Source organism: Gilliamella sp. B3367 (assembly GCF_026536825.1).
Taxonomy (GTDB): Bacteria; Pseudomonadota; Gammaproteobacteria; order Enterobacterales; family Orbaceae; genus Gilliamella; species Gilliamella apicola_E.
In genome coordinates this window covers 57,672-102,264 of sequence record NZ_JAFNNJ010000008.1, presented here as the reverse complement: position 1 = coordinate 102,264, position 44,593 = coordinate 57,672, and the positions used below count along the sequence as shown (strand labels likewise).

General features: G+C 34.0%; 48 protein-coding genes (1 of these 48 running past the window's edge). 25 read left to right on the top strand and 23 right to left on the bottom strand.

Going from position 1 to position 44,593, the window contains the following annotated elements; all coding sequences use genetic code 11:
- Positions 1–195: 195 nt before the first annotated feature.
- The 11 genes from J3U23_RS10830 to gltP all read left to right on the top strand — a co-directional run bounded on the left by J3U23_RS10830 (position 196) and on the right by gltP (position 12,389).
- On the top strand, positions 196–756 hold the full coding sequence (locus J3U23_RS10830) for a YgjV family protein (protein WP_267339232.1): 561 nt from the start codon (positions 196–198) through the stop codon (positions 754–756).
- Between the two features lie 98 nt (positions 757–854).
- A complete protein-coding gene (gene rppH, locus J3U23_RS10825; protein WP_065735008.1) occupies positions 855–1,427 on the top strand; it encodes an RNA pyrophosphohydrolase in 573 nt (190 codons plus the stop codon).
- Entirely contained in the window at positions 1,424–2,293 is an 870-nt protein-coding gene (gene lgt / locus J3U23_RS10820) for a prolipoprotein diacylglyceryl transferase (protein ID WP_065735009.1), read from the top strand. The genes rppH and lgt overlap by 4 nt, the downstream gene beginning before the upstream one ends.
- On the top strand, positions 2,290–3,084 hold the full coding sequence (gene thyA / locus J3U23_RS10815) for a thymidylate synthase (RefSeq protein WP_065735010.1): 795 nt from the start codon (positions 2,290–2,292) through the stop codon (positions 3,082–3,084). The genes lgt and thyA overlap by 4 nt, the downstream gene beginning before the upstream one ends.
- 240 nt (positions 3,085–3,324) lie before the next feature.
- Positions 3,325–4,269: an LpxL/LpxP family Kdo(2)-lipid IV(A) lauroyl/palmitoleoyl acyltransferase gene (lpxL, locus tag J3U23_RS10810; protein ID WP_267339231.1), complete on the top strand. Its 945-nt coding sequence runs from the start codon at positions 3,325–3,327 to the stop codon at positions 4,267–4,269.
- 38 nt (positions 4,270–4,307) lie between these two features.
- A complete protein-coding gene (gene rlmM / locus J3U23_RS10805; protein WP_065735012.1) occupies positions 4,308–5,390 on the top strand; it encodes a 23S rRNA (cytidine(2498)-2'-O)-methyltransferase RlmM in 1,083 nt (360 codons plus the stop codon).
- Between the two features lie 20 nt (positions 5,391–5,410).
- Entirely contained in the window at positions 5,411–7,264 is a 1,854-nt protein-coding gene (locus J3U23_RS10800) for a penicillin-binding protein activator (RefSeq protein ID WP_267339230.1), read from the top strand.
- Positions 7,227–7,601 carry a YraN family protein gene (locus tag J3U23_RS10795; RefSeq protein ID WP_065735146.1) on the top strand — a complete coding sequence of 125 codons (375 nt, stop codon included), beginning with the start codon at positions 7,227–7,229 and terminating at the stop codon, positions 7,599–7,601. The genes J3U23_RS10800 and J3U23_RS10795 overlap by 38 nt, the downstream gene beginning before the upstream one ends.
- A gap of 16 nt (positions 7,602–7,617) precedes the next feature.
- Entirely contained in the window at positions 7,618–8,196 is a 579-nt protein-coding gene (locus J3U23_RS10790) for an SIS domain-containing protein (protein ID WP_065561979.1), read from the top strand.
- A gap of 97 nt (positions 8,197–8,293) precedes the next feature.
- Positions 8,294–10,987 carry a DNA topoisomerase (ATP-hydrolyzing) subunit A gene (gene gyrA / locus J3U23_RS10785; RefSeq protein ID WP_267339229.1) on the top strand — a complete coding sequence of 898 codons (2,694 nt, stop codon included), beginning with the start codon at positions 8,294–8,296 and terminating at the stop codon, positions 10,985–10,987.
- A gap of 91 nt (positions 10,988–11,078) precedes the next feature.
- The gene (gltP, locus tag J3U23_RS10780) at positions 11,079–12,389 is read left to right on the top strand and encodes a glutamate/aspartate:proton symporter GltP (RefSeq protein WP_176713972.1); all 1,311 of its coding nucleotides are present in this window, start codon (positions 11,079–11,081) and stop codon (positions 12,387–12,389) included.
- Positions 12,390–12,476: 87 nt separating this feature from the next.
- On the opposite strand, the gene J3U23_RS10775 is transcribed toward gltP, so the two are convergent.
- The 7 genes from J3U23_RS10775 to rpmB all read right to left on the bottom strand — a co-directional run bounded on the left by J3U23_RS10775 (position 12,477) and on the right by rpmB (position 17,522).
- Complete coding sequence (locus tag J3U23_RS10775) at positions 12,477–12,890, bottom strand: VOC family protein (protein ID WP_267339228.1); 414 nt, start codon at positions 12,888–12,890, stop codon at positions 12,477–12,479.
- A gap of 1 nt (position 12,891) precedes the next feature.
- Positions 12,892–14,193, bottom strand: a complete 1,302-nt coding sequence (fucP, locus tag J3U23_RS10770; protein ID WP_267339227.1) for an L-fucose:H+ symporter permease — start codon at positions 14,191–14,193, stop codon at positions 12,892–12,894.
- A gap of 39 nt (positions 14,194–14,232) precedes the next feature.
- The gene (locus tag J3U23_RS10765) at positions 14,233–15,156 is read right to left on the bottom strand and encodes a ribokinase (RefSeq protein ID WP_065735017.1); all 924 of its coding nucleotides are present in this window, start codon (positions 15,154–15,156) and stop codon (positions 14,233–14,235) included.
- A gap of 15 nt (positions 15,157–15,171) precedes the next feature.
- On the bottom strand, positions 15,172–15,855 hold the full coding sequence (alsE, locus tag J3U23_RS10760; RefSeq protein WP_065735018.1) for a D-allulose 6-phosphate 3-epimerase: 684 nt from the start codon (positions 15,853–15,855) through the stop codon (positions 15,172–15,174).
- A gap of 57 nt (positions 15,856–15,912) precedes the next feature.
- A complete protein-coding gene (locus J3U23_RS10755) occupies positions 15,913–16,701 on the bottom strand; it encodes a DeoR/GlpR family DNA-binding transcription regulator (protein WP_065735019.1) in 789 nt (262 codons plus the stop codon).
- A gap of 401 nt (positions 16,702–17,102) precedes the next feature.
- Positions 17,103–17,270: a 50S ribosomal protein L33 gene (gene rpmG, locus J3U23_RS10750; RefSeq protein ID WP_034884348.1), complete on the bottom strand. Its 168-nt coding sequence runs from the start codon at positions 17,268–17,270 to the stop codon at positions 17,103–17,105.
- A 15-nt stretch (positions 17,271–17,285) separates the two neighbouring features.
- Complete coding sequence (gene rpmB, locus J3U23_RS10745) at positions 17,286–17,522, bottom strand: 50S ribosomal protein L28 (RefSeq protein ID WP_025314527.1); 237 nt, start codon at positions 17,520–17,522, stop codon at positions 17,286–17,288.
- A 382-nt stretch (positions 17,523–17,904) separates the two neighbouring features.
- Between rpmB and aroE the strand changes: the two genes are divergently transcribed.
- From aroE to argA, 4 genes are all read left to right on the top strand, one after another.
- The gene (gene aroE / locus J3U23_RS10740; protein ID WP_065735020.1) at positions 17,905–18,735 is read left to right on the top strand and encodes a shikimate dehydrogenase; all 831 of its coding nucleotides are present in this window, start codon (positions 17,905–17,907) and stop codon (positions 18,733–18,735) included.
- Between the two features lie 133 nt (positions 18,736–18,868).
- Positions 18,869–19,222 carry a DUF1870 family protein gene (locus tag J3U23_RS10735; RefSeq protein ID WP_065561983.1) on the top strand — a complete coding sequence of 118 codons (354 nt, stop codon included), beginning with the start codon at positions 18,869–18,871 and terminating at the stop codon, positions 19,220–19,222.
- A 201-nt stretch (positions 19,223–19,423) separates the two neighbouring features.
- Positions 19,424–19,939 carry a shikimate kinase AroL gene (gene aroL, locus J3U23_RS10730; protein WP_065561984.1) on the top strand — a complete coding sequence of 172 codons (516 nt, stop codon included), beginning with the start codon at positions 19,424–19,426 and terminating at the stop codon, positions 19,937–19,939.
- Positions 19,940–20,105: 166 nt separating this feature from the next.
- Positions 20,106–21,434, top strand: coding sequence for an amino-acid N-acetyltransferase (gene argA / locus J3U23_RS10725; RefSeq protein WP_065735021.1), 1,329 nt, complete (start codon positions 20,106–20,108; stop codon positions 21,432–21,434).
- 41 nt (positions 21,435–21,475) lie between these two features.
- Here argA and J3U23_RS10720 read toward each other — a convergent pair whose 3' ends face one another.
- The 11 genes from J3U23_RS10720 to J3U23_RS10670 all read right to left on the bottom strand — a co-directional run bounded on the left by J3U23_RS10720 (position 21,476) and on the right by J3U23_RS10670 (position 32,178).
- A complete protein-coding gene (locus J3U23_RS10720; RefSeq protein WP_267332357.1) occupies positions 21,476–22,729 on the bottom strand; it encodes a PTS ascorbate transporter subunit IIC in 1,254 nt (417 codons plus the stop codon).
- A 618-nt stretch (positions 22,730–23,347) separates the two neighbouring features.
- Complete coding sequence (locus tag J3U23_RS10715) at positions 23,348–24,760, bottom strand: glycoside hydrolase family 28 protein (protein WP_267339226.1); 1,413 nt, start codon at positions 24,758–24,760, stop codon at positions 23,348–23,350.
- 157 nt (positions 24,761–24,917) lie between these two features.
- The gene (locus J3U23_RS10710; protein WP_267339225.1) at positions 24,918–25,889 is read right to left on the bottom strand and encodes a sugar-binding transcriptional regulator; all 972 of its coding nucleotides are present in this window, start codon (positions 25,887–25,889) and stop codon (positions 24,918–24,920) included.
- A gap of 102 nt (positions 25,890–25,991) precedes the next feature.
- Positions 25,992–27,236 (bottom strand): zinc-binding dehydrogenase, encoded by a 1,245-nt coding sequence (locus J3U23_RS10705; RefSeq protein WP_220225567.1) that lies wholly within the window; start codon positions 27,234–27,236, stop codon positions 25,992–25,994.
- A 157-nt stretch (positions 27,237–27,393) separates the two neighbouring features.
- Positions 27,394–28,230, bottom strand: coding sequence for a mannose/fructose/sorbose PTS transporter subunit IID (locus J3U23_RS10700; protein ID WP_267330940.1), 837 nt, complete (start codon positions 28,228–28,230; stop codon positions 27,394–27,396).
- A 17-nt stretch (positions 28,231–28,247) separates the two neighbouring features.
- The gene (locus J3U23_RS10695) at positions 28,248–29,054 is read right to left on the bottom strand and encodes a PTS mannose/fructose/sorbose transporter subunit IIC (protein ID WP_065561990.1); all 807 of its coding nucleotides are present in this window, start codon (positions 29,052–29,054) and stop codon (positions 28,248–28,250) included.
- 23 nt (positions 29,055–29,077) lie between these two features.
- The gene (locus J3U23_RS10690; protein ID WP_065561991.1) at positions 29,078–29,572 is read right to left on the bottom strand and encodes a PTS system mannose/fructose/N-acetylgalactosamine-transporter subunit IIB; all 495 of its coding nucleotides are present in this window, start codon (positions 29,570–29,572) and stop codon (positions 29,078–29,080) included.
- Complete coding sequence (locus J3U23_RS10685; protein WP_065561992.1) at positions 29,573–29,992, bottom strand: PTS sugar transporter subunit IIA; 420 nt, start codon at positions 29,990–29,992, stop codon at positions 29,573–29,575.
- A 214-nt stretch (positions 29,993–30,206) separates the two neighbouring features.
- On the bottom strand, positions 30,207–30,884 hold the full coding sequence (gene mutH / locus J3U23_RS10680) for a DNA mismatch repair endonuclease MutH (RefSeq protein WP_176701504.1): 678 nt from the start codon (positions 30,882–30,884) through the stop codon (positions 30,207–30,209).
- A 69-nt stretch (positions 30,885–30,953) separates the two neighbouring features.
- Positions 30,954–31,502, bottom strand: coding sequence for an NADPH-dependent FMN reductase (locus tag J3U23_RS10675; RefSeq protein WP_065735025.1), 549 nt, complete (start codon positions 31,500–31,502; stop codon positions 30,954–30,956).
- A gap of 79 nt (positions 31,503–31,581) precedes the next feature.
- Complete coding sequence (locus tag J3U23_RS10670) at positions 31,582–32,178, bottom strand: Dps family protein (RefSeq protein WP_081299444.1); 597 nt, start codon at positions 32,176–32,178, stop codon at positions 31,582–31,584.
- A 268-nt stretch (positions 32,179–32,446) separates the two neighbouring features.
- Between J3U23_RS10670 and srlA the strand changes: the two genes are divergently transcribed.
- The 6 genes from srlA to srlR all read left to right on the top strand — a co-directional run bounded on the left by srlA (position 32,447) and on the right by srlR (position 36,593).
- Positions 32,447–32,995, top strand: a complete 549-nt coding sequence (srlA, locus tag J3U23_RS10665; RefSeq protein ID WP_065561995.1) for a glucitol/sorbitol-specific PTS transporter subunit IIC — start codon at positions 32,447–32,449, stop codon at positions 32,993–32,995.
- 31 nt (positions 32,996–33,026) lie between these two features.
- Complete coding sequence (locus tag J3U23_RS10660; protein ID WP_065561996.1) at positions 33,027–34,016, top strand: PTS glucitol/sorbitol transporter subunit IIB; 990 nt, start codon at positions 33,027–33,029, stop codon at positions 34,014–34,016.
- A gap of 95 nt (positions 34,017–34,111) precedes the next feature.
- Positions 34,112–34,480, top strand: a complete 369-nt coding sequence (srlB, locus tag J3U23_RS10655; RefSeq protein ID WP_065561997.1) for a PTS glucitol/sorbitol transporter subunit IIA — start codon at positions 34,112–34,114, stop codon at positions 34,478–34,480.
- Between the two features lie 10 nt (positions 34,481–34,490).
- A complete protein-coding gene (gene srlD / locus J3U23_RS10650; protein ID WP_065561998.1) occupies positions 34,491–35,270 on the top strand; it encodes a sorbitol-6-phosphate dehydrogenase in 780 nt (259 codons plus the stop codon).
- Between the two features lie 74 nt (positions 35,271–35,344).
- The gene (locus J3U23_RS10645; protein ID WP_065561999.1) at positions 35,345–35,713 is read left to right on the top strand and encodes a transcriptional regulator GutM; all 369 of its coding nucleotides are present in this window, start codon (positions 35,345–35,347) and stop codon (positions 35,711–35,713) included.
- Positions 35,714–35,813: 100 nt separating this feature from the next.
- Positions 35,814–36,593, top strand: a complete 780-nt coding sequence (gene srlR, locus J3U23_RS10640) for a glucitol operon DNA-binding transcriptional repressor SrlR (RefSeq protein WP_065562000.1) — start codon at positions 35,814–35,816, stop codon at positions 36,591–36,593.
- A 178-nt stretch (positions 36,594–36,771) separates the two neighbouring features.
- Here the strand turns inward: srlR and serA are convergent, their stop codons facing one another.
- On the bottom strand, positions 36,772–38,013 hold the full coding sequence (gene serA, locus J3U23_RS10635; protein ID WP_267339224.1) for a phosphoglycerate dehydrogenase: 1,242 nt from the start codon (positions 38,011–38,013) through the stop codon (positions 36,772–36,774).
- Positions 38,014–38,083: 70 nt separating this feature from the next.
- A complete protein-coding gene (gene rpiA, locus J3U23_RS10630; RefSeq protein WP_065562002.1) occupies positions 38,084–38,743 on the bottom strand; it encodes a ribose-5-phosphate isomerase RpiA in 660 nt (219 codons plus the stop codon).
- Between the two features lie 208 nt (positions 38,744–38,951).
- On the opposite strand from rpiA, the gene J3U23_RS10625 reads away from it, so the two are divergent.
- The 4 genes from J3U23_RS10625 (at position 38,952) to J3U23_RS10610 (ending at position 42,042) form a co-directional block, all read left to right on the top strand.
- Positions 38,952–39,857: a LysR family transcriptional regulator ArgP gene (locus J3U23_RS10625; protein WP_267339223.1), complete on the top strand. Its 906-nt coding sequence runs from the start codon at positions 38,952–38,954 to the stop codon at positions 39,855–39,857.
- A gap of 76 nt (positions 39,858–39,933) precedes the next feature.
- Complete coding sequence (hemE, locus tag J3U23_RS10620) at positions 39,934–41,004, top strand: uroporphyrinogen decarboxylase (RefSeq protein WP_267339222.1); 1,071 nt, start codon at positions 39,934–39,936, stop codon at positions 41,002–41,004.
- Positions 41,001–41,594, top strand: a complete 594-nt coding sequence (locus J3U23_RS10615; RefSeq protein ID WP_267339221.1) for a YjaG family protein — start codon at positions 41,001–41,003, stop codon at positions 41,592–41,594. Before hemE ends, J3U23_RS10615 begins: the two co-directional genes overlap by 4 nt.
- 175 nt (positions 41,595–41,769) lie before the next feature.
- On the top strand, positions 41,770–42,042 hold the full coding sequence (locus J3U23_RS10610; RefSeq protein WP_065562006.1) for an HU family DNA-binding protein: 273 nt from the start codon (positions 41,770–41,772) through the stop codon (positions 42,040–42,042).
- Between the two features lie 120 nt (positions 42,043–42,162).
- Here the strand turns inward: J3U23_RS10610 and ybaK are convergent, their stop codons facing one another.
- From ybaK to glyS, 3 genes are all read right to left on the bottom strand, one after another.
- Positions 42,163–42,648 carry a Cys-tRNA(Pro) deacylase gene (ybaK, locus tag J3U23_RS10605; RefSeq protein ID WP_267339220.1) on the bottom strand — a complete coding sequence of 162 codons (486 nt, stop codon included), beginning with the start codon at positions 42,646–42,648 and terminating at the stop codon, positions 42,163–42,165.
- Between the two features lie 97 nt (positions 42,649–42,745).
- Positions 42,746–43,570, bottom strand: a complete 825-nt coding sequence (locus J3U23_RS10600) for a hypothetical protein (RefSeq protein WP_267330944.1) — start codon at positions 43,568–43,570, stop codon at positions 42,746–42,748.
- 60 nt (positions 43,571–43,630) lie between these two features.
- A protein-coding gene (gene glyS, locus J3U23_RS10595) for a glycine--tRNA ligase subunit beta (protein WP_416380078.1) crosses the window boundary here: on the bottom strand, positions 43,631–44,593 show its 3' end. 1,110 nt of this gene lie beyond the right edge of the window; the window shows 963 of its 2,073 coding nt (coding positions 1,111–2,073); its start codon lies beyond the right edge, outside the window; the stop codon is at positions 43,631–43,633.

The window sequence follows — 44,593 nt, the reverse complement described above, 5'->3', positions numbered from 1 at the left end:
TGCCGAACTCAGAAGTGAAACGCCGTAGTGCCGATGGTAGTGTGGGTATTACCCATGTGAGAGTAGGGTGCCGCCAGACTTTTAAATTAGAGCGAAAGCCCAGCAGCAATGCTGGGCTTTTTTGCATTCTAAAATTAGTAAAAGTATATTCATGAATCATTTATTATTCAGATCCATTTGTCTAAGGAGTAAACAGTGGATAATTTAAACTTTTTATATCAATTTTTTGGTTCAGATTTTATTGAAAAATATACAACAGTTCCTCAACTAATTGGTATATTAGGTTATCTTGTCGGTGTTAGTGCCTTTTTGCAACGTAATGATAATGCATTCCGATGGCAATTAACGATTGTTAACGTCATTATGACGCTGCATTTTTATTTATTAGGTCCTGAATCCTATCCTGCTGCTATACTCAATATTGTAAATATTTTTAGGAATGTGACTTCTACTTATACTAAGAATTTTTTAGCAATGTTTTTCTTTATTGCATTGATGTGGATATTTTATTTTTTTACAACGCCGGATTGGAAGCAATTGATTAATTATTTCTCGGTTATTGGAACGACATTAGTAACCATTGCGCTATTTCGATTTGAACAACAAAAGATGCGATTACTTATATTATTGAGTAGTGCTTTATGGATCATTTATAGTTTATGGATAGGCTCTTTAGGAAGTCTAGCGATAGAGATTACATTTGCGCTAATTAATATTATTACTATTATTAAATTATCCCAAAAATCTCGCATATAATATTAGATTTAGACGATTAATATCATTTTCCTATTTATTTATTAGTGTATGTATGAAACAATTCAGCTATATAAAAAAATAAATTTTTGAGGTAGTCAGTGATCGATAATGATGGCTACCGTCCAAATGTAGGAATCGTTATTTGTAACAGGTATGGTCAAGTACTTTGGGCTCGACGTTATGGGCAAAACTCTTGGCAATTTCCTCAGGGCGGAATAAAACTAAACGAAACACCTGAACAAGCAATGTTTCGTGAACTTAATGAAGAAGTAGGATTACAACCCAAAGATGTAAGAATTTTGTCGGTTACCAATGGCTGGCTAAGGTATAAACTACCTAAACGAATGATTCGTTGGGATAATCAGCCTGTATGCATCGGCCAAAAGCAGAAGTGGTTTTTATTAGAATTAATTTCTGATACATCGGTAATAAACTTAAATATTTCACCAACGCCAGAATTTGATGATTGGAAGTGGGTAAGTTATTGGTATCCTATAAGGCAGGTTATTGCTTTTAAGCGTGATGTATATCGTAAGGCGATGAAAGAGTTTTCTTTGCCTGTTTTTACTATACAATCTGACATAGAAGATCCTATAACAAATCTTTCTAAGAAAAAACGATTTAACTTCTTTACTCATAAACGAAAAAATAAACAGCGTGTTAAAAAATGAATCAATTTTTACAATTCCCCAATTTTGATCCAATTGCTTTTTCAATCGGACCTATTTCCTTACATTGGTACGGTGCAATGTATTTATTTGGCATACTTGGCGCCTTATATTTAGCTAAGCGACGAGCTAACAAACCAAATAGTAATTGGACATCGCAACAAGTTGAAAATTTACTCTTCTGGGGATTTTTAGGTCTCTTCATTGGTGGACGATTAGGCTATATATTATTTTATAACTTTGATGCTTTTATTGATGAGCCTGCAATCTTATTTCGAGTTTGGGAAGGCGGCATGTCTTTCCATGGTGGATTGATTGGTGCAATTTGCGTTATTGCTATATTTGCTAAAAAGAACCAAAAAACATTTATGCAAGTAGCCGATTTTGTTGCACCGTTAGTTCCGATCGGTTTGATGTTTGGCCGTTTTGGTAATTTTATCAACGGTGAACTTTGGGGACGTGTAACTAACTCATCAATTGGTATGTTATTTCCGACTTCGACTCATGCCGATTTTATGTTTGTACAATCACATCCCGAATGGTTTTCTTTATATAGCCAATTAAATGGTGTTTTACCAAGACACCCATCACAACTTTATGAAATGGTATTTGAAGGCATAGTCTTATTTATTATTTTGAACCTTTTTATCCGTAAACCACGTCCAACAGGTGCTGTGTCAGGGCTATTTTTGGTTTGCTATGGAATATTCAGATTCATCATAGAGTTCTTCAGACAACCAGATGAACAGTTAGGATTATTTTTGAATTTTATTAGTATGGGGCAAATTCTCTGTCTACCAATGATTATCGGTGGAATTTTGATCCTTTTATATGCATATAGATTTAACAATAAGGTTATCTCAAAATGAAACAATATTTAGCATTAATGCAAAAAATTTTAGATGAGGGAACACCTAAATCAGATCGAACAGGGACAGGTACATTATCGATCTTTGGTCATCAAATGCGATTTAATTTGCAAGATGGCTTTCCGTTGGTAACAACAAAAAAATGTCATTTACGTTCAATTATCTATGAATTGCTTTGGTTTCTTAAAGGTGATACCAATATTAATTATTTAAAAGATAATAAAGTAACGATATGGGATGAATGGGCGGATGAAAATGGTGATCTTGGCCCAGTTTATGGTAAACAATGGCGTGCTTGGGGAGCCGCTGATGGTCGTCAGATAGATCAAATCTCTCAAGTAATTGAACAAATTAAACATGATCCTGATTCAAGACGAATGATCGTTTCTGCATGGAATGTTGGCGAACTTGATCAGATGGCATTAGCGCCATGTCATGCTTTTTTTCAGTTTTATGTTGCTCAAGGTAAACTTTCGTGTCAACTTTATCAGCGTTCATGTGATGTATTTTTAGGATTACCATTTAACATTGCCAGTTATTCGTTAATCGTTCATATGATAGCTCAACAGTGTGATTTAGAAGTCGGTGATTTTGTTTGGACTGGTGGAGACACACATCTTTATTCTAATCATATGGAACAGACCCATTTACAATTAAGTCGTGAGCCGAAACCATTGCCTAAACTGGTTATTAAACGTAAGCCACCTACAATTTTTGATTATGAGTTTGAAGATTTCGAAATTGTTGGCTATGACCCTTATCCTGCAATTAAAGCGCCAGTAGCTATTTAAAATTAAAAAAAAGTTGAGGAGCGGCCTTTTTGAGCATATTTCAATTTAATAATTACTAAAAATTATAGAATAGGGATTAATCAATTTAATCCCTAACATCTTTTTTAAAACATTATCTTTACAAAAAAATCTATTAATAAAATGATGTTCCATCATGCTTAATTATTTTATTTTTCTGCCGCTTAATTCAAGATTGGTATATAATAATTCACTTTGTTTAAATTGTTATTTAATCTTAATATGAGTCAAGAAATTCATCCTACTTTTACAAAACGGTTATTACATCCTCGTTACTGGTTAACGTGGTTTGGTATTAGTGTTTTATATCTAATCGTATTGTTGCCATATCCAATAATTTATCAAATAGGAAAAGGCTTAGGATTGCTTTCAATGAAGTTAATCGGTAAGCGTAAAGAAACCGCAAAACAGAACTTGAAACTATGTTTTCCTGAAAAAACCGATCAAGAACGCTATAACATATTAAGAGATAATTTTATTTCAACTGGACTTGCTATATTTGAAACGGGTATGGCTTGGTTTTGGTCAGATAAAAGACTTGCTAAACACTCTTCAATTGTAGGTGATTCGCATATCACTCGCATACAACAATCTGGACAAGGTGTTCTATTAATAGGGATTCATTTTTTAACGTTAGAGCTAGGTGCACGTATTTTAGGAATGAGTCATCCTGGTGTTGGTGTCTATCGACCAAACGATAATCCGGTTATGGATTATATTCAATTAAAAGGTCGTTTAAAATCAAACAAATATATGTTGGATCGCTATAATACTAAAGGCATGATTAGAGCACTAAAAAATGGTGAATTGTTATGGTATGCACCTGATCATGATTATGGACCTAAAAATAGTGTATTTGCTCCACTTTTTGCTGTCGAAAAAGCCGCAACCACAATAGGGACTCGAATTTTAGTTAAATTAGGCCAACCAGCAATTATACCTTTCACTCCTAAACGTGAAACAAAAGGTCATTATACCGTTTATGTGACTCCTGAACTTAAGGGATATCCTATCGATGATGATGTTCAAGCAGCCACGTTTATGAATAAAGCAATTGAACAGGAAATTCTTAAAGCACCAGAACAATATATGTGGTTGCATCGACGATTTAAAACTCGTCCCAAAGGGGATGCTCCTTTATATACTGATAAAGTTCAATCAGATTAATTTAACAAATTCGATTGTGAAAAACGATAAGATACGATATGCAAAAACTAAATAAAATAATTTTGTATTGCCGGCCTGGATTCGAAAAAGAATGTGCGGCAGAAATAACTGATAGGGCCGCACAAAAAGAGATATTTGGATTTGCGAAAGTTAAAGAAAATAGTGGTTATATAATATTTGAATGTTACCAAGATGGTGATGCTCAATTATTGATTAAAGAAATTTCATTTCGAACACTGATTTTTGCCAGACAAATGTTTGTTGCAGGTGATTTATTAGATAATTTACCAACAGAAGATCGTATCACTCCAATAATCGAGGCATTATCTGGTATTGTTGATAAAGCAGGTGATTTGCGTGTCGAAGTTGCTGATACGAATGAAGGTAAACAATTAGCAGGATTTTGTCGGAAATTTACAGTTCCTCTTCGACAAGCTTTACGAAATAAGCGCATCCTTTTAAAAGTTCAAAATCCATCACGGCCAGTAATTCATCTATTATTCATTAACAATAATAGTTGTTATGTAGGATATTCCTTAAGTCAAAATAATTCGCCTTTTTATATGGGAATACCAAGATTAAAATTTCCTGCTGATGCACCAAGCCGTTCCACGTTAAAACTAGAAGAAGCTTTTCATATTTTTATTCCTTATGAAGAGTGGGATGAACGACTAAAAGGTGGTTTAAATGCAGTTGATTTAGGTGCGTGTCCTGGAGGATGGACTTATCAATTAGTCAAAAGAAGCATGATGGTATATGCTATAGATAATGGTCCGATGAATGAAAAACTTATGGAGTCAGGGCAAGTTAAACATTATCGTGAAGATGGCTTCAAATTTATACCTAAAAAGCATAATATTTATTGGCTAGTGTGTGATATGGTTGAAAAACCAGCCAAAGTAACAGAATTAATTGCCAAGTGGCTTATTAATGGTTGGTGCCGAGAGACAATTTTTAATCTCAAGTTGCCAATGAAAAAACGTTATGAAGAAGTAAAACAAAATTTACAATTACTAATAAAAGAACTAAATAATAATCAAATCAATGTACAAATTCAGGCTAAGCAGCTTTATCACGATCGTGAGGAAGTTACTGTTCATGTGCAACGAATTTGGGGATGAAAATTTATAAGAGAATGGGTATGAAATTAAAACAATCCTTTTATGCTATTGTTATGTTAGCATTATTTTCGCTTTTAATTGGCTGTAATCTCAGCTTATCGAAAAGTGGTAAATATGATGAGACTAAAGATTCCAATTATTATTTGTCGCAAGCTGAATCAAGTTCAGGAAATGCCAAAATCGATTGGCAATTGTTAGCTGTGCGGGCTTTAATAAATGAGAATAAATTGTCTCAAGCAAACAAATTATTATCTGAGCTTCCTGCGAATCTTAATGCTGAACAACAAAAAGACCAATTGTTATCTCAAGGCGAAATAGCGGTCAGAAAAGGACAGCCATTTAATCTTAATCAACTATCTGCTGATAAATTAAATGATTCACAATCATATCGTTATTATTCAATAAAATTAGCTTTAGATCGCAAAGCTAGAAATATAAATGAACAAGCTCATGATTATTTATCTTTACAAAAATTTGCCCCTGAGAAACATCAAAAGCAGATATTAAATAATACTTGGAAATTCTTTAGCAAATTATCTGCAAGTCAAATAAGCCAAATTTCTGCCCTTGAAAATGAAGTAATATTAAAAGGTTGGATTGATTTAAGTTATACATATAAAAGTAATAATAAAAAAGCATTAGCTCAGTCTGGTGATAGTACTGATGTTGTTGATGCAACAAATAGTAGTCAAAGTGCACAATTAAAACAAGCTATTGAAGATTGGTCATCAAGATATCCAAATCATCCAGCCCAAGAGATTGTTTCGGCGCTAGTAGGTGGCCAAAAGCTTTCAGTTGATAATGTAAATACGAAAACAGTTGCTTTATTATTACCTTTAAATGGTTCTTCTCGTATATTTGGTAATACAATTCGTCAAGGTTATGTTGATGCTGTTAAATTTTATCCACAAGAACCGCAACAAAATGTTGTTGTTTTAGATACCACATCATTACCAATGGAAAGCTTAATTGAACAAGCTCAAGCACAAAATGTTGAATTAATTGTTGGGCCATTGTTGAAAGAAGAAGTTATTAAAATAAAACAGTTAGCACCTTCTATTCCTGTTTTAGCATTAAATAAAGTGGATGACGGTACTGTTTCCTCTAATAAGATGTGTTTCTTCGCATTATCTCCTGAAGATGAAGCAAAAGATGCGGCTGACCATATTTTTGCTCAAAATAAGCAAAAACCACTATTAATTGTTCCACAAACTGATTTAGGTAGACGAGTTGCTAAAAGTTTTGCTAAACAATGGTCACAAATTGCTAATGGTTCTCAAGCTTATGTCCAATATGTCGGTAGTATCGGTACTTTGAGAGGCAATATGAATCATAATAGTGGAATAAGTTTAACTGGCCGTCCAGTCTCTTTTGATGATGGTAGTGCTACAACATCATCAAGTTCCGCTGGTTTTGATGCGATTTATGTTTATGCATCATATGACGAATTAACGTTAATAAAACCAATGCTTGATTTGGGAGCGGGCAAAACTATTGGTAATGGGTCATCATCAGTTACGCTTTATTCTAGTTCTAAAAGCCATGTAGCAAGCGCTTCAAATGATTTTAACTATGATATGAATAAAACTGAGTATGCTGATATTCCATTGATTATCAATTCATCTGATAGAACGTCTTCCCTTATCCCTGGCAATATTCAAAAAGATTATTCTTTAACTCGATTATACGCTATGGGTATTGATGCATGGAGACTCGCTAATCGTTTCAATCAATTGGATTCTTATCAACCTAATTTTTTAGATGGTATGACCGGTAAATTGTCAACAAGTAATCAATGCGAAGTAACGCGATCACTTTCTTGGCAAGAATATGTTTATGAAGCATCTGATCAGTCCTCACAGCAAAGCGAATAGTAAAAAAATTGGTAAGTATTATGAACAATTAGCTTGCCAATTTTTAACCAAGCAAGGACTTGTATTATTGGAACAAAATAGCCTATACCAAATTGGTGAAATTGATTTAATTATGCGAGACAAAACCTGCTTGGTCTTTATTGAAGTTAGATATCGAAAAAATGCCCATTTTGGTGAAGCTGAAATGACAATATCGTTTAATAAACAATCTAAAATTAAACAAGCTGCACAACTTTGGATGTTAGAGAATAACTTTAATATTGAAGAAACAGAGTTTAGATTTGATGTTTTTGCCATAACGGGCAAAGATCAAAAATGGATAGTTAATGCGTTTTAATGGTTAGGTGAAAAACGTGCAAGATTTAATAAAAAATTATTTTACTGAAAGTATTCAAACTCAAATAGTGATGGCGGAATCACTAGGCTCTTCAATTGAAAAAGCAGCTAATATTATTGTTGGTGGATTACTTAATGGTAATAAAATTATGGGATGTGGTAATGGGGCTGCGGCAGCGAATGTACAAAGCTTTACTTCACGCTTAATTACAAGTCTTGACATTGAAAGGCCAAGTATTCCTGCTATTGCTTTAGTTTCGGATAATGTTTTGTTAAGTGCAATATCAAATCATGAAGAGATATATGCGCGACAAATTCAAGCTTTAGGGCAACAAGGTGATATTTTGATTATATCCACTTGTGAAGGTAATAGTCGCTCAATTATTCGTGCCGTCCAAGAAGCTGTGATAAAAGATATGAAAATTGTTGCATTAACCGCATTTGATGGTGGTGAAGTTATCGGGCTGCTTGGTCAGAATGATATTGAAATTAGAATTCCATCTTACAAAAAGGTGATGGCTTACGAAATGCACACAATGATTTTGAACTGTTTATGCCAATTAATTGAAAATACTTTGTTTATTCATACAGAATAAGTTGAAATAAAAACAGTTTAGTTCTGCATTAATAGCGTTTTTTGTGCTATAATTATAAGCTATTTTAAGATTTAAATTAATAAGAGAACATGGTGTTATGACCGAACTAGCCAAAGAAATAACTCCCGTCAATATTGAAGACGAATTAAAATCCTCTTATCTTGATTATGCAATGTCTGTTATCGTCGGGCGTGCTTTGCCTGATGTACGTGACGGACTAAAACCCGTCCATAGACGAGTTTTATTTGCTATGCATGAAGCTGGATACGACTGGAATAAACCTTACCGAAAATCTGCTCGTGTTGTCGGGGATGTAATCGGTAAATATCATCCACATGGTGATTCTGCTGTTTATGACACTATCGTTCGTATGGCACAACCATTCTCATTACGTTATATGCTTGTTGATGGTCAAGGTAACTTTGGTTCTGTTGACGGCGACTCTGCTGCTGCAATGCGTTATACCGAAATTCGTATGCAAAAATTTGCCGGTGCATTGTTGACAGATCTTGACAAAGAAACCGTAGACTTCTCGCCAAACTATGATGGATCAGAAATGATCCCTGATGTCCTTCCAACTCGAATTCCTAATCTACTCATTAATGGTTCATCGGGTATTGCAGTTGGTATGGCAACTAACATTCCTCCTCATAATTTAGCTGAAGTGATTAATGGCTGCTTGGCATTTATTGAGGATGAAAATATCTCTGTCGATGGTTTAATGGAGTATATTAAAGGTCCAGATTTTCCTACCGCAGCATTAATTAATGGACGTAAAGGTATTGAAAATGCCTATCGAACTGGTCGTGGTATCATTTATATTCGTTCTAAAGCAACGGTTGAAGTTGATGATCACACTGGTCGTGAAACGATTATTGTTAATGAAATTCCTTATCAAGTTAATAAGAAAAAATTAATCGAAAAGATTGCAGAGTTAGTCAAAGATAAAAAAATTGAAGGCATTTCAGCACTGCGCGATGAGTCAGATAAAGATGGTATGCGTATCGTTATTGAAATTAAACGCGATGCCGTTGGTGAAGTTGTTCTAAATAATCTTTTTTCATTAACTCAATTACAAGTTTCTTTTGGTATTAATATGGTGGCTTTACATAAAGGCCAACCAAAACTATTAAATTTAAGAGAAATGATCGAAGCGTTTGTGCTTCACCGCCGTGAAGTGGTAACGCGTCGAACTATTTATGAACTTCGTAAAGCTCGTGAACGTGCGCATGTATTGGAAGGTTTAGCTATTGCATTAGCTAATATTGACCCAGTGATTGAATTAATCCGTGCTGCAGCTACACCTTCTGAAGCTAAAGCTAAATTATTATCACAAGCTTGGCAACTTGGTAATGTGGCTGCAATGCTTGAAAAAGCTGGTAATGATGCAGCTCGCCCAGAAGATTTAGCGCCAGAGTTTGGTATTCGAGATGGCCATTATTATCTTTCAGAAGCTCAAGCTCAAGCTATCTTAGATCTTCGTTTACATCGCTTAACCGGACTTGAACACGAAAAAATTCTTGATGAATATAAGGAGTTACTAATTCAAATTAGTGGTTTACTCCATATTCTTGCAAGCCCAGAAAGATTAATGGAAGTTATTCGTGAAGAGCTTGAAGCGGTTCGCGATCAATTCCAAGATGCAAGAAGAACAGAGATTACTGCAAGCAGCGCAGATATCAATATTGAAGACTTAATTGCTCAGGAAGATGTCGTCGTTACACTTTCTCACCAAGGTTATGTGAAATATCAACCGCTATCTGATTATGAAGCGCAACGTCGAGGTGGTAAAGGCAAATCAGCAACAAAAATTAAAGAAGAAGATTTTGTTGAGAAGTTATTAGTTGCTAATACTCACGATACTATACTTTGTTTCTCTAGCCGTGGCCGTTTATATTGGATGAAAGTGTATCAATTACCAGAAGCCAGCCGAGGTTCTCGAGGTCGTCCAATTATTAATTTATTACCGCTAGAAGCTGATGAACGCATTACAGCAATTCTACCTGTTCGTGAATTTGATGATGAACATTGTGTATTTATGGCAACAGCACAAGGTACGGTTAAGAAAACCTCTCTAATTGAATTTAGTCGTCCTCGAAGCGGTGGCATAATTGCTATTAACTTACGTGATGATGATGAACTTATTGGCGTTGATTTAACAAGTAATGAAACATCTGATATCGTTGATGATGAAGAACTAAACGATGATGTGGTTGTTGAAGAGACAGATAGTGATGATGAAGTCTCTGAAATCTCTAACACCGAAGACATTATGTTATTCTCTGCTAATGGTAAAGTGGTTCGATTCCCAGCGAATAAAGTTCGTTGCATGGGACGAACAGCGACAGGTGTTCGAGGTATTAAATTAGAAGGTGATGATAAAGTTGTATCACTAATTGTTCCTCGAGGAAATGGTGCAATCTTAACTGCAACTCAAAATGGTTATGGAAAACGTACTGAACAAGAATTATATCCAACTAAATCACGCGCTACAAAAGGGGTTATCTCTATTAAAGTGAGTGAACGAAACGGTGCAGTAGTTGGTGCAGTACAAGTTGAAGAAACTGACCAAATCATGCTTATTACTGATGCTGGTACCTTAGTACGTACTCGTGTATCTGAAGTAAGCATAGTGGGTCGAAACACTCAAGGGGTAACCTTAATTCGAACAGCCGAAAACGAAAAAGTGGTCGGATTACAACGAATTGCTGAAACGGAAGATGATGATGAATCGGAATTGTCCCAAGAGGCTTATGATAGTGATGATTCCGCTCAAGAATCCGAAGAATAATTTTTAATTATAAAAAAGGATTAGCCACACAGACTAATCCTTTTTTGTTTTCGAAAACCACGACAAGGAATAGAATTACATGTCTTTCTCTATAAAAAAAGTTGTAACTAATCTTGCTTGGCAAATTTTAATTGCCTTGGTCTTAGGTGTAGTGGCAGGTGCTTTTCTATATGAATTAGCTGATCCTAATCATGAATTACATTCATATTATCAATTTGCAATTGTTAATATTTTCCAACCAGCAGGTGATATCTTTATCCGCTTAATTAAGATGATTGTATTACCAATTATTCTTAGTACGTTAACGTTAGGTATAGCAGGCATTGGTGGTTCAAAACGTTTAGGAATGCTTGGTTTTAAAACTATTCTTTATTTTGAAATTATTACTACTATTGCTATTTTGTTAGGTCTTTTTTGGGGAAATTTCTTTGCACCTGGCGCGGGAATTGATTCTTCAACGTTAGCCTCAGCAGATATTAGTAAATATACTAAAGCAGCTGAAGAACTTAGCGGTAAACCTCACGGTTTAATTGTTATGATTTTAGACATGATTCCAGCTAATATCTTTAAAGCAATGTCTGATGGTGCAGTTTTACCTGTTATCTTCTTCTGTGTCTTTTTTGGCTTAGGCTTAATGTCGTTACCTGATAAACAGCGTGATCCATTTTTATTCTTGTTAAAAGTGGTATCAGATACAATGTTTAAAGTCACTAATATGATTATGCGTTACGCACCTATTGGGGTATTTGCATTAATCACGGTAACTGTTGCCAAATATGGATTCGCTTCATTATTGCCATTACTGAAATTGATTTTAACCGTTTATTCAGCAATGATTATATTTACCTTGGTCATATTAGGTTTAGTTTGTAAATTGTGCCGATTTAATATTTTTACCTTATTAAAAATATTGAAAGAAGAACTCGTCATTGCGTTTTCAACTGCAAGCTCTGAAACAGCTTTGCCTAAGATCATTGAAAAAATGGAAGCTTATGGTGCACCGAAAGCAATTACGAGTTTTGTTATCCCTACTGGATATTCATTTAATCTTGATGGTTCAACACTATATCAAAGTATAACTGTTATTTTTCTCGCGCAATTATTTGGTATGGATTTAAGCATTCTGGATCAAATTATCATTGTTATAACATTGATGATAGCATCAAAAGGGATAGCTGGTGTACCAGGTGCTTCAATTTTAGTGTTATCAGCAACACTTGGTAGTGTTGGTATCCCAATCGAGGGTATTGGTTATATTATGGGTGTTGAGCGTATTTTAGATATGGGTAGAACAGTAGTTAATGTTGTGGGTAATGCATTGGCTGCTATCGTTATAGCCCGCTGGGAACATGCTTTTGATGATAAAAAAGCAAGAGCATATGAGCAAGAATATTTAAAATAATTCTATTAATATTTAGTGCTATAATCATTATTCTAAAGTAAAAAACTATCTGTAAATGCAGATAGTTTTTTATTATTTAAACAGCGGTTATATATATTTTGTCATATCAAATTCAACCCTTTCACCATCTGGGCCACTAATAAGAAAAAAACTCACCTCACAGTGCTCTCTTTTCTCATAAATCGGCCCTTCATTGATTGGGTAACCAAGTTCTTTTATTTTATGAAGCATTTTATCAATGTCATTAACCTCTAGTGCAAAATGTTCAATACCATTGTGAGATTGGCTTAAATTAAAATAGTTAGTTGTATTAGGTAATTGATACAGCTCTAAAGTCAGCTTTGGTGAAGTTAAAAACTCTACGTGTACTTCACCATTTTCCACTTTCTTGGAAAATTTTTCTGTAACTACAAATCCTAACGTTTGATAGAAAGATGATGATTTATTGATATCACTAACTCTTAAACCTATGTGGGCAATACCTGTTATTAAATTATTCATATTAAATTCCTTTTCTCGAACAATAGAAACCATAAAATGCGACGTAGATAAAACAGCATAGAGGGGCGATAAATGCTATTTGCATATTTCCTTGATTTAGATCAGAAATGATTCCCATAACTAGTGGAATAATTGCACCGCCTATAATAGACATAACGACAATTGATCCTGCTGTTTGAGTATCTTTACCCATTCCTTTAATTGTTAAACCAAAATTAGTTGGCCATCCTGGTGCCATACAAAAACTAATAGTAGTTAATGTTGCAATGGCAATAATACCAGAACTAATTATTGCTATTGATAATAATATTACAGCTAGAATTGCGAATATGCTTAATAACTTAGCAGGACTTATTTTTTTCATTAAAAATGTAGAAACAATTTTCCCTAATGCATAAAAAAGTAGTGATATGAGCAACCAATACGTAGCATTATGCTCAGATGTGCCAGTTTCAACTTGTTGGACGAAACGTATAGTAAAACTCCAGACTCCAACTTGTGCACCAACATATAAAAATTGAGAAATAATACCCAAAGTAAATCGAGGAATAGCAAAAAGTCGTTTTAAAGAATGAATTAAATTTTCATTTCCTTGATTTTCAGTCGAACTCGCTTTACACGCAGGGAATTTGACAAAAATAAATATTAATGCGATTAAAACTAATATTGAACCAATTATTATATAAGGTGTAACTACTTGCCCAACCATTTGATGCCTTGCCGCATTCGCAGCTTCAGGTGTCATTTGCAATAATTCAGCATGGCTAGGATCATCTTTTCCAAACACTAATTTCTGGCCGATTAGTACACCTAATATGACACCAACTGAATTAAATATTTGTGAAAAATTAATCCGTTGTGTTGATGTTTCTATAGGCCCCAATAAACTTGAATAAGTATTACAAGATGATTCAAGAAATGACAAACCACATGCAATAATACCTAAGCAACCAAGAAATGCATAATAGGTCATGGATGAGGCCGCAGGAATAAATAAAAAGCAGCCTGTCGCATATAGCATTAACCCAATAACAATCGCTAATTTGTAAGAGAATCTTTTAATTATAGCTGCTGCTGGTAAAGCGATAAAAAAGTATCCTAAAAAGAATACTGATTGAACTAAAGCGGTTTGTGTATCTGTAAGATCAAACCCTTTTTTAAACTGAGCAATTAAAATATCATTTAAATTAACAGCCATTCCCCATAGTGCAAATAAACAACAAACTAAAATAAATTTTGCCCATGGCGTTTTTGTTAAATAAGTACTACTATCTAAAATAGATGATTTATTTTTCATATTCATAATAAAACCTAATATTTAAAAATAATTAGTAATAATTGATTAATTACCACTAAATTTGTTCATTCGTTCAATTGCTTGTTGGTAAGTAGTCATACAAGCAGCTCCAATATATTCAACACTTACTGCTGCAAAAGCAGAACTAAATAACGCAGCTTGTTTAATATCTTGACCATTAGCAATTTGAGCGGCTAGAGCTCCGTTAAAAGCATCACCTGCACCAGTTGTATCAACAGGATTCGCAGGAAAACAAGGGATCCAAGTTTTACTACAATGATCTGAAAGCAGTGAACCTTTAGCTCCCATAGTGATGATGATTTGCTTAACGCCTTTTTGGTGGAGATAATCTGCTGCACGTTCAGCGCTTTCTTTGTCGGTGACCTTTTGTCCAGTGAGTAGGTAAATTTCTGTTTCATTTGGTGTTAGTAAATCAACTTTTGATAATAATTCATCACTAACGGGTTGAAATGGTGCTGGATTTAAAATAGTAAATGCATTGCTTGCTATATCAATTACTTGGTTGATAGCTGAGAGATTATTCTCTAGTTGAACTAGTACAACATCTGCACATTTTATTGTTGGTTCACATTTTTTAATTTCTTCTTCAGTAACAATCATATTTGTTCCTGGATCGACAGAAATCATATTTTCAGCATTTTCCCCAGCAACATAAATTAATGCATTACCTGTAGCCCGTTCATTTGAGCTTAATATAGTTACTGCATTAAACCCTACTTCTTTGAGATGTCGACGAGCAAAATAACCAAAATCATCTTCTCCTATTTTTCCTATATAATGTACATTTGCTCCTGCTTTTAATGCTGCTGTTGCTTGATTCGCACCTTTTCCACCTGCAGAAATTTTACTTGATTTGGCAACTAATGATTCACCGGGCTCAGGAAAGCGATCTAAAAATGCTGTTATATCAAGATTAAAAGATCCGAAAACACAAACTTTTCCTTTCATTTAAATATCCTTTTACTATTTGATAGTTTGAATAGCGTTATTGATATCGGCCGTCATTTTTTTCCATGCCGCATCTAAAGATAGATTCTTCTTAAATAGCCCCGAGCTTCCCATGATCAGTATTTCTGCTCCACATGAGAGCAGTTGATGATAAGTATTGACATTACAAGAACCATCAACCTCAATTAGAAATTTAAAATTATTTTGGTGTTTTAAATCAGAAAGTTTTTTTATTTTTTGTAACATTTCTGGAATAAATGGTTGACCAGCATAACCTGGATCTACCGTCATTATGGTGATTTTATCGAGTAGATGAATGTATTGTGATATATACTCAATAGGCGTAGCTGGATTTATAACAACTCCTGCTTTTTTATCTAATTGATGAATATGATTAATGATCCTAAAAGCATTAGTATTTATTGTTTCTGCATGAGGACAAATGAAATCCGCACCTGCAGTTGCCATTTGATCAATAAAATCTGTAGGGTGCTCTACCATTAAATGGACATCGATTGGTATCGATGTGTGGGGTTTTATCTGTTCAATAAAAAAAGCTGAAAGCGTGATATTTTTAACAAAATGTCCATCCATGATATCAACATGCAAAAAGTCAGCATGTTGATTAAAAAATGTTAATTGTTCCTTTATATTAATTAAATCCATACACATTAGTGATGGGGAAATTTTATACTGCATAATTATTCTCCTTATTACTAGAACATCATTTTTATCTAGTTAAGAAGAGATATTTATTTAAGCTAATACGACTTCGACACTGTGCCAATCCATTTCTTTTTGTAGTAGTTTATCGATTTTTTTATCGGTAATTAGTACATCAATATCGCCTAAATTACATATTTTGGCGAAGGCATTTTGATTAAATTTGGTTGAATCAGCTAACACGATGACTTTTCTTGCTGTTAAAATCATTTGTTTTTTCAAATGAGCATGATATTCATTGTTGTCACTTAAACCATTATCAAAATCCAATCCATCGCAAGAAATAAATAATGTATCTATAGTAAATTCTGCCAACATCTTTTCGGTTAATGTTCCAACCATATCTTCATTTTTGGCAAAATAAGCACCGCCTAAAACGAAAATTTGAATTTGACTTTTAGCTGCTAATGTTTGAATAACATTTATGGAATGAGTGATAACTGTCATATCCACATTTGGAAGTTGTCGAGCTAAAAACCAGCAAGATGAACTACTGTCTAAAGCAATACGATCTGCATTATTTACAAATTGTAGTGCTTTTCTAGCGATTCGGGTTTTTACATCAGTATTTACTAAAATCCGTTGGCGGAAGGAACGATTACTATTTAATATGGAAGGCACTATAGGTTCACTAGAGAGAGTTGAGGCTAGTACTGCTCCTCCATGGCTGCGACGAATTAAATCCTTTTCCTCTAAAGCTCTCAAATCTCTGCGTAGTGTTTCTTTAGATACGGAACATAGTTTAGCCATATCATTTACTGTCAAACTATTATGTTGACTTAATAATTGAATGATCATTTGTTGCCGTTCTAGTATTAACATAATATCTCCTTAACTGCCTTACCATTTTAGCTTTGTGAAATTTAACATTTTGTGGATGGAATCTGTTTTGTCATTTGTTTTGTTTCATTATCAATAAAATGTGATAAAGGACACATTTATCTTATTGAATAGTTCTATACTTGATTAAATTTATTCATATTATTACCTGAAACAAAACAAATCGGTCAAAATCGGTAAATAAGATAATGTTTGTTTTTGACTGAATTTGACCGAATCTTTTTTGGTAAACTAATGGTAGTCTATTATGAAATGTATTGCTTATTAATAGGGATTATTTTTGCTAAAAATGTGAGCGAAGTACTTTTTTATTTGTATGGAGATATGATTTCTTGTAGTAATAAAAAACCCAGCTTAGCTGGGTTTTTTATTTAAAAGTAAAATTACTTAATTTTAGCTTCTTTATAAACAACGTGCTGACGAACAACAGGATCGTATTTTTTGATCTCCATTTTTTCAGGCATTGTTCTTTTATTTTTGCTAGTGGTATAAAAATGACCGGTACCAGCAGAAGAAACTAATCTAATTTTCTCACGTACACCTTTAGCCATGATATGGTTTCCTTATTAGTACTTTTCACCACGGGCACGAAGTTCAGCTAAAACTGCATCAATACCCTTTTTATCGATAGTTCGCATACCTTTAGCAGATATACGTAATTTTACAAAACGTTTTTCACTCTCAACCCAAAAACGGTGAGTTTGAAGATTTGGTAGAAAACGACGTTTAGTAGCATTCATCGCATGAGAACGATTATTTCCCACTAAAGGACCTTTTCCTGTTACTTGGCATACTCGTGACATGTCAATAATTCTCCGAAATTTCTATGCTTAAGCCTTGGGCGTAATATGTTAATGGAATTAACCTCGTCAGGCTTTTAGTTTGCTGCAGTTCTATTTGAGAAGCAGTCTAACCTCTCACACTACACCCATAATAATGAGGTAGCGAAGTATACGCTTTTACAGGTAAATTCTCAAGCATTATCTTATCTAAGCTTAAAAATAAGTTTTTAATTGAAAAAAATTAATAATTCTAAATTCATTATTATGACGAAATAATTATCTCATAATTTAGATTGTTTTTGTTCAATATAAAACGATTTAATCTTATAATAACTGTGTTTTAATACTATGGATTTTAAATTTCATCTATTAGTCTGAATTTATTTACTTTCAAGGAGATAGTATGAGTCAGTTTACGCCATATAGCATTTATGGCATTATCGGTTATCCTTTGGGGCATAGTATGAGCCCACTTATTCATACTACATCTTTCCAAGATTATGGTATTCCTGCCGTACTTGTACCTTTTCCTACACCACCAGAGGAAATTGCGACACTTTTTAAATCAGTACGATTACTAAATATCCGTGGTTTGTGCGTTACGATCCCTCACAAACAAACTATTATTCCTTATTTAGATGAAGTCACTGATCATGTTAAAAAAGCGGGTGCAGCTAATTTAGTTTATTGGGATGGTGATAAGCTTTGTGGCGATAACACCGATATTATTGGTTTTATGCAACCACTAGCGCAAAAAAAATTACCAGCTGAATATAAAAAAGTGTTAATACTTGGGGCGGGCGGTGCAGCACGTGCGGCGGTTGTTGGATTACAAGATCTTGGATATAGTGATATAACAGTTACCGATATTGTCACTGATTTACCCGAAGCATTAGCTAAAGAATTTAATCTTAAAACGGTAGCTTGGGCAGATAGAGATAAAGTTGAAGCACAAATTATTGTCAACTCTACTCCATTAGGTATGCAAGGTAAATTTGAAGATCAAACGCCTTATGAACAAGCATGGTTTAAAGGTAAAGGCATAGCTTACGATATTGTGTACACACCATATAACACGAAGTTTAGACAAGAAGCTGAAAAAGCAGGATGGGAATCGATTTCTGGACGTGAGATGTTTATTGGTCAAGCAAATGCTCAATTTAAAATTTGGACAGGAAAAGAGCTTTCAGATAGAGCAAAACAAGCTGTGATTGATGCTTTATCAGGTAAATAAAAGCTAAAAATTAACCATCTCATTCAATTGGGATGGTGACTGAATATTTAATCTTCATCTTAAAAATTTATTAAATCGGCTAAGATTGTTAAAGTGATTAATAAATTTAAAATGTGATTAAAAAGGAGTATTTATGACTAATTTAGAGTTACAAGCATTTCGCCGTTTTCTGATGCTAAAAGTATCAGAGGCAAGTGAGTATATCGGTAAAACGGACGTAAAAACTTGGCATGATTGGGAAAACGGAGTTTTACCGGTTCCTGAAAATGTCGCAACTACAATGAAAGAATTAAAAAATCTTCGTAGTGAAAAAATAAAACTGATTATCAATAGTATTAATGATCGTGTTGGAAGTAATACCATTCGATATTTCATGACATATCAAGAGTTTAAAAAAGTGAATCCTGAATTAGATGTGATTCAATGGCGATTGCATCAATCGATTGCTACTGAACTTTATTTTAGAGGTTTAGAAAAGTTGTGTTGATTGTTATGCTCAACGCTAGATTATGTTTAAAGAATGCTAGGTAAATTGAATTAAATTATTTACACTTTTTGGGATATTATTATTCATTAAATCATATGGATAATAAAATCAAATTGTAAAAAAATATTGCAAAAATAAAAATGAATCACTAGCATACATAAATAACTTATTTTAAGATCTGTATATCAAGAAGGGCCCAAAATGAAAAAAATAATTTTTTTAGTTGGCGCAAGAGCTGCTGGCAAAACAACAATGGGTAAAATGTTAGCCAAAGAGTTATCATTTTCTTTTATCGATACAGATTGTCATTTACTTGAAACCACGCAAAAAACGGTTGCTGAGATTGTAGAAAAAGAAGGTTGGGAAGGTTTTCGTGCTAGAGAAAGCCAAGTCCTTATTGATACCGCTAAGCCAAATCGCGTTATTGCAACTGGTGGCGGTATGGTATTAGCTGAGAAAAATCGACAGTTTATGAAGCAAAATGGTGTCGTCATATTTCTATCTGCGCCCGCTGAAATATTAGCAGCTCGCTTGATGAAAGATCCTAATATTGCTCAACGACCATCATTAACGGGTTTATCAATTTCTGACGAAATGGAGAAAGTTCTTGCTGAACGTTTGCCTTTATATCATGATGCTGCTCATCATATTGTAGATGTTGATCAAGATGAAAATTTAATTCTAAATCAAATGATTGAAAAACTGAAAAATCATTAACTCTACTTCTTTCATTATCTTCCATTAACTATTCGCTAAGCTATTTTTATAAAATAGTTTTATCTATTTTATGTTCTTGAATTTTTCAAAAAAGACTTGCCATTGGATAAAAAATAAATAAAAATACAAAAAATTTGAATAAATATTCATTTTGGGTGGTGGTGCGATGAAAGAAAGAACAACTGAACTCGTTGATGGTTTAAGGCATTCAGTACCTTATATTAATGCACATCAAGGCAAAACATTCGTTATTTTATTAACTGGTGCAGTTTTAAAAAGTAATAATTATGCAAGTATCATTAGTGACATTGGTTTATTACATAGCTTGGGTATTAAACTGGTCATTGTTAATGGTGCGCGTAACCAAATAGATGAATCACTGAAAAATCATAATATTAAACCTAAATACCATAAAAATACTCGGATCACTGATGGCCCAACTCTAGATGTAGTTAAACAGGTAACAGGGTTATTACAACTTAATATTACCGCCAGCTTATCAATGAGCTTAAATAATACACCTTTGCAAGGCGCACATATTAATGTGGTTAGTGGTAATTTTGTTATAGCACAACCATTAGGTGTTGATGATGGTGTTGATTATTGCCATACAGGTAAAATACGTCGAATTAATAACGAAGCAATAGATGAGCAATTAAATCGTGGTTCGATTGTACTATTAGGTCCTGTAGGTGTGTCAGTTACAGGTGAAAGTTTCAATTTATCGTCAGAAGATGTTGCAGCTGAAGTAGCTATTCGACTTAAAGCCGATAAACTAATCAGTTTTTGTGCAGAACAAGGTGTACTTGATGAACAAAATCATGTAATAACTGATCTGTTCCCAGTGGATGCTGATAATTATGTTAATCGCAAAGAAGAATGTGGTAAACACCTATCTAGTGAGGCTCGTTTTTTGCGTGCGGCATCCAAAGCATGTCGTAATGGCGTCCGCCGTAGCCATTTAGTTAGCTATTTAGTAGATGGCTCTATTTTGCAAGAACTGTTTTCTCGCGATGGTATTGGTACACAAGTTGCAATGGAACATTCAGAGCAAGTTCGCTTGGCAACAATCAATGATATAGGTGGGATATTGGAGCTGATTCGACCACTTGAAGAGCAGGGTATCTTAGTTAAACGTTCACGAGAACAATTAGAGATGGAAATTGACAAATTCACTATTATTGAACGTGATAATATGACAATTGGCTGTGCTGCGCTTTACCCTTATCCAGAAGAAAAAATGGGTGAAATGGCTTGTTTGGCGATTCATCCGCAATATAGAAACTCATCACGCGGTGATTTATTATTAGAAAAAATTTCAGAAAGTGCTAATAATTTAGGATTAGAAAAAATCTTTGTGCTTACCACTCGAAGCATTCATTGGTTTCGTGAAAAAGGTTTTAATCCAGCTGAAGTGGATGATCTACCAATTAAAAAGAAACAACTCTATAATTATCAAAGAAATTCAAAAATATTAATGTTTGATTTAATTTAAATTTATCGAGAAAAAGTCCGTTATAGCAACGGACTTTTTGATTAACTAAATAGCTTAACAATAAATTCAGTGATTAACGATAAGGATGTGAAATCAGGATCAGCAAAGGTTACACCTTCAACACCTAAAAATTTAAAGAGAGGTAATGCGAGGGCTGGCAACACACATAAAAGTAAACCATTAACGAAAGAGGCAATAACCGCTCCTCTTGCTCCACCTGTTGAGTTACCAAATATTGCTGCTGTTCCACCAGTGATGAAGCTTGCCATAATTCCGGGAATGATAATAGGTAAACCAATAAAAGGGAAAACAACCACACAAGCTATTTCAGTAAAGAAACTCACAATAAAACCAACTAATACACAATTTGGTGCTTTATCAAATAACACCATTGGATCGACCGCCGGTACACAACCAGGTGCGACAACTTGGGCAAATCCTTTAAAAGCTGGGATGATTTCTTCAGTAAAAATAGCGACCCCTTTTTTGGCAATATAGAGGCCTCCGGCAAAAATAGCTGATTGTTCCAACGCAAAAATAATAAACGTATTGTTTTTAAGTATCTCTTTCAAATACTCAGCGGATGAAAAAGCACCGGATAAGCATAGTAAAACAAACATGGTAATAAAAGTCGCAACATCTGATTGCCTTAAAAAGCTAAAACGATCATTTATTTTAATCTTTTCGATATCATTTTTTTTATTTCCTAGCCATTTACCTAAATAGGAACCTAATAAGTATGAAACTGTACCAGCATGGGCAATACAATAATCATTATTCCCTATTATTGTACGGCTAAATTTAGAGAGTAAAGTTGGAAATATCGCCATATAAAGGCCAATAATCATTGCGCCAGTTGCAACAATGATATAGCCATTATAGCCCATACCTTGTAAAACTGCGGTAAATGAAAATGCCATGAATAGCACTAAATGCAATGATAAATAAATCGATTTAAAGCGGGTAAATCTTGCTAATAGTAGATTAATTATCATCGCAAAAAAGAGGATAAAGGCGGCACTAGTACCAAGTGATTCCATCGTCAATGCGGTAATGGCTTCATTACTTGGTACGACCCCATGCATTCCAAATGCATGAGTAAACATGTTACTGAACATAATTAACACGCCACCTAAGATTTTTCCACCCGTTTTAATTAACACAAAACCAATAAATGAAAGTAGTGTGCCAGTAATAATTTTAGAAAGTTTTGCTCTCTGTAGTACCAATCCTATGAACGCAACTAATGCAATAATGATAGCAGGCTGACCAAATATATTTAGAAAAAGATCCATGTTTTTGCTCCAAATTTAATAACAAAACTTAAGATCATTATAATTAAAACAGCGTTCCAAATCGTGTTTTGGATCACAAATTAACAAATGAAATATGCAAATAATCAATTGGTAGCAAATTATTGATCTTGATTATGGAACATTAATTAAACTTTTTAGTTGATGATTTTCTGGGTTGATTGACGTTTATTTGTAAAAATAATTGAGGAGTCTATACCATTTCATTAAGTTTTGAGTTCTATATTGAATTACTTAATTTACATTGAACGGATAAAAATCATTTTAGAGGCGAGCTTTTAAAGTCAAAACAATTAATGAGAGATCACGTTGTGGTAAAAAGAAAAATTAAAAAACAGCATAATGAACAAGAGTGTGATGTCTTGCTTGCGCTTAGTCGATTTTGATTTCACGGAAATTAATGATAGGTAATGCACTTTCTAGCGAAGATCAATGAACTATTCTGTAGTTCTTCAAGTAAATTTAATAAGATTATTTATTGCGTTAATTTTGAGTCAGAAATATAAGCGTTACCTGTTTTGTTTGTCGGTTTGACAGTTTCAATTGGTAACGCTCTAGTTTGTGAATTTTTTATTAGCTCAAATCTGAGCCACCAAATTACTATTGATGAGTAATATGACTTCCTTTTTCTTTAATAATATCTGCTCCTTTTTCTACATTAATTTTAGTGTGACTAAACTCAACTGATGCGTTACGAATTTTAAAACCATTTTCCGCTTCAATATTGATGTTTGAAAATCTAATATTATTGAATGGCTTTTCTGGTGTTCCAATAATAAAACCAGCGTAATTACTTTTACCTTTTACAGTAAGATTATTGAAGCTAATGTTATTGAAGTATGGGGTTTGTTTATGCTCTTTTGGTTGTTCAGTATCCGCAGGATAAATCTGATCGCCTAACATAAATCCACCAGCAAATTCACCTTCTTGTAACGCTTTAATTTTTGCATCTTTTGTTGTTGGGCCGCCTTTATAATAAGCTGACAAAACAATTGGCGTTTTTACATTGACCATTGTTGTATTGTTATACTCAATATCTTTAACTTCACCACCTTTGCCTCTTGGCGATTTGATTCGAATACCATACATCGCATCGGTAAAGGTATTATTTTCTGCCAGTAAATTGCTCACACCGCCATATGTTTCTGAACCAATAGATAATCCACGACCGAGCATAAAGTTATTATCTGCAATATAAAAATCATGGCTAAGGTTGTTTACAGTTGATTTAATGGCAACATGGTCATCACCCACACTTATTGTGTTTTTTGTAATACTGACTCTTCTACTATCCATTGGATCAATGGCATCCGTGTTTTGCCACCAAGCTGGAGCGGATATTGTTGTTTTATTAATTGTAATATCTTCCACATTTTTAAAAACAATATGAAAACTTGGCGAATTTTGTATTGTGACGCCTTCAACTAAAATATTGTTAGCGTTTTTAAATAAAAGTAGACGTGGGCGATTTGTTGGTCCCTTTTTTCCGGCTTGACGAGTCTCGGCGCGGTATTTTTCTAAAAGCGTTGAACCTTGCCCATCAATAATTCCTTCACCGGTGATAGCAATATTTTTTTCTTCTGCAATATTAATAAACCCAATCCATTGTTTTGTTAGTGGTAATGATTCATCTGATGATGACCATTTTTTTTGTTCTTCTGAAGGATGATATGCACTTTCCTCTGCTGAAGCTTGTACTACCGCCCCTTTTTCTAAATGAAATTCAATATTACTTTTTAAAAATAGAGGTTCAGATAGGTAATAACCCGCAGGAACAATAACTTTACCACCGCCATTTTGCGCACAATCATTAATAGCGGTTTGAAATGCTTTTGTATCATACCAAATACCTGTTGCTTCAGCGCCATAATCTCTGACATTACATTGTTTATTAGGAATATTAAGTTTGTCCAAAGTAACTGGAACAAATGGTGGTGAAGCTATAACAGCGAAACTAGCGGTAAGGGTGAGTAAACTAATAGATAATCCATTTTTTATAATTAAACGATACATGTTTTTTCCTTAATGAAGAATAAAAAAGATGAAGTATAAAAATGATTATCTAGGTTAATAGTCTAAGAATCTGTTAATAGAGTCACAAATTTAAAAAATAATTTATAAAAATTGAAATGGCGTTTTAATTTACGCAGGTATCAGCTTTTTTATGAGATCAATTAACTAATTGATTTGCCATTTCATCACTAATGACTAATACATCAATATAATTTGCATTTAATGCAGCGATTAAACTGTTAAGCTTTTCAGCGTCGCCACTTGCACATATTTTTAGAGGGATTTTTTTTAAATTTTCTAACGTCATGCCAATAATTTGATCATGGAATGGCGTTTGTAATTCTTTACCATTTTTGTCATAAAATCGCGATAAAATGTCGCCGACAATTTTTCTGTTAGTAATTTTTTGAAAAAGTTCACCATAAAAACCATACCAAATTGAGCTTTTGGATATAGCTGGACAACCAATACTAAATAAAGCAACTGTGATCTTATTCCACCAATCATTGAGTTCTTTCATGTGTTGAGTTTTTTCAATTTCAGTTTTTAAATTAGCGGTATCAACGATAGCGGGGTAATCAATTAATATTGCTTTACTTTTAAGTTTATCGGAAAGTTTACAAGCTATATTATTTACGTGGTATTTTGTTTCGATCTTGCCAGAAGGGCCACCAATCATTGGTACGATGGTAACATTTTCAAATGTAGCATTATCATTTTTTAAACTATTCACAATATAATTGATCGAGCGTCCCCAGGACACACCAATCACATCATTATCGGTAATATTTTTGAGTAGGACACTTGCTGCCACATTACAAACAATCTGATTTTTACTTTCATTGTCTATATCAGTGTTGACGGGTACAACAATGACTTGTTTTAAATGATATTTATTACAAATTTTTTCTTCTAACGCTATATCAGGCAACAGATTATAATTAATCGAAATTGAAACAATGCCTAGCTCGCGTATTGTTTTTAACATTCGACTAATGCTTGAGCGATGTATGTTAACTATTTTTGCTATTTCGGACTGTGTTTTATTCTCTTCATAATACAATTGAGCAATCTTAATTAACATCTTATGCTGTTCAAACTCGTCGTTGCTAAAATTTTGATTAATCATAGTAGCGTTATCTTATTATCTTTAGTTATTAAAAAACTCCATATTTTTATTCAAATCAAGATGTCACAAATAAATGTCATCTTGATTTGAATAAAGTATAAATCAAGAATCAATATCAGGAAAATAATTTAAAACATAATCTTCAGCTTCTTTTGACCAAATACCATTATTTTTAGAGAGTATTTTTTGTAAAGTAATATCATCCGCATTTTTATCTAATGATTCTATGCATTTAAGATCAAATTTTTTGTGGGTATAAACTAATTTTTTTCCACCTTTAATTTGGTCCTGTATTTGGGTGACTTTACTTGCTTGATCGATACCCATAATATGAGATACGATTTTTGCCACGTCTACTGAACCTGATTCGATTAGTTTCACCGCTTCTCGCATATCATTAGTATTACCGCCTGAAGTGCCAACGATATGGGTAAAGTTATAATGAACATCGTAAAAATTAATTTCAGCCGAAAAGTTTTTATCTTGGGGGCCAGCAAAAAAGTTAAGGCAACCGTCAATCGCTAATAGTTGAGAGGCGAGTTGAATTAACTCTTGAGACGGTAAGAAAACAAAAACATCATCAAAACTTCCTGTGGTGGATTTATCTTTTAATAATTTCGCTTGATCATCGACATTAGAAATATCTACAAATTCTAATTCAATACCATTACGAGATTGATAAAGGGTTTTTAGATGTTCTATTTTCTCTTTGCTACGCCCAGTTACGACAACCTTTTTAGGTGCGATGGGTCCCCCTAATGCATAATCTATTGCTAGCATACCCATAGGGCCCGTACCACCTAAAATAATCAGATTACCATTAGGCTTTATGCCCATAATATGTTCATAACTATTTGGCTTTAAATGAAAATTAGCATTGAATGCCCCAATGATACACGACAATGGTTCAATTAATGCACCTTCGAAATAAGTTTGTCCATCATAAGGAATCAAACAGTCTTGTTTTAGTACATCATGGTTAATTATCATGTAAGTTGCACAACCACCAGTATAAGGATAAGAATAACCTACGCAATATGGGCTATCAGAAAGTTGTAAATTGGCCTGAACGACATATTTTTGTCCTGGTTTGAATTTATGTTGCCATTTTTTACCCACTTGTATAATTTCACCGCAGCATTCGTGTCCAATAATAATGGGGTTATTTTTTAAGTCGGGTGGCGTTTTTTTATGATTTTCACCTTGATTGACTAATTTTAATGAAGACATACACATACTATCTACAATGACTGTAACTAGAATTTCATCATCAGTAATTTCAGGAAGTTGAAATGACTCCAATCGCAAATCATTTTTTCCATACAGTCTAACTGCTTGAGTTTTCATATATTCCTCTAATTCTCTAATTTGGTTAAATTTATTTAGGAAAAGGTTTAAAGCGTTTTTATTTCAAGAAATCAAATTACTATTAATAAAGTACTCGGTAATTGCTTTAAACCTTTTTATTCATTTTCAACGGTCAATTTTTTATTTCTTTAACGCTTTAACCTTTAGCAAGAATACCTAAACCATAGCCAATAATACCTACCGCAAATAATGCAAAGATTAAAATTATTGGACTGACTTTTTTCCTTAACAATTTCATCATCAAAAGTGTTAACGCTAATGGCAATAATCCTGGTACAAGGTCATTGAGAATGCCTTGTACTGTCATAATGACCTCTTCTCCATTCATGCCGGTCGTTTGGGATACAATAAGTGGGACATTTATGGAGGTCCATTTTGTGACTAAGACACCCATGATAAATAGGCCTAAAATCGTTGCGCCTTCTGTTAATTTTGGAAGAATATTACCTGAAAGATCTTTAACAATTCCGATTCCTTTAGATAATCCATACGTTAATCCATACCATTTCATGGCAAGTCGAATTAAGTTAAATAAGACAAAAAACAGTAATGGCCCAGCTATATTTCCGGTTAGTGCTAGTGATGCCCCAAGCGCAGCAGTTATTGGACGTAAGGTTCCCCAAACTAATGGATCACCCACTCCCGCTAACGGTCCCATTAAACCAACTTTTAAACTGTTAATTGTGCCATCAGAGATATCAGCACCATTTGCTCTAGCTTCTTCCATTGCCATGGTAACGCCTATAACGGGTCCACACATTGCTGGAGTCGTATTGAAAAACGTTAGATGTCTTTTTAATGCTTCACGTTGCTCCTCTTTGGTTTTGTATACTCGTTTGATTGTAGGAATCATATCCACACAAAAAGCTAAGGCATGAATTCGTTCATAGTTGAAAGATGCTTGTTGAAAATTAGATCGAATAAATGTACTAACAATATCTTTCTTTTGAATGGTATTTAACATTTCTTTCATAATAGAATCCTTATTTATTAATCGTCTAACTCGTCATCAGCAATGATTGAATTTGCCACAATACTTTTTTCGCTATTTTTAGTCGTGTTAAACTTTGAATTTAATTGGACATAAATGGTGGCAAAAATAACGCCTAAAATACCGAATGAGAGTAAACTGAAGTTTAAGTAACCTCCAAGAACAAAGCCTAAATAGAAGAAAGGTGCTAAATATTTAACCATCATCATGTTTAATACCATTGCATAACCAACTACCACAATAAATCCACCTGCAACAGCAAGACCACCAGTAACAATATCTGGCAACATGCTTAATAAGGTGTTAACGGTATTGGCATCAACATAAATGGCGACCAATGTTGCTGGTATTGCTACTCGTAAAGCTTGTACAAAAAGCGCGCTATAATGTAAAAGTTCTATTTTTTTGAATTGAACTTTTTCTGCGGCATTATCAGCTTCATGTTGGAAGACAACCGTGATTGTTCTTGCAAATACCGTTAGAACTTGACCCGCTGCTGCAACGGGGAGGGCGATTGCGATTCCAGTTTGAATATCTTGTTTACCTACTACAACTAATATCGCGGATATAACACTAGCCAGTGCTGAATCAGGTGATTGTGCCGCACCAATATTCATCCAGCCTAATGCAATCAATTCAAGCGTACCACCTAAAATGATACCTGTTTTTATATCACCTAATATTAAGCCTATGACGGTACAGGCAATTAATGGGCGATGAGTTTGAAACTCATCAAGCACACTTCCCATACCTGCTATACAAGAGAAGATGAATATTAATACAATTTGAAATAATGAAATTTCCATTTTTGCCTCCTTGTTTATTCCTATTAATTAATAGGGAATTCTTGTTCAAGCAGCTTGATAAAATCGACGTTAGGATCGGTAATTACCACTTTTAAGCAAAGATCAACTCCCATCTCATGCATCTTTCTAAATGCAGATACATCGTTTTCATCTACTGACACCGCTTTAGTAATCTGCTTTTTACCTGCTTTGAAAGACATACCACCAATATTGATACTCTTAATTGGTACACCTTGTTCGATTAATCGCAGAATATCGGTTGGATTGGTAAAAAGATAAAACACGGTATCGTTTTCATATTTTGGGTTTTTATAAACCGCTGCCGCTTTTTCAATACTCACAACAGAAACTTTAATTCCAGGAGGTGCAGCTTGTTTAACTAATGTGGCTCGGATTTCGTCATTAGCAACTTCATCACTAACAACAATGATTCTTTCTGCTTTTGCTTCTTTGGTCCAAACTGTTGTGACTTGACCATGTATTAAACGGTCATCAATGCGTACTAAATTTATAATCATTTAAAGTTCCTCTTCTTCAGCGATATTTTTAGCTATTTTTTTGAAAGATTTGATGAAATCGGATTTCATGTCATTAAGTTGTTCAAAAGTTTCTTCAAGGCTAATTGAAGAGTAATCAAGATGTAATAACGCTAAACAAAGTGGTAAAGATAAACCACTGATGACTTCGATGTTTTCTGATTGCATTGCCAACATTGCCGCTGCGTTATAAGGGCTACCTGAAAAAATATCAGTAATAATGATGAATGGTTGCTCAGTTGATTGATTAATAATTTTTAGATATTTGTCTTTTAATGTCTCAATACCATCACCTAACTGAAAAGTAATAGCCCGTACATTTGGATACTCACCAGCTATCATTTCAATGCTATTTTTCATTTCCACGGCAATGTTTCCATGACCAGCTAATATAAAGTTCATCTCACACCTCTTTCACAAATTCTCTTGTTGCTTCACAAATGTTTTAATGAATTTATATGCACAAATGCTCAAAGTAAATCACTAATGTGCAAAAATGTGACGTAGATTTGATTTTCTTGCAAAATAAAAGAAATGGTTTTTTTCTTAACGAAAAAAGGAGTATTTTGTAAGGCTAAAAAAATAAGGGTGATTGAAATTAAATGATCATTTCTTCTTAACTTAAATGATCAATGGAATTCTGTAGGATTTGTGAAGTAAATGACTTTTTAAGATAGAACCCTCTTGGGCGAGTTAAAATAATCTCGCCATTTTCACCAATGGCTTCAGTTAAAGCTTTTCCATTGGCAGCTTTAGGTCTGATCTGTAAATAGGTGCCATACCGCGCGGTGATTTTTTCAACTTGACCAAGTGCTATCATATCCATTAATTCTTGCCAATCTTGTTTAAGTTGTTGCTCTTGTTCTAAAGTTGGTGTCCAAAGTATTGGTTTTCCAACTTTTCTTTCTGCAAGAGGTATACTTCTTTCCCCTTCAATCGGGATCCAAAGTACTTTGCTAAGCTTGTATTTAACATGGCTGGTTTCCCAAATCACACCGTGATTAGCCATTAAAGGAATAACACTAACAAAAGTAGTTTCTAATGGTTTACCTTCTTTATTGACTGGAATTGTTTTTAGTTCAATGCCTAAATTAGAAAAGTCTTGTTCTGCTTTACTGCCGGCATTCGCACCAAGATAAGTTTCAATCAGATTGCCTACCCATCCTTTTTGTTTATTAAGATTAGCAGGGATAGGAATATTGACATATTGAGCTATCTCAGCAAAGCTATAGCCAGCGGCCATTTCTGCTCGATTCAATAACTCTTGTTCATTAGAAGGATAAAAGTTTAGCATCTGTTTCGAATAAATTTAATAATATCCACAATCAATTATATTGGTTGTGGATATTAAAATAAATCATTATTAACTTAGCTGTTCAACCCATTTAGCATAACTTTCAATGATTGATGAAAGAAAAGACTTGGTTTTTTCGTTAATATTGCCACTTTCATCAAAAGCTGTACCAATATTACCGATATAAGCTTCCGGTTGTTGTAGGGTAGGCATATCAAGAAAAACTAAAGATTGTCGTAAATGATGATTAGCACCAAAGCCACCAATAGCGCCTTGTGATACAGAGACCACAGCAGCTGGTTTTTTAGACCAAACACTTTTACCATAAGGGCGTGATCCAACATCAAGTGCATTTTTTATGACAGCGGGTAATCCGCGATTGTATTCTGGTGTAACAAAAATCACACCATCACAATTGGCAATTTCTTGGCGAAAACGATTATAGGATTGTGGCGGTGTATCAGTATCAATATCTTCGTTATATAAAGGTAAATCACCGATTTGGATGATATTTAGTGAAAGTGATGATGGCGCAATTTGTTGAAAAACTTTGGCTACTTTTAAGTTATAGGAATCTTTGCGTAAACTACCAACAAGTACTGCAATTTTTTTACTCATTTTTGGTTCCTCTTAAATTGAAAATAAGAGACACCATGAGTGTCTCTTATTTATGATAATTACAGAACTTCACAGAGCTTTAGTGTCCTGATGAGTCCATTCTACGACCTGTTTCAAATAGGAACCATGCGCGTCTTTCAGTTTGATCAATCCACTCTTCAATTAAACTAGCTGTTGCGGTATCGTTATATTTGTCACAGATATCATGTGCTACGCGCATACGTTCTGTAAGTTTGATGTTATCTTGACAAAGTTCAGCAAGCATATCTGATGGTTCAACAAAATCAGCATTGTTGTCTGAAATACTTTGTAATTTAGAAATATGACCAATTGAACGTAAAGTCGTTCCGCCTAATTTACGTACACGTTCAGCAATTGGATCTGTCATTGCAAATAGTTCTTCACCATGGTCATCTAACATTAAATGATAATCACGGAAATGTGGACCGCTGACATGCCAGTGGAAGTTTTTAGTTTTTAAATATAGAGCAAACACATCTGCTAATACAGAGTTCATTGCGCCAGAAATATCTTTTGAAGCTTTTTGGCCTAAATCAGTTGGAAATAAAATTGCAGATTGCTGTAATCTTTTGGCAGAACTTACATTTTTTAAAACTTTTGGAGCTGTTGATGATTTCGAAGCCGTTGTGCTTTTTTTAGTAGTACTTTTAGCCATGTAATATTCTCCTATAGGTGAATTAAATGATTATTTAACAAACACCAAATTACGCCAACTCTTTATTAAAGTCCAATCAAAATGAGCTATTTTTAACTATTACTGCTATATCAACTATCTATGAATGATTAATTACCCTATTTTTTTCTATTGTTTAAAATATTTCTTTCAAAATAAAAGAAAATGTTTCAAATTGTGATCCAGTTAAAGTTTTTTTGATTTCATAATTGTTAATATTTCTTTGCAATTTAAATCAATAGGAGAAAATATGATTGATACAATTTCATTTGGAGCCGAGTGGTTTATCGGTTTATTCCAAGAAGGCGGTAAAGTGTTAGTCGGGATGGTCACCTCGATTTTACCTTTATTAATTTCATTGTTAGTAGTTATGAATGCGGTCATTAAATTTATTGGACAAGATCGTATTGAACGTTTAGCTCAAGCTTGTGCGGGTAACCCTGTTTCACGTTATTTATTACTTCCTTTAATTGGTACATTTGTATTTTGTAATCCGATGACACTAAGCTTAGGTCGCTTTATGCCAGAGTTTTACAAACCTAGCTATTATGCAGCATCCTCTTATAGCTGCCACTCAATGAATGGTTTATTTCCACATGTAAATCCTGGCGAACTTTTTGTTTATTTAGGGGTTGCTGCTGGATTAACTACATTAAATTTACCATTAGGTCCATTAGCTGTTAGTTATTTCCTTGTCGGCTTAGTTACTAACTTCTTTAGAGGTTGGATTACTGACTTTTGTACAGCCATTTTTGAGAAAAAAATGGGAATTAAACTAGATAGAAAAGTTCATTTATAACAATTATCTATCACGATATAAGGAAAATAAAATGGCTAAATATATTCATATTGAAAAAGGTGAAGCAGGTTGGGGTGGTCCATTAGAGCTTCCAATCGTTGCTGGTAAAAAAATTGTTTACATTGCAGCTGGTACTAGACCAGCAATAGTCGATACTTTAGTTGAACTAACTGGTTGGGAAGCAATTGATGGTTTTAAAGAAGGTGAACCACCAAAAGACGAAATAGGCGTTGCTGTAATTGACTGTGGTGGTACTCTCCGTTGTGGTATTTATCCAAAAAATCGAATACCAACTATCAACATCCACGCAACAGGTAAATCAGGACCACTTGCACAATATATTGTCGAAGACATTTATGTTTCTGCTGTTAAGCCAAACAATATCAAACTAATTGAAAAGGAAGGTGATGTTGTAGGAGAAACAGCTCAAGCAAATACTAAAGCGTCAGAATTTAAAGATTATGACAGTAGTAAAAAAATCACTGAACAAAGTGATGGCTTATTAGCCAAAATTGGTATCGGTATGGGGTCTGGTGTAGCAGTTTTTTTCCAAGCTGGCCGAGATACTATTGATACTGTTCTCAAAACGATTTTACCTTTCATGGCATTTGTTTCAGCCTTAATCGGGATCATTATTGCATCTGGATTAGGTGACTTCATTGCCCATGGATTAGTCCCTTTAGCAGATAATCCACTTGGTTTAGTAATATTAGCATTAATTTGTTCTTTCCCATTACTTTCACCGTTCTTAGGTCCTGGCGCGGTAATCGCGCAAGTTATCGGTACATTAGTTGGTGTACAAATTGGGTTAGGTAATATTCCACCTCATTTAGCACTACCAGCATTGTTTGCCATAAATGCTCAAGCTGCATGTGACTTTATCCCTGTCGGTTTATCACTAGCAGAAGCAAAACAAGATACTGTTCGTGTAGGTGTTCCTTCGGTTCTAGTAAGTCGATTTTTAACTGGTGCACCAACCGTATTAATCGCTTGGGCAGTGTCATTATTTATCTATCAATAGACATATTTAAGTATTTAGGGATGAACATCATCCCTCTTTAGCAAACAGTGAAATTTGAAAATTTCGCTTCAACTAAAAATTAAAGAAGGTTAACGATGTCGAATGTTATCTATCAATCAAAAATTAATCAAATTGGTGAGTTTGCCCCAGATGCATTGGCTGATGGCATGCTAATACTATTTAAAAATGGCGCGCCATCAGACTTAGCTGATTACTGTTTTGTACATAGTCATGATGATTTAAAACAAGATCTACAAGTAGGGCAAGTATTTCAAATTGGCAAACATACCTTTCAAATTACCTCCGTTGGCGATGTTGCTAGCACTAATTTTCGTGAATTAGGGCATATCACATTAAGGTTTGACGGTAGTAGCCAAGCAGAATTACCGGGAACTATCCATGTAAAAGGTGACATTCCAAATCAACTTTTTGTGGGTGATGAAATTAAAATTTTAACTAATTAAGGAACAAAGAATGAAAAAAGTTGCAGTTGTTGTAGGTGGAGGACAAACTTTAGGTGAGTTTTTATGTAAAGGGATTGCTGATGCTGGTTATAATGTAGCTGTTGCTGATTTAAATATTGAAAATGCAAATAAAGTAGCAGATGCTATCAATCAGAAACATGGAGCCGGTACCGCAAAAGGCTTTGGTGTTGATGCAACAAATGAAGAGAGTGTGATTAAACTTGCACAAGATGTTGATAATACATTTAACCGAGCTGATTTAATGGTTTATAGTGCAGGTGTTGCTAAAGCAGCTCCTATTACAAACTTTGCTTTAAGCGATTTTCAATTATCAGTAAATGTTAATCTTACTGGTTACTTTTTGTGTGCTCGCGAGTTTGCTAAATTAATGCTCAAACATAAAACGGCTGGACGAATTATTCAAATAAATTCAAAATCAGGTAAAGTTGGTAGTAAACATAATTCTGGTTATAGTGCTGCTAAATTTGGTGGTGTTGGTTTAACTCAATCATTAGCACTTGATCTTGCAGATTATGGTATTACTGTAAATTCATTAATGTTAGGTAATTTATTAAAATCACCAATGTTCCAATCATTAATTCCTCAATACGCTAAAAAATTAGGTATTCCAGAAAACGAAGTTGAGCAAGTTTATATTGATAAAGTGCCACTTAAACGTGGTTGTGATTATCAAGATGTGCTTAATGTCTTATTATTTTATGCAAGTGATAAGGCTTCATATTGTACTGGACAATCAATTAATATTACTGGTGGCCAAGTAATGTTCTAATTAAAATAAAGTGCGAAAGTGTTTGTTATCACTTTCGCATTTTTATTTAGCCTAAATTATTAATGGAGATAGCCATGAACATGACGACAACTTTAATTATTTTTGCGCTTATGGCTTGGTGTGTCCAAATCATATTTAGTTGGTTGCAAATTCGCCGATTTAATCAAGCCTTTTTAGCAATGAAAAAAGGGCGATATTTGGGGGTTGGTCGTAGCCAAACTAAATGGTTTAAGCCAAGAGTCTTAATTGCTATCTCATTAGATGAAAACCAAAATGTAATTGATTCAGTAAAAATGAAGGGCATTACAGTATTTGCATTACCTAAGACTATTCCTCAATTACATGGACTTAATGCAAAAGAGATTATACCTGAAACGATTTACCCAAACGATCCTGCTTCGCGAAGTGCATTATCAGTTGCGTTAACCGCGAGCAATAAATAGTATTTAACTTTTATTTTGAAAAGTATTTTCTTTTATATTGAAGTATACTATCTTGCAAAGTAAATGATCTTATTTACTGTGAAAATAATGGAATCTTGGCATGAAAGTTAAACAAAGGCAAACCGCAATTTTAGAATATTTACAAAATCATGGACAGGTTAGTGTAGATGAATTAGTCGCACATTTTCGGACTACTGGAACCACTATAAGGAAAGATCTTACTCAACTTAATGAGAGTGGATTAGTTTTAAGGACTTATGGTGGAGCAATGCTAAATCGAGAAATCGGTGACAGAGCTATTGATCATAAAACCTACATTAATACTGCTGCTAAAAAAGCGATTGCTCAAGAAGCCGCTAAATTGATCCATGAAGGTGATTCAATTATTTTCGATGCAGGCAGTACTGTCGCACAGATGATTCCAATGTTAGCCCAGTTTAATAATTTAACTATTATGACCAATAGTTTACATATGGTTAATGAACTGGTAGCTAATGATAACGATCAAACCATTATTTTAACAGGTGGCACATTTCGCCGAAAATCAGCTTCCTTCCATAGTAATCATGCATCAGCAATTGCGGCCTTTGAATCTTATACTTTTGATAAATTATTTATGGGTGCTGATGGTGTTGATGTAGTTGGTGGTGTAACAACATTCAACGAAAGCTATCATGGTAGTGTGGCGATGAGTAAAGCCGCTGCAAAATTGATTTTACTCGTTGACTCAACTAAATTTGGGCGACGTAGCCCAAATGTCGTTTGTGATATAGAATCAGTTGATACGATTATTACAGACAATAATTTAGATGATAAATATTACGACGCATTAATTCAAAAAGGTATTAAAGTTATAAAAGTAAAACCTTTAGATAAGTAAAAAGACATTAAAATCTAAAAAAAGTTGAGGAACGGGGTTTTTGACGTTAATAATAGTGGTAATTTTATTAAAATTGGTTTGATATTAACGATCTATCTGAAACACTCGAATAATTTCTAAACCTAATATTATGCGTTCGGACATGGAAATAATTGCCCGAACGCCTTAGCAAAGTGGATTAGAACAATAATCTTGCTCGAATTGTACCAGCGACATTTTTTAGTTTAACTAATAACTCTTCTGCTTTATTTTGTTCTACTCTATCAATATCAATCACAACATAACCAATTTTAGAATCAGTCTGTAAATACTGAGCTGAAATGTTTAGACCTTGTTCTGCAAATAGCGTATTTATTGCAGTCAACACGCCGGGTTGATTGTGATGAATATTAATAAATCGACTAGATCCTTTTGCCGGAATCGGTAATGATGCTTCAGGGAAGTTAACCGCTGAAAGTGTTGCGCCTGTATCAGAATATTTTGCCAACTTGGTTGCAACTTCAATACCGATATTTTCTTGAGCTTCAGTAGTTGAACCGCCGATATGTGGGGTAATAATGACATTATCAAATTTACACAGTGGTGATTCGAATGGATCGCTATTAGTTGCCGGTTCACTAGGGAAAACGTCAATAGCAGCTCCACTAAGTTTATTGTTTTCCAACGCTTGAGTTAAGGCTTCAATATCAATCACACTACCGCGAGAGGCATTAATCAATATAGAGCCTGATTTCATCACGTCGATTTCTGATTTGCCAATCATTTTAATTGTGGTTGAGTTTTCTGGAACATGCATACTTACAATATCACTCATGGTAAGTAATTCTTTCATGGATGAAATTTGTTTGGCATTGCCTAATGGTAATTTAGTTTCGATATCATAAAAATAAACATTCATGCCTAATGATTCAGCCAATACGCTTAATTGACTACCGATATGGCCATAACCAATGATACCTAAATTTTTACCCCGCGCTTCATGAGAACCTGTGGCTAATTTGTTCCATTTTCCCTGGTGAGCTTTGGCATTAGCTTCAGGTACTCGGCGAAGTAATAAAATCGCTTCAGCCAATACTAGCTCTGCAACAGAACGCGTATTAGAAAACGGTGCATTAAAAACAGGAATTCCTTTAACGGTTGCAGCATCAAGTTCAACTTGATTGGTTCCAATACAGAAACAACCAATTCCTGCAAGTTTTGGGGCAGCATCGATTATATCTTTTGTTAAATGTGTTCTTGAGCGAATACCAATAAATCTTGCATCTTTAATTGCCGCTTCAAGTTCGGATTTGGATAGCGCACCTTTATGATATTCAATGTTGTTAAAGCCTGCCGATTTAAGTGTTTCAATCGCGCTAGGGTGGACACCTTCAAGTAATAGAAACTTGTTTTCATCTTTGGTTAACGCTTGAACAACCATTTCTTCCTCTCTATCTTTAATATTTAAAACAATTTGTCATGCAAAGTTATTAATTAAAAAAAGTAATTTATTATTTTTTTATTTCTTTCACACCAGAACTCGTGCCTACCAAAGCGATATCCGCGCCTTTATTAGCGAATAACCCTACTGTGACTACACCGGCGATACTATTAATCCTATCTTCTAATTCCATTGGTTTTGCTATTACAAGGTCGTGAACATCTAAAATAACATTGCCATTGTCAGTGACCACTCCTTGACGGTAGATAGGTTTGCCGCCAAGTTTGAATAATTCTCGAGCAACATAAGAACGGGCCATCGGAATGACTTCTACTGGAAGTGGAAATTTCCCGAGAACGTCGACCACTTTTGACTCATCAACGATACAGATAAATTGTTTTGCCAGAGCCGATACTATTTTTTCACGTGTTAATGCGGCTCCTCCGCCTTTAATCATTTGCATATTATGATTAATTTCATCTGCTCCATCGACATAAATATCTAAGCTATCAACGTCATTACAGTCTAAAACTGGAATACCATAGCTTTTTAATTTTTGGGTTGACGCTTCTGAACTAGAGACAGTTCCTTTTATCTGATCTTTTATTGTTGCAAGAGCATCAATAAAGTGAGCCGCAGTAGAACCTGTGCCTACGCCTACTAATGAATCTGGTTTAACAAATTTAAGGGCTGACCAACCTACTGCTTTTTTTAGTTCATCTTGTGTCATGATATCACCGTGTGTAAATATAATTTTGATCAAAAAATTAAAATTTTAAAAGCAAAATTGTTTAAGATATGGCATAGTACCCAATTGGGAAGCAAAAATCATTAGTATTTTAAGAAAATCTATAAGGTTTTAGATCTATTTCAAATTTTTTGCAAAATTAAAATAGCTTGAATGACCAAGCGAAGATCAAATCATTAGTAAAGAGATTATGAAGCGTCCAGATTATAGAGCATTACAAGCATTAGATGCAGTGATAAAAGAACGAGGATTTGAACGAGCAGCTGACAAATTGTGTATTACGCAACCAGCAGTATCGCAACGCATTAAGCAATTAGAAAGCTTTTTTGGTCAGCAACTATTAGTAAGAACGATTCCTCCAAAAGCGACTAAACAAGGTGAACATCTTTTAGGATTATTGCATCAAGTTGAATTATTAGAACAACAATGGTTAGGTGACAATGAGCAAAATACTACGCCATTGTCATTATCAATTGCAATTAATGCTGACTCTTTAGCAACTTGGTTTTTACCCGCTTTAAAACCAGTTTTAGATAAAAATATTTTACGCTTTGATATTCAAGTCAAAGATGAAGAGCATACGTTAGAACTTCTACGCTTAGGTACTGTCGTTGCTGCAATTAGCATTCAACCCAATCCTTTACCGGGATGTTTATCTGATTTATTAGGGGCATTGGATTATATTTTTGTTGCTTCTCCTGAGTTTGCTAAAAAATACTTTCCTAATGGTGTTACTCGGTCATCGCTTTTAAAAGCGCCTGCAGTGGCATTTGACCATTTGGATGATATGCACCAAGCCTTTTTGCAAGAAAATTTTAATCTTACACCAGGTAGTGTTATTTGTCATATTACTAGTTCATCTGAAGCTTTTGTCCAATTGGCTAAACAAGGTTCTGCATGTTGTATGATACCAATGTTACAAGTTGAACAAGAGTTAAAAAATGGTGAATTGGTTAATTTAACGGAAGGCTTATTTCAAAGACGTATGCTGTATTGGCATCGCTTTGCTCCAGAAAGTAGCGTGATGCAAAATATTTCTGAAACATTGATTTGTTACGCTCAACGTCTATTGTCGCAGCCTCAAGATCGGAAATAATTGTCAAATTAGCTATTTTGAGCTAAATGTAGAACTGTCCCATTTACCCTATCTCACAATTTATAGAGCTAAAAAGATGAGCCAATTGAAAAACGATCGTTATTTACGTGCATTACAATGTTTACCTGTGGATTACACGCCAATTTGGATGATGCGCCAAGCCGGTCGATACTTACCTGAATATCGGCAGCTCAGGGCTAAAGCTGGTGATTTTATGACGATGTGCCAAACACCAGAACTTGCCTGTGAAGCAACTTTACAACCCATTCGGCGATTTGATCTTGATGCCGCCATTATTTTTTCAGATATTTTAACCATTCCCGATGCAATGGGACTTGGTTTATATTTTGAAACAGGCGAAGGGCCTAAATTTAAAAAAACGATTTCTTGTTTAGATGATATTGCACAATTGCCTATACCTGATCCAGGACAATCTCTCAAATATGTAATGGATGCTATTGGGTTAACGAAAAAAGAGTTAGGTGGCAAAGTTCCATTGATTGGCTTTTCTGGTAGTCCATGGACTTTGGCAACTTATATGGTTGAAGGCGGTAGTAGTAAAACCTTTACTAAAATAAAAAAGATGCTTTATTGTGAACCTAAAGCATTACATTTGCTGCTAGAAAAATTAGCTAACAGTGTAATATTGTATTTAAATGCTCAAATTGAAGCTGGCGCCCAATCGATTATGATATTTGATACTTGGGGCGGGGTGCTTAGCCATCAAAGTTATCGAGCGTTTTCTTTGCATTATATGGAGCTTATCTTATCTCAACTAAAAAGGGGTAAGAAAAGCCAGAATATCACTTCTTATGTTCCTGTGACGCTATTTACAAAAGGTGGCGGTTTATGGCTCGATACTATTTCTAAATCAGGGGCTGATGCCATCGGTGTTGATTGGACAGTGGATTTGAATCAGATAGAACAAAAAGGTAAGATTGCCATACAAGGTAATTTAGATCCTTCTATATTGTATGCCAATAAGGAAACGATTGAGTCTAACGTTGAGTCAGTTCTAAGTGAATTTGGCTATCATAATGGTCATGTCTTTAATTTAGGTCATGGTATTCACCAAGATATTCCCATTGAGCATGTACAATATTTAGTTGAATCAGTACACACACGGTCAAAAAGGTTTCATTCATGATTAAAAATCCTATTCAATTAAGAATAGCAAAATTGCCAGTTTGGAAGCAGCGTTTATTTATGGTTTGTCTATGCGAACGAATGTATCCAAACTTTATTTATTATTGCAATTTACAACAAGATGAACAATCAGCAGTAGGATATAAAAAAATTCTAGATCTTATTTGGGAATCACTATTGGTTGAGAATGTGAAAATTAATTTTGATTTACAACTTGAGAAACTTGAATCGTTAATTCCAGTCATCAAGGAAGATAGCCCATATATGGTTTACCCTGCTATTGATGCTTGTCAGGCTCTTAGTGAAATTCTACACTCTTATATAAGTGGTGAAATAGATGAACACTCAGCCAAAGTTAGCTCTATTTCCGCAACTACTGTAGCTGAATTTGAAATGACAAAAGATAATATTGAACTTTCAGAAGATGAACAAGTAACTTTGCCTAGTGTAATTGATGAATTTGATTTGCAGTGGGAAATTTTTCGCTTATTAAGTGATGAAAATAATGAAATGTTAGACTTGATTAAAGGCTTGAAAATGGACATTCGGTCTGCAGAAACTAGCAATATTGGTGTTTTTTTGAGCAATTAAAGCGGTTAAAGCGTGATTTTTTTAATTTTTATTAAATTTTTCTTTAACATTAGGCAAATATAGACTACATTTAACAACAATGTAATCTAAATCACGTTTACAGAAGCAAAGTTGGGTTTTAACTTTGTTTATTAATGTTAACTTTAACAATAAAATAAATATGTAAGGATATTCCATGAATAAAACAGAACTTGTAGATGCTATTGCTAGCAAAGCTAATATTACTAAAGTTGCAGCAAAAACTGCTTTAGAAGCAACTTTAGCTTCTATCACTGAATCATTAAAATCTGGTGAGCCAGTTCAATTAGTTGGTTTCGGTACATTTAAAGTTAATGCTCGTAAAGCTCGTACTGGTCGTAACCCAAAAACTGGTAAAGAAATCAAAATTGCAGCAAGCAAAGTACCAGCATTTGTTTCTGGTAAAAGCTTAAAAGAAGCAATCAAATAATTTTATTGCTTTCTATTAGAGAATTTTTTAAGGCCATAACTAATCGTTATGGCTTTATTTTTAACTCCAAATTTTTAATCTATTTTTTCTTGAGTTTTTAGAAACGATTTTACTTATTATCTAAACCGTTAATTTAGCAAATTTAGCATTTAATTGATCAGCTAAATCTTGCGGTGATATTTCGATTTCTAATCCTCTTTTACCCCCTGATACCATCATCGTTGCATATTGTTTAGCACTATCATCAATAAGTGTAGGTAATCGTTTTTTTTGCCCGAGAGGACTTATCCCACCGACTAAATAACCTGTTGTTTTTTGTGCTAGATTCGGGTCAGCTAATGCTACTTTTTTGCAATCAAGAATTTTAGCGGCTTGTTTAAGATCCAATGTACAATCAACCGGTAATACACAGACTGCTAATGATTTATTGTCCCCATTTATGCATACAATCAGTGTTTTAAATATCTGACCTGAAACAACATTTAGTTCTAATCCAAGTTTATCCGCAGCTTCTTGTCCATAATGGGTTTGTTGTGCGTCATGTTGATATTGATGGATATTAAATTTAATTTTATGCTTTTTGAGCAATCTAATGGCTGGCGTCATAATAGTAAGAATTATTATAAGTGAGAATGATGATCCCTATTAATTGCCATTAATAGGGATTTTTAGGATTAAACTAAACTATACTACATTAAAAAAATTAAGAGATGATTTGTTGATTGTTTTGATTATTATCATCTAGTTTCGGTAATTCAACATTATTAGATGCGTTGTACAAGCGATAGAAGAAGCTACATACAAAGAAACTAACAAACATAGATACTATTGAAGTAATAGTCGTTACAATAATATTATTACCCAATAAGTAATTAATAAGCCCTAGAACGATAGTAATACCACAAGAAATTAATATCATTAGTAAAGGTGCTTTCCATTTTGTTACAGCTAATTTATGGCTACCAACAAATCTTTGAAAAAATCCCATTGAATCAGGAACGATTAATGAAGCACTAAAGTAATTCGCAATGATGCTTAATACAAGAAATATAACAAAAGCTATCAATAAAGTTAATAAAGCAATTAACTGTTGGGGTAATATCATTCCGATAATCCACATAATTAAAGAAAGCAAAATTATTCCTATAATTAAAATAATAAAATAAATAGCGGTAAATCCTGCAAGATTTAGAAAAGCAGGTAATATGCGTTGTGACACTAATTTCATATCAAATTTGTCACTAGTAGTTAAATTATAAATAATACCAATTGTCACGGCAGCAATAAAGAGAAAGACAATTGATAAAAGCAATACTTTTCCAAATAATGAACTAAGAACTTGAGCTGGATTTGCGTAATAGACCATGCTTGCTGCAAGAGCAGCTGGATCAAAAATAATATACGATAATACTGAATTAGCTAATGCAAGCACTACGCTTGCGATTGCGATTATTGGGAATCTATTGCGAATAAAGTTAACTGTTTTTTCAAAAGTAACTAAAAATGATAAATTGTTTTGTGAGTCCATCGTTTTTCCTTATGGGTGGTAATACTAGTATTACCACGGTCTTTATATTTAATTCAAAAGTTATGATTGTAGTATAGAAATATCGGCAACCTTCAAAAATAAATTTTGTAATTTTTTCAAAAGAGCCAATCGGTTTAGTTTAATTTTTTCGTCATCAACCATTACCATTACTTTCTCAAAAAATGTATCAATAGGTGCTTTAAGTGATGCTAATTCAATTAAGGCATCTTGATATCGACCTTCAGTAAAGTAAGGTGCTAACTTATCTGTCAATATTGCTATTTGCATAGCTAATTCGCTTTCTGCTCCCGTTTCAAGAAGTGAGGCGTTAATATTTTCAGGGATAGCGTTTTCAGATTTAGACAAAATATTTGATACACGTTTATTTGCTTCTGCTAATGAAGAAGCTTCAGGTAACGTTCTAAAATGTGTTACCGCATTAACGCGGGTATCAAAATCTGCAGGCTTGGTTGGATTAATTGCCAAGACAGCCTGAATGGTATCTATCGCAAATCCTTTTTCTTGATACCATGCTCGGAATCGACCTTGCATAAAATTAACAATATCTATAACAACATTGTTGTTGGTTAATTTATTTCCATATAAAGATGTGGCAAAACTTGCTAGCTCAACTAAATCAAGAGGTAAGCTTTTTTCAACAATAATACGTAATACACCAATAGCTGCACGGCGAAGTGCAAATGGATCTTTATCACCTTTAGGATGTTGACCAATACCAAAAATACCGGCTAATGTATCCATTTTTTCGGCAATAGATACCGCACTAGACACAGGAGTACTTGGTAGTTCATCGCCTGAAAAACGAGGTTTATATTGTTCTTCAATAGCGGTAGCGACTTCAATACTTTCACCATCTTTAATCGCTATATATCGACCTATGATGCCTTGTGTTTCAGGAAATTCAAACACCGTGTTAGTAACTAAATCACATTTAGTTAATTTCCCTGCACGTTTGGCTTGTTCAGTGTCAGCACCAATTTTTTCGGCGATGAAGCCAGATAA

What these genes read in the sequence shown, in the direction of transcription:
- lgt (WP_065735009.1), top strand. Translation starts at nt 1,424, where the DNA reads ATGAATCAATTTTTACAATTCCCCAATTTTGATCCAATTGCTTTTTCA.
- thyA (WP_065735010.1), top strand. Translation starts at nt 2,290, where the DNA reads ATGAAACAATATTTAGCATTAATGCAAAAAATTTTAGATGAGGGAACA.
- lpxL (WP_267339231.1), top strand. Translation starts at nt 3,325, where the DNA reads ATGAGTCAAGAAATTCATCCTACTTTTACAAAACGGTTATTACATCCT.
- rlmM (WP_065735012.1), top strand. Translation starts at nt 4,308, where the DNA reads ATGCAAAAACTAAATAAAATAATTTTGTATTGCCGGCCTGGATTCGAA.
- J3U23_RS10800 (WP_267339230.1), top strand. Translation starts at nt 5,411, where the DNA reads ATGAAATTAAAACAATCCTTTTATGCTATTGTTATGTTAGCATTATTT.
- J3U23_RS10795 (WP_065735146.1), top strand. Translation starts at nt 7,227, where the DNA reads ATGAAGCATCTGATCAGTCCTCACAGCAAAGCGAATAGTAAAAAAATT.
- gyrA (WP_267339229.1), top strand. Translation starts at nt 8,294, where the DNA reads ATGACCGAACTAGCCAAAGAAATAACTCCCGTCAATATTGAAGACGAA.
- J3U23_RS10775 (WP_267339228.1), bottom strand. Translation starts at nt 12,890, where the DNA reads ATGAATAATTTAATAACAGGTATTGCCCACATAGGTTTAAGAGTTAGT.
- fucP (WP_267339227.1), bottom strand. Translation starts at nt 14,193, where the DNA reads ATGAATATGAAAAATAAATCATCTATTTTAGATAGTAGTACTTATTTA.
- J3U23_RS10765 (WP_065735017.1), bottom strand. Translation starts at nt 15,156, where the DNA reads ATGAAAGGAAAAGTTTGTGTTTTCGGATCTTTTAATCTTGATATAACA.
- alsE (WP_065735018.1), bottom strand. Translation starts at nt 15,855, where the DNA reads ATGCAGTATAAAATTTCCCCATCACTAATGTGTATGGATTTAATTAAT.
- J3U23_RS10755 (WP_065735019.1), bottom strand. Translation starts at nt 16,701, where the DNA reads ATGTTAATACTAGAACGGCAACAAATGATCATTCAATTATTAAGTCAA.
- rpmG (WP_034884348.1), bottom strand. Translation starts at nt 17,270, where the DNA reads ATGGCTAAAGGTGTACGTGAGAAAATTAGATTAGTTTCTTCTGCTGGT.
- rpmB (WP_025314527.1), bottom strand. Translation starts at nt 17,522, where the DNA reads ATGTCACGAGTATGCCAAGTAACAGGAAAAGGTCCTTTAGTGGGAAAT.
- aroE (WP_065735020.1), top strand. Translation starts at nt 17,905, where the DNA reads ATGAGTCAGTTTACGCCATATAGCATTTATGGCATTATCGGTTATCCT.
- J3U23_RS10735 (WP_065561983.1), top strand. Translation starts at nt 18,869, where the DNA reads ATGACTAATTTAGAGTTACAAGCATTTCGCCGTTTTCTGATGCTAAAA.
- aroL (WP_065561984.1), top strand. Translation starts at nt 19,424, where the DNA reads ATGAAAAAAATAATTTTTTTAGTTGGCGCAAGAGCTGCTGGCAAAACA.
- argA (WP_065735021.1), top strand. Translation starts at nt 20,106, where the DNA reads ATGAAAGAAAGAACAACTGAACTCGTTGATGGTTTAAGGCATTCAGTA.
- J3U23_RS10720 (WP_267332357.1), bottom strand. Translation starts at nt 22,729, where the DNA reads ATGGATCTTTTTCTAAATATATTTGGTCAGCCTGCTATCATTATTGCA.
- J3U23_RS10715 (WP_267339226.1), bottom strand. Translation starts at nt 24,760, where the DNA reads ATGTATCGTTTAATTATAAAAAATGGATTATCTATTAGTTTACTCACC.
- J3U23_RS10710 (WP_267339225.1), bottom strand. Translation starts at nt 25,889, where the DNA reads ATGATTAATCAAAATTTTAGCAACGACGAGTTTGAACAGCATAAGATG.
- J3U23_RS10705 (WP_220225567.1), bottom strand. Translation starts at nt 27,236, where the DNA reads ATGAAAACTCAAGCAGTTAGACTGTATGGAAAAAATGATTTGCGATTG.
- J3U23_RS10700 (WP_267330940.1), bottom strand. Translation starts at nt 28,230, where the DNA reads ATGAAAGAAATGTTAAATACCATTCAAAAGAAAGATATTGTTAGTACA.
- J3U23_RS10695 (WP_065561990.1), bottom strand. Translation starts at nt 29,054, where the DNA reads ATGGAAATTTCATTATTTCAAATTGTATTAATATTCATCTTCTCTTGT.
- J3U23_RS10690 (WP_065561991.1), bottom strand. Translation starts at nt 29,572, where the DNA reads ATGATTATAAATTTAGTACGCATTGATGACCGTTTAATACATGGTCAA.
- J3U23_RS10685 (WP_065561992.1), bottom strand. Translation starts at nt 29,992, where the DNA reads ATGAACTTTATATTAGCTGGTCATGGAAACATTGCCGTGGAAATGAAA.
- mutH (WP_176701504.1), bottom strand. Translation starts at nt 30,884, where the DNA reads ATGCTAAACTTTTATCCTTCTAATGAACAAGAGTTATTGAATCGAGCA.
- J3U23_RS10675 (WP_065735025.1), bottom strand. Translation starts at nt 31,502, where the DNA reads ATGAGTAAAAAAATTGCAGTACTTGTTGGTAGTTTACGCAAAGATTCC.
- J3U23_RS10670 (WP_081299444.1), bottom strand. Translation starts at nt 32,178, where the DNA reads ATGGCTAAAAGTACTACTAAAAAAAGCACAACGGCTTCGAAATCATCA.
- srlA (WP_065561995.1), top strand. Translation starts at nt 32,447, where the DNA reads ATGATTGATACAATTTCATTTGGAGCCGAGTGGTTTATCGGTTTATTC.
- J3U23_RS10660 (WP_065561996.1), top strand. Translation starts at nt 33,027, where the DNA reads ATGGCTAAATATATTCATATTGAAAAAGGTGAAGCAGGTTGGGGTGGT.
- srlB (WP_065561997.1), top strand. Translation starts at nt 34,112, where the DNA reads ATGTCGAATGTTATCTATCAATCAAAAATTAATCAAATTGGTGAGTTT.
- srlD (WP_065561998.1), top strand. Translation starts at nt 34,491, where the DNA reads ATGAAAAAAGTTGCAGTTGTTGTAGGTGGAGGACAAACTTTAGGTGAG.
- J3U23_RS10645 (WP_065561999.1), top strand. Translation starts at nt 35,345, where the DNA reads ATGAACATGACGACAACTTTAATTATTTTTGCGCTTATGGCTTGGTGT.
- srlR (WP_065562000.1), top strand. Translation starts at nt 35,814, where the DNA reads ATGAAAGTTAAACAAAGGCAAACCGCAATTTTAGAATATTTACAAAAT.
- serA (WP_267339224.1), bottom strand. Translation starts at nt 38,013, where the DNA reads ATGGTTGTTCAAGCGTTAACCAAAGATGAAAACAAGTTTCTATTACTT.
- rpiA (WP_065562002.1), bottom strand. Translation starts at nt 38,743, where the DNA reads ATGACACAAGATGAACTAAAAAAAGCAGTAGGTTGGTCAGCCCTTAAA.
- J3U23_RS10625 (WP_267339223.1), top strand. Translation starts at nt 38,952, where the DNA reads ATGAAGCGTCCAGATTATAGAGCATTACAAGCATTAGATGCAGTGATA.
- hemE (WP_267339222.1), top strand. Translation starts at nt 39,934, where the DNA reads ATGAGCCAATTGAAAAACGATCGTTATTTACGTGCATTACAATGTTTA.
- J3U23_RS10615 (WP_267339221.1), top strand. Translation starts at nt 41,001, where the DNA reads ATGATTAAAAATCCTATTCAATTAAGAATAGCAAAATTGCCAGTTTGG.
- J3U23_RS10610 (WP_065562006.1), top strand. Translation starts at nt 41,770, where the DNA reads ATGAATAAAACAGAACTTGTAGATGCTATTGCTAGCAAAGCTAATATT.
- ybaK (WP_267339220.1), bottom strand. Translation starts at nt 42,648, where the DNA reads ATGACGCCAGCCATTAGATTGCTCAAAAAGCATAAAATTAAATTTAAT.
- J3U23_RS10600 (WP_267330944.1), bottom strand. Translation starts at nt 43,570, where the DNA reads ATGGACTCACAAAACAATTTATCATTTTTAGTTACTTTTGAAAAAACA.